Origin of the sequence: Polycladomyces zharkentensis, from assembly GCF_016938855.1 — a bacterium.
GTDB classification, from domain to species: domain Bacteria; phylum Bacillota; class Bacilli; order Thermoactinomycetales; family JIR-001; genus Polycladomyces; species Polycladomyces zharkentensis.
Window position 1 is genome coordinate 115,343 of record NZ_JAFHAP010000011.1, and the last position, 57,671, is coordinate 173,013.

The window sequence follows — 57,671 nt, forward strand, 5'->3', positions numbered from 1 at the left end:
TCTACCGGCCAGCGCCTTGCTCATCACGACGGAAAAGAATTTGGCCGGATACTTGCCGCCCGACAATTCCACCATATCGGCCTGTTTGCCGTTGTTGAAAATCGTCACCGCCATGACGTATTCCGGAGTGTAACCGACAAACCAAGCCTCTTTTCCGTGTTGGGTGGTTCCCGTTTTGCCGGCCACATCACGCCCATCAGGCAGTTGGGCCGCTTTGGCCGTTCCGTTCTCCACCACGTATTCCAGGATTTTTGTCATCAATTGTGCCGTTCGTTTGCTGTACACCTGTTTGACTTCGACCGGACGGTCGAGGTCCTTTTCATCGTTGTCCCGGCTGACGATTTTGGTAATGGCGTGCGCTTCGTACATCCGGCCGTTATTGGCGAAAGCGGAATACGCTTGCGCCATTTGCACCGTGTTGACACCGTGGTTCATTCCGCCCAGTGCCATCGCCGCCAATGAGCGGTCCTCCTTGTCCGGATTCAATCCCAACTTTTGGGCGTATTCATATGCCGTTTTCAATCCCACTTTTTCATTGAGAAGCCAGACCGTCGCCACGTTGAGCGATTTGGCGGCCACTGTTTTCAGCGGCACATAACCGTGAAACTGGTGATCGTAGTTGTCGGGTGAATATCCACCGACAGAGTAGGGTTCATCCCGCACGGGTGTATTCGGCCCGTATCCTTTTTTCTCAATGGCCGGAGCATACACGGTCAGGGGCTTGATCGACGACCCGGGTTGCATAGGCTGGGTGGCGAAGTTGATGTACCCCGGCAGGTAGTTGCGTCCGCCGGCCATCGCCACGATCTGTCCATTGTGCGGGTTGACGATCGTTGCCCCGGCTTCCAGTTGATCGTGGTTTTTGAAAAGCGACGGATCTTTCATCGCTTGCTCCAGCGCATCCTGTGCTTTGGTGTCCAGGCCCGTGTATACCTTGTAGCCGCCGCTGGTCAGTTCCTGTTCACTGATGTGATACAGCCGTTTCGCCTCTTCGATGACGTACCGTTTGTAAGCGGCGTATTTGTCTTTCTTGATGTACTTTTTAAGGTAGGCCCGATTGACGGACAATGGTTTCTTGGAGTAGAGTTCCCGTTCTTTTTCGGAAATCAGTCCCGCATCCTGCATCTTGTTCAACACGATGTTGCGCCGTTTTTTAGCCAGATCCGGGTTGTAATACGGGTTGTACCCCTCGGGTGATTGCGGCAGACCGGCCAGCAGGGCAATCTCGTCAATACTCAGATTTTCTTTGGTGATATCTTTGTCGAAATAGATCTTGGCAGCCATTTTGACACCGCGGACGTTGTTGCCCAAGTAGATGTAGTTGATATACGCTTCCAGAATTTCGTCCTTTTTATATTTGCGCTCCAGGTTCCACGCAATGGCGATTTCGTTCAACTTCCGCCAGATCGTTTTGTCCCGGTTGTCCAAAATGGCGTTTCGCGCCACCTGCATCGTGATCGTACTGCCGCCCTCAGCATGGCTCATCGTCAGGATATCCTTGACCAATGCCCGGGCCAAACCTTTATAGTCAACACCGCTGTGGTCATAGAAGCGGCGATCCTCCACGGCGACGAACGCTTTCGCCAGCATGGGCGATTTGATGTCTTTCAGCTTCACGTATTCCAGAGGGGCGTCGCCTAATGTGGCAAAGCGTTTACCGCTGCGGTCGTAAAGGCCGGAGGCGAACTCCATCTTTTTCAGGTCGTCCAGGTCATATACCGTCGTTACCATCAAGACCGCGATAGTAGATATAATGACCAATAAAAAAGAAGTAAGGAAGACCAGAAGCCACCATTTTTTGCTTGCTTTGAAGTTAAGAAGATATTTTAAATAAAACTTCGGAAATCGCGCATTCATCCCATCACCCCTCCTAAACAATATATAACATAACTGGTAGATCGGGAATTTGAAACTTGTATAACATTCATGGCCGTCTCATTCCGTGACGGACGATATGTGCACGTTATCTCCCGATTCCTCATTTTTTTCTCCACATATACATATATTCGTAAGCGTGTGTTTTTTTCCGCCCAGTTGTTCCCGGAATAAAGAAAGCGCCGGACGGATGGCTGGACGCAAGTGTTTGCCCGTGCTATACTCGAAAAGGGTGATATGTTAACCATCTATCATCAATAAGTTTACATTGGAGGGGCAAGCATTGTCACAGGTGACGGCCCGATATGCCGAATTGTTGGAGAAAAACCGGCGGTATCTGTGGAATCCCTTCACACAAATGAAGGAATATTTGGGCGATGAACCCGTGATCGTCGAGCGGGGCGAAGGTGTGAAACTGATTGATGTCAACGGCAGGGAGTATTACGACGGCAATGCTTCGGTCTGGCTCAACGTTCACGGTCACAACCGACGGGAATTGAATGAGGCGATCACGGAACAACTGGGAAAAATCGCCCATTCCACCTTGCTGGGGGCAGCCAACGTTCCTGCGTTGGAGCTGGCGGAGCGACTGGTGCAGTTGGCCCCGGACGGATTGAACAAGGTGTTTTATTCGGATAGCGGTGCCGAAGCGGTGGAAATTGCTCTCAAAATGGCTTTTTTGTACTGGAAACACCGCGGCCGTCCGGAGAAACGGCTGTTTTTGGGCATGACGAACGCTTACCACGGGGATACGGTCGGGGCGGTCAGTGTGGGCGGGATCGATTTGTTTCATGCATCTTTTGATGCCCTCCTGTTTGAAACGGAAAAAGTACCCTATCCCTACACGTACCGGTATCCCGGCAGTGAGGAAGCATGCGTCGAGGCCTGTTTGGAGGCATTGCGACGGAAGCTGGAGGAAAAGGCGGATGTCATCGCCGCACTGATTGTCGAACCGATCGTGCAAGGCGCGGGCGGCATCATCACCATGCCACCGGGATTCCTGAAAGCAGTTTCTGATTTGTGCAAACAGTACGACGTATTGTGGATCGCCGACGAGGTGGCTGTCGGGTTCGGTCGAACCGGCAGGATGTTCGCGTGCGAACACGAGGGTGTGGCCCCCGATCTGATGGCGCTGGGCAAAAAGATGACCGGCGGTTATTTGCCGGTGGCGGCGACACTGGCCACAGATGAAATCTATGACGCCTTTTACGGAGATTACGCCGAATGCAAAACCTTCTTTCACGGGCATTCCTACACGGGCAACCCGCTCGGGTGTGCGGTGGCGCTGGCCAACCTGGATCTGTACGAGCGGGAGGATTTGATCACGCACGTACAGGAGGTGGCCGAACATGCGGCCCGGGAGTTGGCCCGTTTCCTGGAGTTGCCCCATGTGGGCGACGTCCGGCAGCGCGGATTGATGATCGGTATTGAATTGGTGCGGGACAAAAGGACCAAGGAACCGTACCCCTGGGAAGAAGCGATCGGTGTCAAGGTGTGCCGCCGGGCGCGCGATTTGGGCTTGATCACCCGTCCGCTGGACAATGTGATCACCTTCCTGCCGCCGTTGGCCGTCCGTAAGGAGGAAACGACGGAGATGCTGGACATTTTGTACAGGGCCATTGCCGAGGTGACCGGTCGATGACGCGCGGAATCTTTGTGACGGCAACGGATACGGAAGTGGGGAAAACCGTCGTCACGGCGGGTTTGGCACTGGCACTCCGGGAACAGGGCTTACGCGTCGGTGTGATGAAACCGGTGCAAAGCGGGCATTTGGCCGACGACCCCGAAGGAGACGGAGGACGCTTAAAGCGGTGGACCGGGGTGGAGGCGGAGCTGGAGGAAATTGTGCCATATTCGTTTTCTCTGCCGGTGGCTCCTTGGATCGCGGCCCGGAGTGCCGGTGTCGCGATTGATCGAGCCGGGTTGGTTGAACGCATCCGTACGATGGCGGAACGATACGATCTGTTGTTGGTGGAAGGAGCGGGCGGGTTGTTGGTTCCGGTCGGTCCCGATTGGACGATGGCCGATCTGGCGGTGGAGCTGGGATGGCCGCTCGTGATCGTCGCCCGTCCCAACCTGGGAACCGTGAACCATACGGTGCTCACCTTGGAGGCAGCGCGAAATCGGGGTCTCCGTCCGCTGGGGGTGATTCTCAACGGGTACCGCGAAGGGGAACGGGTCCCCAGCTTGGAGGCCAACCCGGAAATGATCGAGCACTTCGGCGAAGCCCCCGTGTTGGGACGGATTCCGTGGATGGCGGAACCGGTGACGACGGAAACACTGCGGGATACATTTACCCGTGCAGTGGACGGTCGTGCGTTGGTGGAAAGGCTCCGGTTAACTGACCGGGTTGAGGATCACGTTTGATATGATTAAATTTGTTTCCATTTAACAATGTGCGGGGGAATCATTGGGCGGGACAGCATCAATGCCAGTTTGGCAAACGATGTTCCCAAGCTGCTGATCCTCGCCGTTTCCGGTTCGCTCGTAATCAGTGGCAATAAGGAAATGGTATCGATTTTTCATCTTTTCTGCCGGAGTGTATTATCTGGTTGCGGTTCCCGGAAACGCTTTATGTCTTGGATGGTTGCAGGGAACCGGACAGCGCAGGAGAAAGAACGCGGGCAATCGTGAAGCGTTCTCTGCCCGCGTCCATCGCCCCGGTTCGAAGAGGTCTTTCTTTACATCTTTGCTGGGTGCAGATGGAGCGAACCGTTAAAGTTATGCACGTGATTTTAAATGCCCTGAGTGAACAGGAGCAAAAAGAACATGGTGCAACCGGATGAAAATGGACGGGACAACTGAGACGGGTTGCGAATCGCATACATTTCAGATTGGAAAGGGGCGGTTTTCACATGTGGGAACAACAAACCGTCGGGACCCGTTGGGAAACACTGGCGGATAAGGCGTTGGCCGGACAATGCCTGACGCGTGAGGAGGCGTTGTCGGTCCTGCGGGCGGACGATGACGAATTGTTGCCGCTGTTGCATGCTGCCTTTCGCGTTCGCCGTCATTATTTCGGAAAAAAAGTGAAACTGAACATGATCATCAACGCCAAAAGCGGTTTGTGCCCCGAGGATTGCGGGTACTGCTCACAGTCCATTGTGTCGCAGGCTCCGATCGAAAAATACACCTTTCTGAAAAAGGATGTACTCGTGCAGGGGGCCCGCCAAGCCTGGGAGCGAAAAGCGGGTACCTACTGTATCGTCGCCAGCGGCCGCGGCCCGACGGAGCGGGAACTGGAAGAAGTGATCGCGGCTGTTCGCGAAATCAAGCAGGAGTTGCCGATGAAAATTTGCGCCTGTTTGGGCATTCTGACGGAGGATCAGGCGCGGCGGCTGAAGGAGGCCGGTGTCGACCGTTACAACCACAACTTGAACACCAGTGCCGATCATTATGCCAATATCACCACCACGCATACGTACGAGGACAGGGTGCAAACGGTGGAGACAGCCAAACAGGCGGGCATTTCCCCTTGCTCCGGATGCATTGTGGGAATGGGAGAGACGGATGAGCAGATTGTGGATGTGGCATACGCGTTGCGCGAATTGGATGCCGATTCGATCCCGGTCAACTTTTTGAACGCCATCCCCGGCACGCCGCTGGAGGGAATGGATGAACTCAACCCGCGGCGCTGTCTGAAAGTGCTCTGTCTGTTCCGCTTCATCTGCCCCAGCAAGGAGATCCGCATTTCCGGCGGTCGGGAGGTCAACTTGCGTTCGTTGCAGCCGTTTGCCTTGTATCCGGGCAATGCCATCTTCATCGGGGATTATCTCACCACACCGGGACAACAGGCGGAGCTGGATCACCAAATGATCCGGGACTTGGGATTTGAGATCGAGGAGTGTGCACTGTGAGTCTCTGGGAGGCAACGTTGCGCGGACGATTGGCCCGTTTGGAGCAGGAAGGCCGTCTTCGTTCCCTGGTGCCGGTTGCACGCGCGGTGGACCCGGTGTTGGAACGGGACGGACGATCGCTGATCAATTTCTCCTCCAACAATTATCTGGGACTGGCGAATCATCCGGAACTGATGGAAGCGGCCCGGAAAGGGGTGCAACGGGGAGCGGGAGCGACCGCTTCCCGTTTGATTGTGGGCCATGACGAGGAGACGGAACGGTTGGAACAAGAGATCGCCGCTTTTAAAGGAACGGAAGCCGCACTCGTTTTCGGATCGGGATACATGGCCAATGTGGGGGTTTTGTCGGCTTTGTTGCAACGGGGCGATGCGGTGTTCAGCGACAAGTGGAACCATGCGAGCATTGTTGACGGTATTCGCCTGAGTGGGGCGACGCTGTTCCGGTATCGGCACCAGGACATGGATCATCTGGAAGCGCAATTGCGTCAGGCGGAGAAAAAAGGCATTCGACGCAAGTTGATCGTGACCGACACGGTGTTCAGCATGGATGGGGATGTGGCTCGTTTACACGACCTCGTCGCACTGAAGGAGCGTTACGATGCGGCATTGATGGTGGATGAGGCCCATGGCGGAGGGGTGTTCGGTTCCAGCGGAGAAGGGGCCGCTCACCATATGGGATTGGCCGATCAGGTGGATCTGCATATGGGCACGTTCAGCAAGGCGTTCGGGGTTGTGGGGGCATATGTGGCCGGCAACCGGACATGGATCTCTTATCTCGTCAATACGTGTCGGTCCTTCATCTATACCACGGCATTGCCACCCGTCGTGATCGAGATGATTCGCACTTCCCTCCGGTTGGTGCGGGAGGCGGGAGACAGGCGAACCGCGCTCCGTCAAAAAGCGGCCCGCTTTCGCAACCGGTTGAAAATGTCAGGCTTGAATATCGGCCCCTCCGAAACACAAATCGTCCCGTTGATCGTCGGCGACGTGCACGCTACCGTCAAATTGAGTCAATCTCTGATGGAAAGCGGGGTGCTGGCCGTTCCCATCCGTCCGCCCACCGTCCCGGAAGGAACTGCCCGGCTGCGGTTTTCCCTGATGGCGACCCATACGGATGAGCATCTGGAAACGGCGATTGCCGCAATTGAGCGGGCGGTTCGAACGGGGGGAGTGACCATTTATGACTGAAGCATTATCTGTTTTGTGGTTGACGGGTTGGAGCGCCCCGCCCTCCGTTTGGCAGCCGGTCATCGATCGTTTTTCCCGTGACCATCCCCGTGCCCGTCACCAACTGGTGGATGTTCACACCTTACTGAAAGAGGATAGCGGAATGTCCCCGCACGACTGGCTGACGGATGGTTCCTGGTGGCTGGTGGGCTGGTCCATGGGCGGGATGTTGGCGTTGGAATGGGCACGTACGGTTCCCGGCCGTGTACGGGGGGTTTTGGCGATCGGCGTGACGGATCAGTTCGTCCGGTCACCCCGCTCGCCCGACGGTTGGGACGAACGCGTGCTGCGGCGAATGATACGGTTGTTGTCGATTGATCCGGAACAGGTGCTTGCCGATTTCGACCGTCGGATGTTCTCCTCCGCCGAGAAGAAAGCAGGATGGCTGGATCAGTGGTGTCAGTCCTGCCGGAATCAGCAGAAACCGGATGTTTCCGGGCTGTTGGTCGGTTTGGACTTTCTTCGGCGTTTTTCGTTCCTGGATTCACCGTTGTCCGTTCCCGTTTTTCTGCTGCACGGCGAAGACGACGCGATTTGTCCCGTCTCAGGTGCCGGGCGTTTGGCCCGAACGCTGCCGAAGGCGGAATTGACGGTGTGGAAAGATGCAGGACATTTGCCGTTTTGGACCCAACCCGAACGTTTTCATTTCTGGCTGAAGGAGCGGATCAACTGTGATACTGGACAAAAACCGGGTGGCCCGTCAATTTAATCGCCATGTATCCACATACGACGAATACGCGATTGTGCAGAAGCGCATGGCCCATCACATCATGCAAACGCTGTCGGAGCGCGATGTCAGGGCGGAGCGGATTTTGGAGATCGGGTGCGGGACGGGGTATCTGACGCAATTATTGGCGGAACGGTATCCTTCGGCGGCGATCACGGCGGTGGATTTGGCCGAAAACATGGTGCAAGCCGCCAAAGATCGATTGGGCGATTCGGCGACCATTCGTTTTTTGATCGGAGATGCGGAAACGATGGAATGGGATGAGACATTTGATCTGATCGTTTCCAATGCCACCGTGCAATGGTTTGGTGCTCCCGAGCGTTCGTTTTGCACATTGACCGACCATTTGCAACCCGGAGGCTGGATCGTGTTCTCCACATTCGGTCCCGACACCTTCCGGGAGCTGCACCGGCAATTTCAAGAGGTGGAGCGTGATCTTCATCTGCCTTCGGGCATGCACGGATTGCGCCTGCGCTGTGCGGAGGAGTGGGAACACATCCTTCGACATGCCGGATTGAAGCATGTGGGGTCGAGAGATTGCCGGTACCGGTTGGAATATCCGGACTGTTACGCTTTTTTGCAATCCATCAAGCAAACGGGGGCCAGTTACAGCGCTTCCCCCGCGGTTTCCCTTTCCGCCCAACGCTCCTTGCTGCGCGAAGTGGTTCGCCGTTACAACCACGTGTACCGTTCCCGGGAAGGTGTATATGCCACGTATCAGCTCGTTCAGGCATGGGGGAGAAAAGAGGGATAAACCATCACACAGAGGTACTAAACGATTTGATATCTCTCACGGCTGAAGCCGCGGGATTCTTGGGTCGTTACCGTTCGCAGTCTGTGTCCGCTTTGGACAACGCCCAAGTTCCCCGATTCGACCGTGGGCTTCTGCAAACTGATCAAGCCGGCTTGTTCAAGTGGGATTCCATTGTCGTTCGAAAGGGGGTGCCACATGATCGTGGGACCGACGGAACGAGCGGCACTCCGGTTGGAATCTTCGTTCCACTCACCAGACATCCTTATGCCGAAAGCCTCAATATACCATGAACTGACCAGAAACGTTCAAAGGATGAAGGGCAGACACGATATTCCCGGGAAAAACTGAAAAAAGGGCATGTGCCAATCTCTGGGATGGGAGAATTGGCGCGCTGATCAGTTGGTTCATGATCTGGCGGAGGAGAGAAAGCATGCAGATCCGGGCAAATTCGGGAATCGGATGCGGCAGCGTGGAAACAACCGTTTTGTGAGACTTCGTTCGTGCCGTTCGTACCGTGAGAACGGCAGGAATTTTTATCGAAGAAGCCCAAGATGGAATCCGGGAAATGTTGTCAAGGGACAATCATACGATACGGGTGGCGGGTGCATAGGTGGATGCATGTTGGGTGGACATGCTGTATATAAAAAAATCCCCGCACGTAATGGGGGATTCAGGCTGATGATATCGTGGTTCTGTTTATTGCGTTATTGTGCTTTGGATGCATTCAGTGCGGAATGCTTGCGGGAATAGGAGAAGTAGACGATCAGCCCGATCGTCAACCAGATCAGAAACGCCACCCATGTGATCCACAGCAATTGGGTCATCAGGAAAGCGCACAGCACGATGGACCCGATCGGAATGAACGGAACGGCGGGACAGCGGAATCCCCGCGGAAGATCGGGCTGGGTTTTGCGCAGAATGATCACACTGACGGAAACCATGATGAATGCGAACAAGGTTCCGATGTTGACCAATTCTGCGATTTGGGTGATCGGTAACAACGCACCGATCAGTCCGGCGATGATGCCCAACACCCAGGTGACACTGTAAGGGGTACGATATTTCTCGTGCACGCGGGAAAACCATCCGGGCAACAGACCGTCTCGCGACATGGCGAACGCCACGCGGGTTTGGGCGTAAAGTATCACCAGCATCACCGTCGTCATGCCCACGATGGCACCGACGTCGATAAACGCGGCGAACCAGTTTTGACCGGCGATCTGCAGGGCCAGCGAGACTGGATGGTCCTCATGTCCACGGATTTGCTGGTACGGGATGATCCCTGTCATAATGGCGGAAACCACCATGTACAACAATGTGCAAATTCCCAGTGAATACAATAATCCCCGTGGCAACGTGCGTGCCGGATCACGCGCTTCCTCGGCCGCAGCACTCACCGCGTCAAATCCCAGGTAAGCCGAAAAGACTATCGCCGCAGCGGTAAAGATGCCCTGGGTCCCAAAAGGTGCGAACGGTTGCCAGTTGGCCGGCTTCACGTAAAACACGCCGATCAGGATAAACAGCAGGACCACGCCGACTTTAACCAAAACCATCACGTTGTTGACCCGTTTGGACTCTTTGATGCCCCGGGATAACAAAAACGTGATCAGCATGACGATCAAAAAGGCGGGCAGGTTGAACAGCGTTGTCTTGTCGGGTACGGCCCCGGGGGCTGCCGTCAGGGCGTCAGGCAATTTCAGTCCGAATCCGCTGAGAAGAGACTGGAAGTAACCGGACCAGCCGGATGAAACAGCGCTGACAGCGAGCAAATATTCCAACACCAAATCCCAACCGATGATCCAGGCGGCCAGCTCACCCAAAGTGACATAGCTGTATGTGTACACCGAGCCGGATACGGGCACCGTGGAAGCGAACTCCGCGTACGCCAGAGCGGAAAGGGCACAGGCCAGTCCGGCGATGGCAAATGACACCATCAATCCGGGACCTGCTTTTAACGCACCGGTGCCGGTAAACACAAAAATACCGGTGCCGATGATGGCGCCGATGCCGAGCATGGTGAGATCCCATACACCCAGTTCCCTTTTTAGTCCTGTGCTTTGTCGACTGTTATCAATCAGTGAACGAACACTTTTTTTTCGAAACAGATCCAATTCCAATACCCCCAGGAAACATTGTCTCCACTTCGCAAATAGTCACGCAATTCTGTTCGGAGAGGCCATCTCTCCGCATGTTTTTTATATTAACGCGTTGGGGGAATAAAATGCAAAGGAAAAAACAAGTAAAAGCAACAAGGGTATCCATCACGCTCGGATGGGAAAACCAATACCTCTCGCAAGTCCAACAGAATTCGGGCACAATCGAGTCGGGAAGTGAGAAAAAACTGAAAACTGCTATGCAGGCAAAAACTTGGGAAACAAAAATCACCCAGGATTTGACGAAGCCATCGTGGATGGATGTGGACTGCCATGCCGGATGAAGCGAGAAGCCCACCTTGACCAACGGGAGTGCCTCAGGTGCTTCCAGCCTTGTGGGGCAAGTCACTTGAACCTTTGAGAGGGAATCAGATATCTGAGCAGGGCAAGGAGATGAAATTGTGGAAGAAAAAAGCACAATCATAGTGATTCCGCCGTTGACAGAGGAAGATCAAAGTTGGCTGGAAGACTTATGGGTGTCCGAATGGGGCGGAAAGACGATGATATCGAAGGGCAGGACCTGTCACATTCGAGACTTGGATGCTCTTATTGCATGGAACAATCATACTCGTGTTGGTGCGGCAACCTATCACTTGGAAAATGAGGAATGTGAGTTACTGAGCATCAACTCCACAGTTAAAGGTTTGGGTGTCGGCAGTGGGCTACTTACAGCCTTTGAGCAAACTGCACGTCAAGCCGGAGCGCGTCGTGCTTGGCTTATTACTTCAAATGACAACCTGGATGCTTTACGTTTCTATCAACGGCATGGATACCGTATCGTTGCCGTGCATCCGAACGCAATTGATGAGGCTCGAAAATTGAAACCCTCCATTCCCTTGATTGGATCTTATGAAATCCCCATCCATGATGAACTTGAACTCGAAAAATGGCTATGAGCGCGAATGGTGTAATATCGGAAATGAAGTGTGAGCCTTTGACAATATGCCGATTTACGCATTTTACCTATGATGTGCTCACTGGTGCAGGGGAAAGCACTGCGATCGGAAAGCCTTTGGCAGGCTGTCGGATGCTCCCCCCGGAGCACGATCATTGATTCCGAATACCGGAAAGTAAACTCCGGCCCCATCCTCATCAACATCTGTGCCCGGAACCAAACCTTGGCAGAGTGGCAAAATTGCTGACATCCCAAACACCGATCCACCCGATCCAACAAATTCTCCTACTCTGTAAGAATGTCAGATGGTGAACCAAGCATACAACATGTTGATTTGATGAATTGGTATTCAAAACGTAAATATTTCAGGCAGTGTAAAAAGCCCCGGTTTTCGAAAACCGGGGCTTTGGAATGGGATTTATTGATCGAGATGGATCGTCGTTTGCGTGTTCAATGATGAATGTCTGCGGGAATAAGTGAAGTAAATCGTCAAACCAATGGCCAGCCAGATGGTGAAAGCGATCCAGGTCAATTGAGTCAGGCGCGTCATCAGGAACACACAGAAGAGGATCGCCAAGATCGGAATCAACGGAACGGCCGGGCAACGGAACGCACGGGGGAGATCCGGTTGCGTTTTTCGCAGGACAATGACGCCGATCGAGATCATGACAAAAGCAGCCAAGGTGCCCATGTTGACCAATTGCGCGATTTTGTCCAGCGGAACCAGCGCACCGATCAACGCCGATACGGTTCCAAGGATCCAGGTCGCGCCGAACGGCGTGCGGTACTTTTCATGCACGTTGGAGAACCATTTTGGCAACAGACCGTCACGGGACATGGCAAAAATGATCCGTGTCTGTCCGTACAACATCACCAGCATCACGGTGGTCATCCCGAGAATGGCGCCGAGGCTGATGAACCCGGCAAACCAGTTTTGTCCAGCCATTTGCAGGGCCAGCGCGACCGGATGGTCTTCATGCCCTTTGAATTGTTGATAGGGCACGATGCCGGTCATGATCCCGCTGACCACCACGTACAACAGGGTACAGATTCCCAGCGAGTACAAGATGCCGCGCGGCAGGTCGCGGTCGGGATTCCGCGTTTCTTCTGCAGCGGTACTGACGGCGTCGAATCCCAGATACGCGAAGAAGACCAGTGCCGCCACGTTGAAAATGCCATCCCAGCCGAATGGGGCAAACGGTTGCCAGTTGGCGGGTTTCACGTAGCCCACGCCGACGATGATAAAGGCGAGCACCACCGCCACTTTCATGATCACCATCACGTTGTTGACCCGTTTGGACTCCCGAATCCCGCGCGCCAGCAGGAACGTGATCAACATGACGATCAGGAATGCCGGCAAGTTGAAGTAGGTCGTTGTCTTGTCGATTGCTCCCGGTGCTGCGGACAGCGCCGTCGGCAACTTGACGCCAACCCCCTCAAGCAGGGATTGGAAATAGCCCGACCAACCGGTGGAAACCGCACTGACGGCCAAGAGGTACTCCAGAATCAGATCCCAACCGATGATCCACGCCCAAAATTCGCCCATGGTGGCGTAGCTGTAGGTATAGACGGAACCGGACACCGGTACGGTTGAGGCGAACTCAGCGTAGGAGAGTGCCGCGAATACACAGGCCAGACCGGCAATGACAAAAGAAAGGGTCAGTCCCGGCCCCGCTTGGATGGCACCTTCACCGGTCAGAACAAAAATCCCCGTGCCGATGATGGCACCGATGCCGAGCAGGGTGAGATCCCATGCGGTAAGTTCCTTGCGCAGGGTTCGACCTTGTTGCGTGCTTTTGATTAGATCAGGAATGCTTTTTTTGCGAAAAAGACTCATGTAAGACCCCCCTTGAAAAGAAACATGTGTGAATAAAAGCGGTTGCCACATGATTATTCGCCGTCCATAAAGTTTATCCCTTTTGAATTCTCAGTCAATTTTGGCGCAAAAAATGATCTGAGTGATGATTCCCTGTTGTCTGTACAAAACAGCAACATATCACAAGCGATATGCGACTGATTTTTGTATATCCGACAAGGAGGCGGACGCGCATGTTCAAAACCTTGTTGGCTTCATTGGGAGTGGGTGCTGCCAAGATTGATCTGATCTTCGATGATGCCACCGTCACCATGGTCCAGTCCGGCAACGGCAAGTTGGTACTGACCGATGGGGACATGAAACAGAAAAAAATGAAAAATTGACGGCCGAATTTCATGTGTCTTCATCGTTTCAACGCGGTGATGAAACGGTCTATGTAGATGATACAGTATCCACAATCCCCGTGACAATGGATGGTTTTACCACCTGTCCTGGAGAAACGCAGGAGTTTTCCTTCTCGTTCGTAAGTCGTATGTCCGGCGTATTTGCCTGTGTCCTCGGTACGTACGCGATAGGTTGAATCCTCAAAGATTTCTTATGGATATCTGATGCTCACAAAATGCCGGGTGTGCTATCATTGGAAACGTACCCCATGTAAAAGGAGGAAGCATCGTTGTTCAAGACATTGCTCGCATCGCTGGGAATCGGTTCAGCACGCATCGATCTTGTGCTGGATCGCGATGAGGTTGTCATGGGTGAAAAAGTAACGGGGCAACTGTACGTCTATGGCGGGAATGTCGAACAAGCGATCGAAGGGCTGTCTGTCGATCTGCGTTTGAAATCCCGTCACGTCAAAACGGGCCAAGAGATGGAAGAGACGGTTTGCACAATTGAAGTGACCGACGAGGAATTCACATTGCGTCCGGGTGTGGAAATGAAATTCCCGTTCTCTTTCGTATGTCCTTATACCCTGCCCATTTCTTCGATCAACACGAAATATTACTTTATGTCCAATCTGGAAATTGACAACGGCGTCGATGCCAAGGATCGGGACTTTATCAGAATCAAACCTGTCGGGCCGATCAAGTGGTTCCTTGAGGGCATGTCCGAACTGGGGCTGGAGTTGAAAGCGGAAGGCTTGTCCGGCGATGAGGACGAGTATCTGCAAATGTTTCAATTTCAACCGGCCGATTGGCTCAAAGGCCAAACAGATGAAATCATCTTCTGGTATGATACGGTCAAATCGAAAAAAGAGTTGCGCGGCTTTTTTGAGTTGAAAGGCCAGTCTTCCGCAAAAGGCGATTATCTCAGCCTTGACCTGGAACAGCTGGCGACACGTGAGTCGGCGGCGGAAACGATTCGGACCCATCTGCAACGCCATTTAAAAGGGCTGCAGGTCTGACGGTCAGCATCAATACGTTTTTGCGTATGGGATCTTCTTCCGGGTTGAGTCGAACATAGAGTTCCTCCGAGGCGCTGTCTTCCACGGTGAGTTTGGTGGAAAATCAGCGCCTTTTTGATTTGTGGAGATTCTGTGAAAGAATGTTTCCTTATTCAAATAAACTAATACATTTTTTAACGGATGTGTTGTAAAATCGTATCGTAAAACTTCGCATGGTGTTGGAGGGAAAGATGGAGACGGAGAAACTGATATCTGCCAAAGACGTTGTCGTGCAGTTTGTGTTGCGCTACAAAAAATGGCTGTTGATTGCAGTCGCTGTCGTCGCCGTTTTGGTTGGCGTCATCAGTGCGATGCAGGAAGATCCAAATGAACTGATCAATCAGTTTGAAAAGGCGGTTGCCACTGGTGATGTGGATGAACTGGAAGATTTGGTTGACAGTGATGATGTGGATCTGGACGAAAAATATCTCCGCCAGTTCATCAACCATGCCCAAAATCACGCGGATTATATGCAAGCAACCATGCAAATTCTCAGATGGCAGTTGGCGATTTATGATCCGACCGCCGATACCGGCATGGAGTACGGGACCGATGCCTTTCCTTCCATCGCCGAGCTGAAGAATATGGGCGATTTTTATCTGCGGAAAAATGAACATTGGCTCTTGCCTGACACTTACGATATTGTCGTACGTCCTTATTATCTGAATCTGAAGACCAATGAACCCGACGCGGTTCTCAAAGTGGACGGCAAAGAAGTGCTGAAAACGACCAATGACAAGCTGACTTACCGGATGGGTCCGCTGATGCCGGGTGTGTATGAAATTTCGGCGGAAAAGAAATTTCCGTATGCCAACCTTCATTCCAAACAAAAGATGGAACTGTTCGGTTATGATGACCACAATGTGACAGGTGATCTCACCCTGGAGCGCTTCGAAGTAGGAATCGAGTCAACGTTCCCCGACACCCAAGTATGGATCAACGGAAAATCGACGGGAAAAACCGTGGCGCAGATGAGCAAATTCGGCCCGGTTTCCAAGGATGGATCGGTCAAAATATCCGGACGATACCAATTCCCTTGGGGGCCGGCCCAGAGTGAAGCGATTGCCGTCGATGAAAATACGGAGAGCGTGGATATCACTCCCAATCCGTTCCTGCAAAAACAATATCAAAAAATGCTGACTGACGTGATCAATCAGTTCGCGAAGCAAAAGATCCTGGCCCAATTGAAACGGGATATTTCCGTGATGACCACCGCCACGGATAATGTCAAGGAAAATTACCTGGTTCCGGATTACTATGATGGAACATATAAAGGTGAAGCATTGGGGACCACGATCGATTATGATCAAGTATCACTGTCAGAGGAGGATGGGGTATACACAGTAACACTTCCCGTGAAATTTCACTACAAGTTGAAGCTATACGATCAATTTACTGATCCAAATGAACCGTTGGATGAGGAGTTTGAAGACAAACAGGTCACCTTGGAATATCATCCGGATACAAAAAAATGGGTTGTTTCCAATGAAGAATCACTTTATGATTTTGGAAGTGGTGATTACTTCACAGGTGCTCATACAGTCCAAAGTGATTTCAAATAATACGAAGGACCGCCACACAGCGGTCCTTTTTCTTAACCCCATATCACCGGATTGCCGGTTTCCACAGACGCTTGAAACACGTTGATCAGCGGTTGAAGGATGTGGTCGAAGTCCTTTCCCGATATGTTCCGCTTCTCCACTTGCAGCAATCGGGGAAGCCGCTCGCCGTCCCGGATTGGCAGAGTGGACAAGATGTGGGTACCGGAGGAGAGATCCTGAAACAAAACAGCTCCTTCTTCGGATTTTCTTTTCTGTTCGAAGCAGACGGACCGAAACAGGATTTCTTCCACCTTTAAATCCCGCTCAGCCAGTTTGCCGACGAAAAATCCTTCTTCATCCAGCCCAATGGCGGTACGATCTTGTGCGTTCCAGCCGAGAAAACTGACTGCATCGGTGTTATGAAGGTAGAGTATTTCCCCCGTTTCTTTGTCCATGAGATGGACTCCTGTTCCCAAATCGGCTTCCTGGTGAACATCTTGCAGTTCTTTCAAGGCCCTGCTGGCCAGTGCGGCGTCCGTTCGCCCCTCGTTATCGGAGGGGAGTGCCTGATACAGTGCCGGAAAACGTTCCCAACCAATTTTCTCTAATAATTGTAAAAAACGTGTGTATCCTTCCCAATCAGTAATCCTTTCATCCGTATACCATAGATTGGGATGCGGACAACACGATCCCAACCACTCATCAAACATGGCAAGATATTCGTCAAACCGTTCGTCTTCCATCGGGAAGTCAAGATCGGGATATCCTTCCTCATCTGTCACAATGTAGGGACGAATCGTTTCCGGCGGCGGTTCGGTTACCCCCTCCCGGAAACAGTTACAATACACGACAGCATCCAGTCCCATGATCCTTCTCCTTTCTCAGAGGGAGTGTGGTCATTCCAGGTCCGGGGAAAGAGCGGTCTTTTTTCCTGGCGAGTTTGTCGTGTCGCGAAACGGGAGCGAGAGGAAAAAGAAACGCGATCTGACTGGATCAAACGGTTTGCGGGCGCTTCGTTCCTCAGTTTGGAGTCATCTGGGCAAGTGAAGGTTCCCGTCCTTCGGTTGGACATGTCATGTCTCATTGTACCACAACCAATCGAAGGATCACTGCTGTTTCGTATATAACCGTGTATTCCAACCGTTTTACACGAAATTAGCCGAAAAGGTATCATCTTCTTTGCAAAATCGTGCTTTACATCAAGGGGAAGCTGTTGCATAATTGCATGAAAAACGATACAATGCACTCTTGATTTTCATTTCAAAAATGAATGGGGCACAACATCAATGATGGCGGAAAGGCGGTGAACCGATGGATTCCGGTTACATATATGCAACGTATCTCGTACAAGGGGCAGCGGATTTGGAGAAGAAAGCCCGCGGCATTGCCGTCGGATTGACGGTGGGGACATGGACCGGGCTGCCTCGTGAAAAACAGGAGCAAATGGCCTCTTATCTGGGGAAGGTGGAGGATATAGCCCGGTTGGAGCCGGCTGACGATGGTACGCATCGCGGTCGAATCACCATCGGGTATCCCGTGCGCAACCTGACGGCAGATCTGCCGGCCGTGTTGACGACCGTATTCGGCAAGTTGTCGATGGACGGCAAAATCAAGCTGATGGATCTGCAATTGCCGGACGAATTTTTGTCCCGTTTTCCGGGACCGCGCTTTGGCATCGAGGGCATCCGCAAGCATTTGGGTGTGTACGACCGGCCGCTGTTGATGAGTATTTTCAAGCAATGTATCGGTCTTTCCCTTGACGAGCTGGAATCGGAGTATCAAAAGCAGATCGAAGGTGGCGTCGATTTGGTCAAAGATGACGAAATATTTTTCCGCGATGATTTGGCCCCGGTGGAAGAGCGGGTCAGAGCGTTTGAACGGCGCAACCGTGTTTGGGAAGAGCAGACCGGAAAGAAAGTGTTGTATGCGGTCAACCTGACCGGCCCCGTCACGCAATTGCCCGATCGGGCCAAGCGATTGGTCGAAGCCGGCGCTTCCTGCCTGTTGCTCAACGTCGCGCCGTATGGGTGGGATGTGTTGCATCGGTTGGCGGAGGACCCGGACATCCCTGTTCCGATCATGGCGCATCCTGCGTTTACCGGTGCCATTTACGCCTCCCCCGATTACGGTCTGTCCGCCGCGTTGCTGTTGGGCAAACTTCTGCGCTGGGCAGGGGCGGATATCGTACTGTATCCGTCACCATACGGCAGTGTGGCCATGCCGAGAGAAGAAGCACTCAAAGTGGCACAGCATCTGCGGGAGAACAACGGAGCACACCTGCCGGCATTCCCCGCTCCCTCGGCCGGAATCCATTCGGGGTTGGTACCCGTGCTGTACCGTGATTTTGGCAGAGACGCGATTGTCAACGCCGGAGGCGGCATTCACGGACATCCGGACGGTTCGACGCAAGGCGGTCGCGCTTTTGTTGACGCGATCGAGGCGGTGGTATCCGGTGTGACGTTGGAGGAAAAAGCGGAAACGTCGGCGGCACTGCGCAAGGCCATTGATGCGTGGGGGGTGGTAAAGGCGTGAAGCATGGACGACAACGCGTCATATTTTGCGATTTTGACGGCACGATTACGACCAATGACAATATCGTGCAGATCATGAAGCACTTCGATCCACCCGGGTGGAAAAACATCGTGGATGACATCCTGGCGAGACGAATCAGTGTTCGCCGGGGCGTGGGACGGTTGTTTTCACTGCTTCCATCCGCCCGGAGGGAGGAAATCGTCTCCTACGTCCTTGAACAGGCCGAAATCCGGCCGGGATTTGGGGAGTTCTTGGCTTTTTGCCGTGAGCGGGACATTCGTCTGCTGATCACCAGCGGGGGAATCGATTTTTTCGTCTATCCGATTTTGTCCAAATTCGACATCCCCCGCGACGATATTTATTGCAACGCCAGCGACTTTTCAGGAGAGACGATTCAGATCCTGTGGCCGCATTCCTGTGACGAGCACTGCGACAATGACTGCGGGATGTGCAAAACCAGCATCATCCGATCCTTTTCTTCGGAGCGATACGAAAAAATCGTGATCGGCGACAGTGTCACCGATTTGGCCGGGTCCCGGTTGGCCGACTGGGTGCTGGCGCGGGATTACCTGCTGGAGAAATGCCGGGAGTTGGATCTTCCGCACGCGCCGTTCGATACCTTTTACGATTGTATCGACCGGTTGAGCTCCCCGGTGGGTGTGAAGTGAGGGGGAAGACAACGTGACAGTGAATCAAACAAGCAATCGGGGGACCGAAGTTCCGCTCGAAGCGGTGCAACAGGCGTTCAATACCTTGCGGCGGATCAAAACGCGCCTCGCCGAACGCGGTTGGTTTCCCGCCACGAGCGGCAATCTGTCCGTCAAAGTGGTGTATGGTGAAGCCTCGGTGATCGCCATAACGGCAAGCGGCAAAGACAAGGCGGTTCACACCCCGGAGGATTTTTTGCTGGTGGATGAAAACGGCGTACCGGTGGCTCCCACCGAACTGAAGCCTTCTGCGGAGACGTTGGTGCATACGGCGCTGTATCGCAAGTTTCCCGAGTGTGGAGCGGTGTTTCATGTTCACACCGTCTCCAACAACTTGGTTTCGGAGTTGTACGGTGACCATGGTGCCGTCACCTTCACCAACCATGAACTGATCAAAGCTTTGGGACATTGGGAGGAGGGTGCCGGCGTCACGGTGCCGATCGTGCCCAACCACGCCCATATCCCCACATTGGCATCCGCAGTGGAACGGGTGGCCGCTTGGGACAGCCGGGGCGTGTTGATCCGAAATCACGGGATTTACGCTTGGGGGGAAGATGCTTTTGCCGCTTTGCGCCATTTGGAAGCTTGGGAGTTTTTGTTTGAGTATGAAATCAAGCGGCGCTTGTTGATGAGCAGGTGATTGTCCGGAGCCTGGGGCGTGTCAGGTATATCCGTGAGGGAGTAGGAGCTTTCCCTGGGTGAGCGAAGACCTGCCCCGGCCGAGCGAAGCCCCGGAGAGCGCAGAATAAAATTCGCGGGCAACTTCCTCTCAGCAAAAATGTACCATGTCCGATTCTGCGTTCCGGGGCTCAAGCGGCCGAAACCTGCTTCCTTGCAGGACGCGGGTGGAGCGTGCAGAAAAGCAACCGGACGGCATTTACCAGACCACGCGCAGGGCCGGGTTTCGCCGGCACGCAAGCGTCCGGTCAATGGGGATCATTTGAATTTTCATGTGAAAGGAGCAACTACAATGGCAAGCATTCGCATTCGGAATACGGGTGAGCGGATTGAGGGAGAGGCTGACGTTCGTGCTTTTTTGGAAGACCAAGGTGTGTTGTATGAACATTGGGACACGGAAAAAATGCCGGAAAAGCTGAGGGACAAATTCGTTCTGACCGATGAGGAGAAAGAGGAGATTTTGCGGGCGTACGATGAGGATATCCGCTCATTGGCCGAACGAAACGGCTATGTGAAGTGGGATGTGGTGGCGTTGTCACCGGAAACGCCCAACCTGGACGAGTTGCTGAAGAAGTTCGAGCAGGTTCACGTTCACACGGAGGATGAAGTACGGGCCATCGCAGCCGGCAACGGTATTTTCACGATCAAGGGCAAAGAGGAAACGGGATATTTCGATGTGGAACTGTCCGCCGGTGATGTCATCTCGGTCCCGGTGAACACGCCGCATTTCTTTACGCTGATGGAGAATCGGCGTGTGGTGGCCATCCGCTTGTTCATCGACCCGTCGGGCTGGGTGGCTCATCCGGTGAATGACCCGACTTTTCAACCGTAAGCGTACTTGAAAAGGGTGTTTCGATGAGGAGCGGAAGCCGTCTCCCCGGTCTAAAGGCCGTCAAAGGGTACGCGGGGGCGGAGACGGCTTTCCTCGTAACTCAGCATGTGGAGAAAAGTTCTTTACGAGCGTTTGATTTTGGACAATCCTGTGCTCATGCATCTCAGTATACAGAAATTTCAAATCATTGAAATGGCAGTAAAGCGTTGCAAATCCGATGATGCAAAAAGATGGCGGGGAGGAGAGGGGATATGTCAAATTACCATCCGTTGACGGAAGCCGAAGCGGTTCAATACGCACGGTCCATTCCAGGGCTGTTTTCCGAAGGGGCTGTATTAACCAGCAGGGAAATCGGGGACGGTAATCTGAATCTCGTGTTCCACATCCGGGAGGAAGGCCGGGAAAAGGGGGTCATTCTCAAGCAGGCACTCCCTTATGCCCGCGTGGTCGGCGAATCATGGCCGCTCACGCTGGATCGGGCGCGCATCGAATCCGAAGCGTTGCAGGTACAGGAGAAACTGGCGGACGGTTTGGTTCCCCGGGTGTATCGGTATGATTCTGACCTGGCTCTGACTGTCATGGAGGACCTGACCGATCACATCGTGATGCGAAAAGGGTTGATCGCACGTCAACAATATCCGTATTTCGCCGAGCACATGGCACGGTTTTTGGCTCGGACGCTCTTTTTTACCTCCGATTTCTATGTCGACCGTCAGGAGAAAAAAGAGTGGGTGCGCCGGTTTCTCAACCCGCAAATGTGCGACATCACCGAAGGATTGGTCTTTACCGATCCCTATTACGATGCAGAAACCAACTCGTTCAACCCGTTGATCAGGAGCGAGGTGGAGGCGATTTGGCGGGATAATGCGCTCAAGCGGGAGATTGCGGAATTGAAAGAGGCGTTCATGACACAGGCGCAAGCGTTGGTACATGGCGATTTGCACACAGGTTCCATCATGGTGACAGAGACAAGCACCAAAGTGATTGATCCGGAATTCGCCTATTATGGTCCGATGGGTTTCGACATCGGTGCATTGGTTGCCAACCTGCTGTTGTCCTACGCCTCTCATGAGGGACATACCGCGGACGAAGAAGTCCGAATCGCCTACCAAGAATGGTTGTTGGAAACGATTGAAACCATCTGGAACGGATTTGAGAAACAATTCTCCGCTTTGTGGCAGGAACACGTCAAGGATGAGATGTGGCGCGTGCCGGGATACCGGGAACGCTTCCTCACCCGTGTGCTCCAAGACAGTGCCGGTTTCGCAGGATGCAAGATGTTGCGCAGGGTGATCGGGTTGGCCCCGGTAGCTGACCTGGAGACGATCGAAGATCCACACGTGCGTGCAAAGGCGGAAGTGTTGGCTCTTCACATCGGTCAGACGCTGATCCATCGGCGGAAGACGCTGGAGACGATCGGACAGTTGACGGCATGGGTCCGGGAAGTAGCGAAAGAGAAGGTGGCGAAGTGATATGACGGTCTCGATGGAAAAAATTCCGCACCCCCGTTCCGTAATCTGGCGGGATGACCGGCTCCTGCTGCTGGACCAGCGGCGATTGCCCACAGAAACGATCTACTTGGAGCTGACGACACCCGAGGAAGTGCGGGAAGCGATCGTGAAACTGGCGGTGCGCGGTGCACCGGCGATCGGTACGGCAGCGGCGTTCGGGATGTATTTGGGGGTGAAGGATATCCCGGATGCGGATGCGGGCCGATTTTGGTCCACCTTGCGCCGGGTGGGGGAAAATCTTCGTTCCGCCCGACCCACTGCGGTTAACCTCGCTTGGGCATTGGAACGAATCCGGAGACGATTGGAAACGCTGAAGGAACACCCGGTTTCGGAGCTGAAGGCCGCTTTACTGGCGGAAGCGCATGCGATCCAACGGGAAGATGCAGATATGTGCAGGAAAATCGGTGAGCATTTGCTCACCTTGTTGGAAGACGGGATGGGCGTGCTGACGCATTGCAACGCGGGCGGATTGGCCACGGCAGCCTACGGTACGGCATTGGCGCCATTGTATCTGGCGAAGGAACGGGGGTGGCATCTCCGCGTCTTTGCCGATGAGACACGCCCGGTTCTGCAGGGTGCCAGGCTGACCGCATACGAGTTGCAGCAGGCAGGCATTGACGTCACACTGATCTGTGACAACATGGCCGCCCCCGTGATGCAAAAAGGATGGGTGCAAGCGGTGATCGTGGGAACGGATCGCGTCGCCGCCAACGGAGATGTGGCCAACAAGATCGGCACCTATGGACTGGCCGTTTTGGCTAAAGCGCACGGAATTCCCTTCTATGTTGCCGCGCCGACGTCTTCCATCGATTTGCAGACACCCACGGGATCGGACATCCCGATTGAGGAGCGGCCCGCCGAAGAAGTTACCCGGGGATTCGGTTCCGTCACCGCCCCGGAAGGAGTCAGGGTGTACAATCCGGCATTCGATGTCACTCCGGCCGAACTTGTCACTGCAATTATCACCGAGCACGGCGTGATCCGTCAGCCGTTTGGACCGGGATTGCAGGAAGCGGTGCAACGTTCGCAAGGGTGAGGGGAAACAGATGCCGTCTCCCAAGCTTCGCGGATGCTGACTTCCCTATCCGCACTAGACGGGAAATTCAGGCGTCACTCCTCCTCCCCCCTGCGGGCGTGAGACTGCTGACAAAAGGGACGTGTGTTGTATCCGATGAGCCGGTCGACAGTCCGCTCGCTATTGGACGACTTCACCTGTGCCTTACAAGGAAGCTGATCTTGGCCGCTCGGGACCGGAAGACACGGGGTAAGTACGTTCCGCTTAAAAGGAAATTGTCCGCGAATGAATTCCTGCGCTTTCCCGTTCTCCACTCGGCAGGGATTGGTCAGTCGCGCTCCCGTAGACCTGGTGTTCTGATCGATTTACCGGAAAAGGAGCCTTTGTCAACAACCTGTGCGCCCCTGCGGGCGCCTTTCTTGTATTTTTCAGTAAAATGGAAGAAGATAGGGTTGGAGAAGGAAGATGTAAAAGCCGACGAGAAAGGAAGGGTGTCATGTCTCATCCGGTTGTGGTCTCCATTCAGGTGGGGAAGCCGCAAACAATAGATGGCGGACGAGGTGAAGCGTGGCGGAGCGCCATCGTAAAACGGCCGGTGAACCATCCGGTGTTTCTGGGAAAAACCAATCTGGAAGGGGATGGTCAGGCGGATCTGTCCGTACATGGTGGACCGGATAAAGCGGTGTTGGTTTATGCAGCGGATCATTATACCAAGTGGCGACGGGAATTGTTGTCGGCATTCCTCTACGGAGCTTTGGGCGAAAATTTTACCGTCACCGGTTTGGATGAACATAACGTGTGTATCGGTGACGTATACCGAATAGGGGAGGCGGTGGTGCAAGTCTCCCAACCGCGTATGCCGTGTTGGAAGCCGGCCAGGTTGTGGGGGATTCCCGATCTGGTGCGCCGGATCAAGGAGACGGGTCGTACCGGTTGGTATCTGCGGGTGATGGAGGAAGGCAGGGTAGCACCGGGAGACGGGATGAAGCTGTTGGATCGCTTTTGTCCCCAATGGACAATTGCCAGATGCAATGACATGGTATACAGTGCCTCTCCCGATCGGAAGGAGCGGGCCGAATTGGCCGATTGCCCCTATTTGGCGGACAGTTGGGCGCAAATGCTGAAGCGTCGTTTGCAAAAAGAAGCTGATACCGGCGAATCAGGGCGTGTCTGACAAATGATGAGATGGAGGGACACTTTCTCCGATTGCATGACTTCACCACGTGGGGAAAAGGTTCCCGGAGCAAACCCGCTTCTACTATCCATTTGATTTAACAGACACACCCCGGTTGTCAGGAGAAAGGAGGAACCAACATGGCATTGAAGGGTGTGTTGCCCCCTCCCCGTCGCGTTCCCGTTTCCTGACGCGGGCGGGAGGAAGTTGATCCCGCCCGATGGTGTACAAACTGAATCGGGAGGGGTCCGAATGAAAATCGGTATGTGGGGAGTAGTAGTGGCGGCCGTATTGTGGGGAACGGCCGGATTGACGGCCAAAGTGCTGACGACAAATTATGGAACGGATCCATTGACGATCGGAGCCTTTCGTTTATTGTTCGGCGCGCCGGTTTTATTGGCAGCGGCATGGCGGGAGAGCATCCGTACGGGGAGTATCGGAAGGTTCCCAAGTCGTACATGGGTTTGGTTGGTGTTATTCGGAGTGGGGGTTGCAGGGTATCAGACCTGCTATTTTTCCGCGGTGGGCCAAACCATGGTGTCAACCGCTACCCTGCTCACCATTTGTACCGCACCGCTGATGGTCAGTGTGGTGGCACGTTGGTGGCTGAAGGAGCGTTGGACCTTCACCACCGGTTGGGCCTTGGTGTTGGGCGTGACCGGCACGGGCATGTTGATCGGGCTCCACAGCCTGGAGGGATTGACCGAACCACGCCTGTGGCAGGGAAACTTGCTGGCATTGGCGGCAGCAGCCTGTTATGGCGGTTATACGTTGATCAGCAAGCGGTTGGTTCGGGATGTACCGCCACTGTTGGTGATCGGAGTCGCTTTCTCGATCGGGGCAATCCTGTTGCTTCCGATGCTCAGTTGGCCGGTGCTTCCCTGGCAGGGATGGTTGCTGCTCATCTATCTGGGTTGGGTCCCGACGGCTCTGGCCTATGTGCTGTTCATTCACGGCATGCGTTACGTCACAGCGACATCGGCATCCATTTGGGCGTTGGCGGAGCCGTTGACCGCTACGCTGTTGGCCATCACGCTGCTGGGAGAACGGCTGTCCTTCAGTGGATGGTTGGGTGCAGTCATCCTGCTGTGTTCCATGTTTTTGACAGCGAAAAAAGAGAGAAGATCAGACCAATCGCTTTCGCCGACAAAATAAAACTGTCGGCGTGACAGTCGGGAAGTAGCGGCGGGATAGGAGATGATCCCGCCGCTTCTATTTTGGCTGTTCGTTGGATAACTGTCTTGTGAAAATGTACTGAGATCAACATCAGGACACTTATTTATTGACACTATTTTTATAAAATACTTCTTTTGTCTCATGTTCCCTGACCTATTTCACATGTTATCATATCACAAGGATTCAATTCCAAAAGGGAGGAGATTACGATTTACGCACAACAACCAGCACAACATTTTGTACCATTAAAAAAGGTATCCGTTTTGTTCACGCTTTTTGCCACGTTTATCACATTTGGAATCTATCCCGTTTATTGGTTTTTTAATCGTGCAAAACAACTGAATCAACTGCGGTCAGAGAAAAAAATCACATGGGAACCCGCCGGGTATCTGATCGCAGGGATCGTTTATCTCGTATTTGGTGCGGTGGCCGCTCTTCAGGATAACACCATTATGGCACTGTTGGCCGTTGCGGCGTGGCTTTTCATTTGGTTTGCTTATTTACGCATGATTTATCGGATGCGGGCCATTTTGAACGATCACTTCGGCGAAAAACGCGTAGGCCCCATCCTTACGTTCATTTTCAACATCTACTATCTGCAATACCACATTAACCGTTTGATCGAAAGCGAAATGATCGCCAAAGCCCCATTGGCAAGCTGAGGATGATGGAAAACCCAGCGGAAAAACCGCTGGGTTTTTTACTGAAGTCGAGTCTGTTATATTTGCATTCACCTCTAACATATTGAACCAAACGCATCGCGATCCAATCTTTTGATTTGGACAATTTGAGAATTAGATGGTATATCAAATTTGCATGAATCCCAGTCACACAGCAAAAAAACCCGGTACCCTGCAGGTTCCGGGTTTGCCAGCTGTCCCCTAACCAAGTATCGTGGCCAGAACGTCGAGAATCTTAATCCATCCCGCCTTGGTGCGTTTGCGAAGTCCATCCAGTTCGGGTGCAATTCGTGGGTCAAGGTGAGTTCACACCCTTTCTCCAGCGGAATGATGTCGATGATTACGCGGCTGCTGTCGCCCACGTTCGCCACCCCCCCAAGTAAACACGAGGCGGCGGGGTCGCTCGATCTCAAGATACTCCCCGACGTGATCCATTTCCTGTCCTTGTCGACGCACAACGAAAGAGAACGAGCCTCCCACGCGCGGATCGAGAGAGATGCGCACGACTTCTTCTTCGCGTTCAGGATGAGCAGGACCGAACATCCATTTGCCGATCATCACACCAGCCAAGCGTCGAAAACTTGCTCCGGCGATGCGCGAAAGCGACGGGTGACGCGTACATTGGCATTTGACTCAAAATTCATCAGATCATCCTTTCTTGTGAACTGGAGCCGACACCATTCCCTTATCGTTAAGGTTGTGTACAGGACTTAAATTTATCCCCCAATCACTCCCGGTCCATTGGTGGTTGTCTGACGAACCGATAAATGGCGGTTTACATTTTACAGAAATTGCTGCCTAAAAGCCCACGGCGCCCATAGGGAGTGCCTGTGGTACTTCAGCCGTGTGGAGTCTCAAATATATCTACCCATCCCCCATGATAAACAATAAATAAAAGGAACCCTTGGATCATTCGATCTTGAAGGGCTTCATCCATGTCTTCAGTGAACGTTTCCTGTCTGATTTCGGTCCAGCTTTTTTTTGTATAAACATATAGCGATCACCCCTACCACAGCAAACAAAATGGAGGATATGGATAATACGCCATAAACGAAAATGGTGGACGGTTTTCCATCAAGCAAAGCAAGGAGAGCCGCACCTACACAACCAACCATCCCAAACAGAAAGTTGGGTGAAAACCCGATTAAGCTGGATTGTATCAACACATCTTTCGTTTGCCGATCGGGAACCCACTTGGCATAGTAAAACCAGCCGACGAGGTAAACGAAGAAAAAAGCCTTAGCATCAATTTGCTGTAAAATGGGAAAATGATGAGAGAAGCAACATAACAAACCAACCACTATACAGCTATGTGGCTAAAAGTACAAAAAAATAAGCCCGATTCCTTTTATGAAAGTGAGAAACCTGCCTTTAGAAATAGAGTAATAAAAGAGCGGTTTTTGAGGAGGAATTTGATGGCACAAAATCGCTGGTTTGCCAATTTAGTTTTGATCTTTATCGCTGTTGTCTGGGGTATCACATTTGTCCTAATTCAAGATGCTATAGAAACGTTGCCACCATTTGCATTTACGACTATTCGATTCATGATATCCTTTGTTATCCTTGCTATTTATGTCCAATTCTTACCAAAGGAACGTTTTCGGTTTAAGGCCGTCAATTACTACAACTTGAAAGCAGGATTCTTCCCAGGCTTTTTTCTATTTTAAGGTTATGCTTTACAAACGTTAAGTTTAGTTTGGACCACGCCAGGGAAGGCAGGTTTTTTGACTGGTCTATCAGTTGCGATGGTACCGGTTTTGGCTTTTTTTATATTAAAGACAAAACCAAATCTCGGGGCCATTATCGGTGTATCACTTGCGACGGTAGGGCTGTATTTACTTGCGTTTATCAATTTATCGGAAATTAACAAAGGGGATATCTTGGCGTTTCTAAATGCTATCGCCTTTGGATTACATATTGTTTATACAGATAAGTACTCAAATATCAATGAGCTTTTTCAACTGGTCACGATTAAGTTTGGTACTGTCGCATTGTTAAGCGGGATCTGCAGCTTTCTGTTTGAAGATGTCAGTGAGGTATTCAATCCTTCCACCATATTAAATCCATCGGTTTTAACAGCATTACTTGTCTGTTCGCTACTTGCCACCGTTTTGGCTTATTTGGCTCAAACATATTTCCAGCGATATACCACACCGATCCAAGTTGCGTTAATCTTTGCGCTTGAACCTGTAGTTGCTGCAATCTCTGATTATTTTTGGAACGATGCCGTCTTAACAGGCCGTACCATTTTGGGGTGCATGTTGATTTTAATCGGGATGCTTTTGGCAGAAATCGATGTTGTCAAACTAATAAAGAAAACAGGGACAGAGAAAAAGGTGAAAAGTATTTCGGAGGGGAGTTAGAAGGGGACTGTAACTTGTAATCCCATGCAGCTATTAATGTATAAACAGGTATGACGAAATACATGACGAACCCGCTGTTATTATTAAACTGTGAGACTAGGAGTGAGCCTCATGACCAAAGAGTTATTTTTAGAAGATGCTTATCAACGAGAATGTAAAGCCCAAATTATCAAAAAAGACGGGAATGCTGTCATTCTTGATCAAACTGTCTTTTACCCTACAGGTGGCGGGCAGGAGCACGACAAAGGAGTTCTTGTACAAGGCGATAATGTGTTTAGAGTCATCGAGGTAAAAAAAATAGATAATCAAATATTGCATATATTGGATGATTCGGAAGGGATTGAAATCGGTCCAGTCACAGCCCGACTTGATTGGGAAAGACGTTATAAACTCATGCGCCATCACTCGTTATTGCATGTATTGGCCGCTGTTGTTTATCGTAAATTTAACGCACTGGATTCTGGTAATCAAATTTATCCTGAACGAGCGAGAATTGATTTTCATGGACTACACGACCTAACTGAACAGGATATAGCAGACATTGTTGAGGAAACGAACCGCCTGTTGGATGAAGATCACCCCATCTATGCAAGTTATGTCACCCGAGAGGAAGCGGAAAAGTTGTCCAATGTGATCAAAGACGCCGTGTCCATGTTGCCTTCCACGATTAAGCGAGTTCGTTTATTGACCATCGAATCCGTCGAAACGTACCCATGTGGTGGAACCCATGTCAAATCAACCAGAGAAATTGGGAAGATGGAAATAATAAAAGTAAAGAGTAGAGGAAAAGGACGAAAACGATTTGAAGTGTTTGCGAGAGATAAATAGGACAAAAATTGTGTTAAACAGTCCTGATTTGCCTGAATGAACACGAAATGACTTGAGGCGCCCTGAGTGGTATCTCAAGTCATTTTCTATTTATTGGGTAGATGGTACCAAATTCGAGCTTCGCGTTTCCCAAGTCATTTTTCCATTGGCTGGAGATATAGCCCCGAAATCGGTCTTCGCTCCCTCTACCCCAGTATGGGAATCATTGTTTTTTGAAAATTTCTATTAATGACCCCATTATTGACATTTGAATAATCGGATAGTAATATGTGTTTCAATAAACCCAGTAATTGTATCGGAATAAACAAATTTATATATAAGCCCGTGATCAGCCGGATCATGAAATTGAGAACAATGGACTCTTTTCCGTCATATCATGCACTAGTCTTGAAATCCGACTATCCTGCTCAACATGATCAAATAACATCAGGAGGAAGATGGGTATGCAGAGATTGATTGTCCTGGCATTGATCGGGTTTGCTGCACAGCTGGTTGACGGTGCATTGGGGATGGCTTACGGCGTCACTTCCACATCCCTGTTGTTTTTGTTTGGGATCGCCCCTTCGGTAGCCTCCGCCTCTGTTCACATGGCGGAAGTGATCACCACGGCTGCTTCGGGTGTCGCTCATATTCGGTTCGGCAATGTGGATCGGGCGGTCGTCATTCGTTTAATTATTCCAGGTTCGATCGGTGCATTTATCGGTGCCTGTTTCCTCAGCAACTTACCGGGTGATCTGGTAAAACCGTACATTGCCGCTTTTCTGTTTATTCTGGGTTTTTACGTACTCGGACGGTTTTTGCTCGGAAACGGTACTGAGCGGAAAGAGAGAAACATTTCCAAGCGGTTTCTCACCCCGTTGGGCTTGATTGCAGGGTTCGTCGATTCCACCGGTGGCGGGGGATGGGGACCGCTTACGACACCGATCCTGCTCAGCCGGAAAGGGTTGGAACCCAGAACGGTGGTGGGGTCGGTTGATACGAGCGAATTCGCGATCGCCGTTTCCGCCACTCTCGGCTTTCTGATCTCCATGGGCTGGTCCAATATGAACTGGACATGGGTCGCGGCGCTGATGATCGGCGGAATCTTCGCCGCACCCATCGCCGCTTGGCTGGTTCGGATCATTCCTTCCCACCTGTTGGGCGTTTTGGTCGGGGGATTGATCATCATCACCAATGCCAAGACCTTGTTGAAGAGTCTGGAATGGATTCCTGCCACTTGGCATGTTGCCATCTACGGTGCATTGAGTCTGTTGTGGGCGGGAAGCATCCTGCTGGTCGTGTTGCGAAGGTTGGGACAAAAAAGGGTACCCCTGTCGGAATGAAGTCTGGGGGGTGACCATTTTCCCACCAGCTTCGTGAAATGGGATTGCGGGAAAATAGCAATCCCATTGTCGCGGGCGTAGACGGTTTCCAATGAAATTTGTCCATACTTGTTTCGTTCGACTCCCGGAAAGGAGGCTTCATACCAGATGAATCCGTCTTCCGAACAGGTTGAACGCATTCTCAAAGCGTTGGAAGGGATGCAGTACGGCTCCGTAGTGATCACCGTCCACGACTCACAGATCGTTCAGATCGACAGAACCGAGAAATATCGCATCCCCCTGGAAAAGTCTCCCCGAGCGGCAAGCCGATCGGGGAAAGGGCAGCAACAGCAGTAGCGAAAGTGTGATCAATATCAGGCCGACCGGACAACCGGAGGCTCCATTCCCCCGAAATCGGGGGGAGTGGGGCCTTTTTTGCTTATCATGCGAACGAGGTGATGGGGAATGTCAGGCTTTTTCAAAAGGAAACGGATGATCAAAATGGTGATTGCTTTCACTGTTTCCTTGCTGGTTGGAGGGGTGTTGGGTGGGTGTAGTGCAGGTGCCTCTGAAGCCGATGGAAAGGTGGTGCGGATCGGTTACCAGAAGTTCGGCACCCTCAGCATCCTGAAAGCGCGCGGAACCCTGGAGAAGCGATTGAAATCCAGGGGGGTCAAGGTGGAGTGGGTTCATTTTCCCGCCGGTCCGCAGCTCTTGGAGGCGATGAATGTCGGCAGTATCGATATCGGGCATACGGGCAATACACCGCCGATTTTCGCCCAAGCAGCGAAGACGCCGCTGGTGTATGTCGGTGCCGGAACGCCCAAACCCGAGAATGAAGCCATCGTGGTGCCCAAGGATTCCCCGATCAAGAGTGTCAAGGATCTGAAAGGGAAGAAAGTGGCCCTGAACAAAGGCTCCAATGTGCACGATCTCTTGTTGCAAGCATTGGACAAGGCGGGCTTAAAGTATGAGGACATTCAACCTGTCTATCTTCCCCCGGCAGATGCCAGAGCGGCCTTTACCAGAAAAAGCATGGATGCTTGGGTGATTTGGGATCCCTATTATTCTGCGGCGGAGAAGGAGCTGGGTGCCCGAACGATCACCGACGGTCGCGGATACACGACCAACCGGGAATTCATACTCGCCTCCGATGCCTACGCAAAGGAACACGGAGACATCGTCCGCATCATTTTGGACGAAGTGAAGAAAACAACGGATTGGTTCAACCAACATCCCGATGATACGGCGAAACTGCTCTCCAAGCAGATCGGGATGGACGCGGAAGCGGTGAAGAAGGCCATTACACGATCGAAATACGGGCTGGAACCGATCGACGAAAGTATCATTCGGGAACAGCAGCGGATCGCAGATGACTTTTATCAAGTGGGTTTGATCCCCGAAAGAATACAGGTCGAAAAAGCGATCTGGGACGGTAACCGGGTCAAAACCAAACAGGAAAGGACGGAAAGACGATGAACATCTTTTGGTTTATTCCCACTCACGGAGATGGCCGTTACCTGGGGACCGCAAAGGGTGGGCGTGCCGTCGATTATTCTTATATGAAACAACTGGCCCAGGCGGTGGACCACCTGGGATACGAAGGTGCGCTTCTGCCCACGGGGCGTTCCTGCGAAGACGCGTGGGTGGTGGCTTCTTCTCTGTTGTCCGTCACCCGGCGCATGCGTTTTCTGGTCGCAGTCCGACCCGGCTTGATGTCCCCGTCTGCAGCGGCGCGCATGGCCGCCACCTTTGACCGTCTGTCCGGGGGGCGTCTGCTCGTCAACGTGGTGACGGGAGGTGATCCTGTCGAATTGGCGGGGGACGGCATTCACCTGGATCATGATACGCGTTATGAACTGACCGACGAATTCCTGACTGTCTGGCGGGAAGAGATGCAGGGCAAAGAGGTCGTGTTCCGAGGGCGTCATCTGGATATCCGGGGCGGCAAATTGCTTTTCCCGCCGGTACAAACCCCTTATCCCCCCCTGTACTTCGGCGGGTCTTCCCCGGCGGCATTAAAAGTGGCGGCCAAACATGTGGATGTCTACCTCACTTGGGGTGAACCGCCGGCCCAAGTGGCTCAAAAGATTGAACAAGTTCGCAAACTGGCCGAAGAACAGGGAAGAACGTTACGTTTCGGAATCCGCCTGCACGTGATCGTCCGGGAAACGGAACAGGAAGCCTGGGATGCCGCCAACCGTTTGATCCGGTATGTGGATGACAAAGTGATCCAAGCATCGAAACGGGTCCTTTCCCGATACGATTCCGTCGGACAGCAGCGCATGTCGCAACTGAACGGGTTCACGAGAACGAATTTGGAGGTGAGTCCCAATCTGTGGGCCGGAGTCGGTCTGGTTCGGGGCGGCGCCGGCACCGCGCTCGTCGGTGATCCGCGTACGGTGGCCGAACGGATGAGGGAATATGCCGCATTGGGAATCGATACGTTTATTTTGTCGGGTTACCCTCATTTGGAAGAGGCTTACCGGGTGGCGGAACTGCTCTTCCCGGAATTGCCCCTTCAGAATGTCCCTTCCGTCCCGAAGCAACATATCCTCAGCCCGTTCGGGGAAATCGTCGCCAACGATCACTTTCCAAAAGAGCGGAAAGGAGTGGTTGCCGATGATCTGCGGCTTTCAACTGCGGAAAACGGTTAAACCGTTGATTCCCTGGAGTGTCCCCATCGTACTGGTGATGGTGTGGCAATTGCTGGGGAATATCGGCTGGATTTCCACGCGAACACTGCCTCAGCCGACCGATGTCGTACTGGCGGCCATTCGCCTGACCGAATCAGGTGAACTGTTTCGGTATATCGGGGACAGTACCTCCCGGGCATTGTGGGGGTTGGCGATTGGGGGCAGCATTGGATTGGTTTTGGGCTTTTTGAACGGTCTTTTTCCTGTCGCGGAGCGGCTGTTGGACACCACTGTCCAGATGCTCCGCAATATCCCGCATCTTGCCTTGATTCCGCTGGCGATTTTGTGGTTCGGCATCGGGGAGGAAGTCAAACTGTTTCTCGTTGCGCTGGGTGTGTTTTTCCCGATTTACCTGAACACTTTTCACGGGATCCGTTCTGTCGATCCGGGACTCGTCGAAATGGGGAAAGTTTACGGCCTTCGGGGGTGGATGCTCTTTCGGAAGGTGATGTTGCCGGGGGCAATGCCCTCCATTCTGGTGGGGTTAAGGTATTCCCTCGGGATCATGTGGTTGACCCTGATCGTGGCAGAAACCGTCTCTTCCGACACCGGCATCGGGTATATGGCGATGAATGCTCGGGAGTTTATGCAGATGGACGTGGTGGTGTTGAGCATTTTGCTGTACGCATTACTCGGCAAGCTGGCCGATGTGCTGGCCAAGGGTCTGGAGCGCCGTTGCCTGCGGTGGCGGGTCAGCCGATAACAGAGGGAGAGGGGAGTGTCTGCCGATGGCGAAAATGGTTTCAGGTGCCCGACTGGAGATCGACGGATTGCAAAAGCGATTCGGTGATCGTCTGGTTTTGCGTCATATCCACCTCCATATAAAGTCGGGTGAATTCGTGGCCATCGTCGGAAGATCCGGGTGCGGGAAGAGTACCTTGTTGCGCCTGATTGCGGGATTGGAAACACCGACGGTCGGGGTGGTCGCGATGGACGGTGAACCCGTTCGGGGCTTGAACCCGTCCGCACGGGTGATGTTTCAAGAGCATCGTCTCCTGCCGTGGTTAACGGTAGCGGACAACGTGGCATTGGGAGTGTCACAAAATCGGGAGGAAGTGGAGAAGCGGACAGCAGAAGCGCTCCGTCAAGTGGGACTGGCCCAATACGGCGGGGAATGGCCTGCCGTACTGTCCGGCGGTCAACGTCAACGAGTTGCCCTGGCCCGGGCGTTGGTCAGCCGTCCGCGGTTGCTGTTGCTGGATGAACCTTTGGGCGCGTTGGATGCACTGACGAAGATTGAAATGCAGCAGCTGATCGAGCAGTTGTGGCAGGAGCAGGGATTTACCACCCTGTTGGTCACCCACGATGTGGAAGAAGCGGTGGCGCTGGCCGATCGGGTGGTGTTGCTGGAAGATGGCAGAATCGTGATGGATTTGCCGATTGTGCTTCCGAGACCGCGACGCCGGGGCAGTGCCAAGTTCGCTTCGCTGGTCGGCAAGATTCTGGATCGGATCATGAAGACGGCGGACACCGTCCGCCATTCAAACCAAGGGTGAGCGCGTGAACACCGCCTCCGTAAATGCGGAGGCTTGTTCTTTTTCGGTAAAATGAAACGATAGATATATTGATGAGGCACGATCTATATATCCCGATTTTAAATACTCATGGTATGCTTGCAACAATAAGCTCACAATTCTTTGAGATGTATTTCCGGATCAGGTGCATTGTATGTATTACCATCTAAAAGACCCGCTATGGCGATACCTCCCGAAATCCCCGATAATGAGTAGAAAAATGCCCCAGGGCGAGCATCTCTGACGGTTCTGATAAGCTCTGGTATCATATCACTGGGATCAGCTTTTGCAAGTTGATTGAACCGATTTTCTTGATAAGAGGAAGTATATCAGGAAATGCTTTTGGCCGGCTGTAAGATGAAAAAATGGAAATCCAACAAAGGAGGAGCCGTATGAAACTGAGAGTGTCAGCAGTCCAATATGATCTTCATACAATCCGATCATTTGAAGATTTCGCCAAGCAATCGGAGCATTATATTAAAACAGCAGAGGAGTTTGGCGCTGAGTTTGTATTATTCCCCGAGTTTTTTACGACTCAATTGATGTCCATTGGTGACAAAAAAGGAAATGCATTAACAATCAATGATTTACCCGATTTTACAGAGCAGTATCGGGATTTGTTTTCATCCTTGGCGAAACAAACGAATATGCACATTATTGGAGGAACCCATGTCATCCGCAAAGGAGACCGGTTATACAACGTTGCTCATTTGTTCTATCCGGATGGAAGGATTGCGGAACAACCAAAGCTTCATATCACGCCAACGGAAGTGAAGGAATGGAAAATGACTCCCGGCGAAAGCCTGCAGGTATTTGCGACCGATAAGGGAACAATCGCCATCTTAACCTGCTATGACATCGAATTTCCGGAAATCGTTCGAATGGCCAAAGCCAGGGGAGCTGATGTAATTTTCTGTCCATCTTGTACCGATGATCGTCATGGGTTCCATCGTGTCCGTTACTCCTGCCATGCAAGAGCGGTGGAAAACCAAGTCTATGTCGTAACCACGGGAACGGTAGGTTCCCTTCCCACGGTTGACTTTATGCGGGCGAATTTTGGACAAGCGGCGATTATTACGCCAAACGATATTCCGTTCCCTCCCCGGGGCATCTTGGCGGAAGGAGAAATCAATGATGATATGATTGTAACGGCTGATCTCGATTTGGAACTGTTATATCAGGTTCGTGAAAGTGGTTCCGTCACCACGTGGCGTGATCGGCGTACGGATCTCTATCCGGATTGGAAATAAGAAGATTTGGCTAAAAAGGAGGGAAAAGATTGTATCGAAAAGCGTTTTATGTTTTTGACCAAGATCGGCCTGTCCCGGCGGTCATCCGAAATTATGAGGAAAGGGACTTTGCGGATTTGATTCGTGTTCAACAGGAAAGTTTTCCTCCTCCGTTCCCGTCCGAGTTATGGTGGAACACGGAACAGCTGAAAAACCATGTTACGCTGTTTCCGGAGGGAGCCTTGTGTGTTGAGGTGAACGGTGAAATCGCGGGATCAATGACGGGGTTGATTGTTGACTTTGACCCCGACCATCCGGAACATACGTGGGAAGAGATCACTGATAACGGGTATATTCGTAACCATGATCCAAACGGAAATACGCTCTATGTTGTTGATATTTGCGTGCGCCCCTCCTATCGAAAATTGGGGTTGGGAAAATGGTTGATGTTCTCCATGTATGATGTCGTGGTTCACAAGAGGTTGGAACGGTTGTTGGGCGGAGGGAGAATGCCGGGCTATCATCGAAAAGCGGATGAGATGACAGCGGAACAATACCTCGAAGCTGTAGTTAAAGGGGAATTGAGGGACCCTGTTATTACCTTCCTGCTTCGCTGTGGCCGTACCCCTGTGAAAGTGGTGGCTAACTATTTGGAGGATGAAGAGTCGTGTAACTACGCAACACTGATGGAATGGAAAAATCCTTTTTATTAAGCGGAGTTACGTGTATGAAGGGGGATGACGCCCCCTTCCCCTGTTTATACGAGGCTTTCGAAGAACAATCTTTGCAAATGGTCCGAAAAATATGTATTCCCCTCTTGACGTCCGAGGTCGATCAGATAAATAATAATCTTTGAAAGGATCATAATGAGTGAGCGAAACCTCGTTAAACTACATTTACCCAGGCTGGGACGAAGCCATCGTGGATGGATGTGGGTTGCCACGCCGGATGAAGCGAGAAGCCCTGGTCTTTAGCCGTGTGAAGCAAGGCGAAACAAGCACTGACCCGGATGGAGGGGTTTTTTTCTACACAGTAAATGAATGATCATTCATTCACTAGCTTGCCATCCGGTCAACGCCAGTATGGGAGAGGAGGAATCCGTTTTGGCGAACATCAAACGAGCGGCCGTCATCGGTGCGGGCGTGATGGGAGCGGCCATTGCGGGACATCTGGCCAATGTGGGGATTCCCACCTTGCTGTTGGATATTGTTCCTCGGGAGGAGACGGAGGAAGAGAAGCAAAAAGGTCTCACCCTCCAGGACCCGCCGGTGCGCAACCGGCTTGCGGTGGCCGGGAAAGAACGGCTGTTGAAGGAAAAGCCGTCTCCGATCTATCACAAGGATGTCTTGGAGTTGATCACTCCGGGCAACTTGGAGGATGATCTCGACAAATTATCCGAGGTGGATTGGATCATCGAAGCGGTCGTAGAGAATCTGGCGATCAAACAACAACTGTTTGCAAACATCGAAAAAGTGTGGAAAACCGGGACGATCGTCAGTTCCAACACATCAGGGATTTCCATTCATGCCATGGTGGAAGGACGTTCGGAAGCGTTTCGCCGTCATTTCCTCGGCACTCACTTCTTCAATCCGCCGCGGTACATGAAACTGCTGGAGATTATCCCGACCGAAGATACGGACCCCGCGATCGTCGACAAGATGAAAGTGTTTGCGGAGAGCGTGCTCGGCAAAGGCGTGGTAATGGCCAAGGATACGCCCAATTTCATCGCCAACCGAATCGGCGTATACGGGACATTGGTCACCTTGCAGGCGATGTTGGAGCAGAACCTGGGACCGGACGAAGTGGACGCGATCACCGGCCCGGTGATGGGACGGCCCAAAAGCGCCACGTTCCGCACGCTGGATTTGGTTGGACTGGATACATTCGTTCATGTGGCGGAGAATGTTCGGGCCAATGTGAACGACCCCGAGGAAAAAGCGGCGTTCGAGGTGCCAAACGTGCTCAAGGAAATGGTGTCGCGAAACTGGTTGGGTGAGAAATCGGGACAAGGGTTCTTTAAAAAGGTGAAAACCGACAAAGGCAAAGAGATTCTCGCCCTGGATCTTGCGACGATGCAATACCGTCCCCGCAAAAAATTGAAAGCGTCTTCGCTGGAAATGGCGAAACGGGCCAAAACCTTGCCGGAAAAGCTGCGCACCCTGGTATATGCAGACGACCCGGCGGGAAAATTCGCTTGGCATATTTTCAAAAAGGTGTTGCTCTATGCGGCGGCGCGCATCCCGGTGATCGCCGATGACATTGTCAGCGTCGACAAAGCGATGAAATGGGGCTTCAACTGGGAGTTGGGACCCTTTGAAGCCTGGGATGCGATCGGTGTGGAACGGTCGGTCGCTCGCATGCGGGAAGAGGGAGAAACGATCCCGCCATTGGTGGAGGAACTGTTGGCCTCCGGTTACACGTCGTTCTACGCCCGTGAGAAAGGCGAGGCTCCCCGGGTGTTTGCAATCGGCGGAAAGTTTGTCGGCGTGGAGGAACATCCGAAAACGATCGATCTGGCCCGCTTGAAAGAGCAGAACAAGGTGATCCGTTCCAACAAGGGTGCCTCGTTGATCGACATCGGGGACGATGTGGCGCTGTTGGAGTTCCATTCGCCCAAAAATGCGATCGGCGCCGATATCATCGCCATGATCAACGCGGCGGTCAAAGAGGTGTCGGCCAACTACCGCGGATTGGTCATCGGTAACCAAGGGACTCATTTCTGCGTGGGAGCCAACCTGATGCTGATTTTGATGGAAGCGCAGGATCATAACTGGCCTGAGTTGGACCTGATGGTGCGCCAGTTCCAAAAAGCGATGGGTTCTCTGCGCTACCTCGACAAACCGGTGGTAGCAGCGCCGTTCGGCATGACCCTCGGCGGCGGAGTGGAAGTGTGTCTGCCGTGCGACCGGATTCAGGCGGCGGCCGAAACCTACATGGGTCTGGTCGAGGTGGGTGTCGGCTTGATCCCCGGCGGCGGCGGCAACAAGGAGATGTTGCTGCGGTGGATGGAAGGGGCCGATCCCAAGGATCGGGTCACGTTGCAACCGTTGGTCAACCATGTGTTTGAGGTGATCGGGACGGCCAAAGTGTCCACCAGCGCGCGTGAAGCGCGGGATTACCGGTTCCTGCGTCCGGAGGACGGCATCACGATCAACACCGACCACCTGCTCTATGACGCCAAGCAAACAGTGCTGGCCATGGACCGCGCCGGTTACCGTCCGCCGCAACCGAAGAAAATCCCCGTTGTTGGCGAAACGGGATATAACGTGCTCCGTTTGGGTGCATACACGATGCTGCAATCCGGGTACATCACGGAACACGACTACAAGATCGCCAGCAAACTGGCCTACGTGTTGGCAGGCGGCAACGTGCCGGAAGGGACGCTGGTCACGGAAGAGTATCTCTTGGATCTGGAGCGCGAAGCGTTCCTCAGCTTGTGCGGCGAGCCCAAATCGCAACAGCGAATGCAGTACATGTTGACCAAAAACAAGCCGCTCCGAAACTGAAGCCTGTCTGGTCAATGCATGAAGCAGCAATGTTTTCCAGACGAGCGACTTGCAAACCGTACTGAGCATCAGTTGGAAAGCGCAGAAATCCCATCGCGGGTAATCCCTTCTTTAGCGAAGTACTTTTGCCCGTGCCTGCGCTTCCGGTTCGAAGCGGCCCTGTTTTTCTTCCTTGCAGGGCACAGGTGGAGCGAGTCGGGAAAGCGAAGCGGACCGTATGGATCAGACCAACTCAACACCGACAAAGGAGGAGAGACGCATGCGAGAAGCCGTCATCGTCGCGGGTGTACGCACGGCGGTCGGAAAAGCGCACAAAGGCACCTTGCGGTCGACGCGGCCGGACGAGATGGGCGCGGCCGTCGTCAAGGAGCTGTTGAAACGCGTTCCCCAGCTGGACCCCCGCGAAGTGGAAGATGTGATTATGGGTTGCGCCATGCCGGAAGGTGAGCAGGGACTCAACATCGCCCGCATCATTGCGTTGCGGGCGGGTCTGCCGACCGACGTGCCGGGCATGACGGTCAACCGGTTCTGCTCGTCGGGCCTTCAGACGATTGCCAATGCGGCGGAGAAAATTATGTGCGGGTTTGCCGATGTCGTGATTGCCGGCGGGGTGGAGAGCATGAGTATGGTACCGATGGTCGGATACAAACCCGCACCCAACCCTTACCTGATGGATCATATGCCGCAAGTCTACATGTCAATGGGGCATACGGCGGAAGAAGTGGCCAAACGCTACGAGGTTTCGCGGGAGGATCAGGATCGTTTCGCCGTGGAAAGCCACCGCAAAGCGTATGAGGCGATTCAATCCGGCAAGTTCCGGGATGAAATCGTTCCGCTCCACGTGACTCACCGCACGGTGGACGACAATGGAAAATTACAGGAACGCCAAGTGGTGTTCGACACTGACGAGGGGGTACGTCCCGATACTTCGCTGGAAACGCTGGCCAAGTTGAAACCGGTCTTCCGCGTCGACGGGACGGTGACGGCAGGCAACTCTTCGCAGACCAGTGACGGTGCCGCGGCCGTGCTGGTGATGTCGGCCGAGCGGGCGCAACAGTTGGGAATTCAACCGCTCGCCGTGTTCCGTTCCTTTGCCGTCGGCGGCGTCGACCCGGACGTGATGGGGATCGGCCCGGTCAAGGCGGTTCCGAAGGCGCTCAAATTGGCCGGCATCACGTTGGATGAGGTGGATTTGGTGGAGCTGAACGAGGCGTTCGCTTCCCAGTCCCTCGCCGTCATCCGTCAGCTGGAGTTGAACCCGGACATCGTCAACGTCAACGGGGGTGCAATCGCACTGGGACACCCACTCGGCTGTTCCGGAGCCAAACTGACCGTTACCCTGCTCAACGAATTGAAACGTCGCGGTCAAAAATACGGCGTGGTCACCATGTGTATTGGCGGCGGTATGGGCGCAGCCGGCGTATTTGAGATGGTACAGTGATTACCGCATCAGAAGTTCCGGCTGTCGACAACATTGTGAAACCCACTTCGGATGAAGAGAAGGGTGACCATTTTCCCGCGAGCCCGCAACGAAAATGGTGTCTCTCATAACGATGACCGCTTTCCGTTAAATTTGTTTCATAAAGGAGGAACCGCGCATGTCCACGGATACAGTGATCAAAGGCGGATCATTCCTGATCGAGCAACCTGCCCCGACCGACGTTTTTACCCCGGAAGATCTGACCGAAGAGCACAAAATGATCGCCAAAACCACGGAAGATTTCGTGAAAGAGCAAGTGTGGCCGGTGCTGGAGGAGATTGAAAACCACAACTTCGAGCATTCCGTCCGCTTGATGAAGCAAGCAGGTGAACTGGGACTCCTCGGTGCCGACGTGCCGGAAGAATATGAAGGTTTGGGGCTGGACAAGATCAGTTCCACACTGATCACGGAGAAAATCTCGCTTGCCCGTTCGTTCGGCCTGACCCATGGTGCGCACGTGGGGATCGGGAGTTTGCCGATCGTATTCTTCGGAACGGAAGAGCAGAAGAAAAAATACCTGCCCGCTCTCGCCTCGGGTGAGAAAATTGCGGCCTACGCACTGACCGAGCCGGGGTCCGGTTCCGATGCCCTGGGAGCCAAAACGACGGCCAAACTGAGCGAGGACGGGAAGTATTACATTCTCAACGGTGAAAAACAGTGGATCACCAACAGCGGTTTTGCTGACGTCTTTGTCGTGTACGCCAAGGTGGACGGCGAGAAGTTTACCGCATTTATCGTCGAGCGGGATTTTCCGGGTGTATCCACCGGACCGGAAGAGAAGAAAATGGGAATCAAAGGTTCTTCCACCCGGACGCTCATTCTCGAAGACGCGAAGGTCCCCGTGGAAAACCTGCTGGGCGAAGTGGGCAAAGGACACGTCATCGCCTTCAACATCTTGAACATCGGCCGTTGGAAACTGGCCGCGGGGTGCTTGGGTTCGGCCAAGCGGGCGATTGAGATTTCGGTCAAGTACGCCAAGGAGCGGAAACAGTTCAACACGCCGATCGCGCAATTTCCGCTCATTCAGGAAAAATTGGCGCAAATGGCGACCAAGACGTTTGCGCTGGAGAGCATGGTGTACCGTACGGCCGGTTATTTCGAAGACAGCTTGAACCGCGTCGAGAGCGCAGCGGGAGCGGATGTGGCCAAGGCCATCGCCGAATATGCTTTGGAATGCTCCATCAACAAGGTGTTCGGTTCGGAAACGTTGGATTTCGTCGTGGATGAGGGCGTGCAGATTCACGGTGGCTACGGGTTCATGCAGGAATACGAAATTGAAAACATGTATCGCGACTCGCGCATCAACCGGATCTTTGAAGGCACCAACGAGATCAACCGCCTGTTGATCCCGGCCACCTTGCTGCGGAAAACGATGAAGGGCGAGCTTCCGCTCCTGCAAGCCGCGCAATCCCTGCAGGAAGAATTGCTCACGATGATGCCCAGCCTGCCGGAAGAAGAACCGGCCCCGTTGGAAGAAGAAGCCAAACTGATCGACATGTCCAAGAAAATTTTCCTGATGGCCGCCGGTCTGGCCGTGGAGAAGTATCAACAAAAATTGGAAAAAGAACAGGAAATCCTGCGCGATACCGCGGATATCGCCATCGAAATTTATGCGATGGAATCCGCATGGCTCCGTGCCAAGAAAGCGCTGGATAAAGACGGATTGGATCATGCGCAAGCCAAAGTGGATATGGTAACGGCTTACGTTTACGATGCATTCGGTCGGATCGAGAAAAAAGCGCGCCGCATCCTGTCTGCGATGGAAGAAGGGGATGTCCTGCGTACCCAACTTTCGATTCTGAAGAAGTTGACCCGCCACGAACCGATCAATGAAGTGGCGTTGAATCGCCGTATTGCCGCACGAGTGATCGAAGCGGAAAAATACGTGGTGTGACCCCATCCCTGTATCCCGCCAGAAAGCACCTTCCCAATCGGGAGGGTGTTTTTTCTCTTTTGTACTCAATCGTTACAAGGACAACGTCTCGGATATCCGACCATGTTTACAATGTGCCAGATCCTCATTATCATAGTGCGGAGAAAGTCATGGACAGAGAGGAACGAACAGATGCACATCCGTTGTTGGCGGAAGATGATTCCGGTGATCATGTTTGTTTTGTTTTGGCCGGTGATGGCCGCGGCCCATCCCGTCTACATGGCTTCCACATACATCAAGGTAAAGGACCGGGAAATGACGGTGACCATCCACGTCGATACCGTTATGTTGGCCAAAGCGGTGGGAATAAAAGGATATCTGGCGCTCGACGTGCCTGCGGCGCAATGGACGATCCCGGTCAAGGAAAAGGTGTTCACTTATGTGCAAACGGGTTGGATGGTTCAAATCAACGGCCGGCCGGCAAAACCGACGGAGATGGAACTCCGAAGTCCCGATCCCGGTCATGCGGATATCCAAATGCGCTATGTCACTGCCCGACCGATCGGACATGTGGAAATCGACGATCAATTGTTTTTTGAACAGGCCGAAGGAAAACATCAAAACACCGTAACGATCGACCATGGCGGAAAACAGAATCGGTTCCTGCTCACCGACAACCAGCGGCATTTTGCGTTCTCGCCAAGCGATCAGATGTCGATCTGGCCGACGGTCCTACGGTTCGTCCAGATGGGAGTCGAGCACATTTGGCTGGGATATGATCATCTCGCCTTTTTGTTTGCCTTGTTGTTGACGACAAGAAAAGGGACGGACATCATCAAAATCGTCACGTCCTTCACTGTGGCGCATTCGATCACTTTGGGTTTGGCGGCCATGGGTATTGTTGCCGTTCCCTCCCGATGGATCGAATCCTTCATTTCGCTGTCGATCGTCTATGTTGCGGTGGAAAACCAATGGTTCCACACGAAAAACATCTCCCGCAGGTGGATCGTCGCTTTCTATTTCGGTCTGGTTCACGGATTCGGTTTTGCCGGGGCGTTGGCTGACGCGGACATCCCCTTGGACGATTTGCTGGTTTCTCTGGTTTCGTTTAATGCAGGAGTGGAGATTGGACAGTTGGTCATTGTCGGTGTCCTGTTCCCGCTGCTCTTGTGGATCACCCGTTTTCGGTGGCATGTGTGGGTGGTCAGGGGAGTGTCCGTCCTGATCGGGTTCTTGGGACTCATCTGGTTTGTCCAACGGACGTTTGGATGAGGTGTCATTCAAACAGGCTGGCCGTAAAAGGCACAAACCGACAACGCGTCAGGAGGAGCAACGCATCCGACACGAGCGGAAAAACAGTCTGTCCAAATCAAACCAAGCCGTTTCCCTCACGGTTCGGGAAACGGCTTTCGTATATCACCGGGCTTTGGAACCGTCCCGATATTCCGACGGGTAACACCCGAAAAACTTGACAAACAGTTTGGTGAAATGACGGGTGCTGTAATACCCTACCTGTTCGGCCACCTGTTGGATCTGGATGTTCGGGTCCTTGAGCAATTCTTTCGCTTTGAGCATCCGGATTCGGGTCAAGTATTTGACAAACGTCGTACCGGTTTTCTTATGAAACAGGGTGCTCAAATAATTGGGTGTCACCCCCAGTTTTTCGGCGATTTCCCCGATACTGATTTGATGCATGTAATGTTGGTCAATATAGTTTTTCACTTTATCGATAAGGTCGTGAGCGGCATGCTTGCCTTTTTCATTGTGGAGCAAGGTGTTTTCGGCATGGGCTTGAAGCGTTCGTACCCATGATGAAATATCGTCTGCCGGATCGAGTGTGAACGGAAAAACAGCTCGAAGAAACACAATGATGTTGTGTTGTTGCTCTTCTGTCAGGGAATCATCCGTCCAACTGTTTTCCAGCTCAGTGGCCAATTTGGCAAAATGGAGATACGATCTTTCGTGATAATGACCGGCCAATCGTGTCAATTGGCAGCTGATATTCCAAACAGACGGATCATCCCGGTACGGCACCAAGTCGGATTGGTTCCAGGTGCGATTGACCCCCAATACGGCACGAAGCGGGGCGCATTGCTTGATCCGGTCCAGTTGCTGAAGCAATTCCCGGCGTGATGAGCAGTTGTTGCCCTTGATCACCGTCACTGCGAAATCGGGTTGGACAAATGGATCGACTGTGCGTGCGACTCCGTTCCAAAACGATTCCCAGTCGCCGGATGACGGGTTTTCCCAAGCGGCGATGAGTGTCCACTCTCCCGTCGGGAGAGGAAACAGGGCGTTCCTTCCCGACCGCTCCGGCAGATGTTCCCGCAATGTTTTCGTCAATGTCAAGAGCCGGGCGTTCTTTTCCTGCTCCTCCAAGTGACTGTCGATATAGATCATGGCGGCCGAGTAATGGATTGGTTTTCTATGATCTTCTTCCTGCAGTGGGAGCAGACCGTAATACAGATTGAGCATTTCCTGCTCAAACTGCCGATTCCGTTCGATCCGTTTCTCTTTGATGGTCGCTTCAAGTGAGTCGATCACTTCTTTCAGTTCATCCATGCTCACCGGTTTCAACAGATAATGAGCGGCACCGAGTCGAAGGGCTTCCCGCGCATAGTCGAATTCGGAATAGCCGGTGAGAATGATCCACTGCGTATCGGGAGAAAGGCTTTTGCCGATCTTCATCGCTTCCAGTCCGTTCAATTTTGGCATCCGAATATCGACAAAAATGAGATCCGGCACCTCTGTTTTTATCTCCTCGATCAACCGGGAGCCGTTTTCCGCCTCTCGAATTGTGAGGGAATCGTCCAACTCCACCAACATGCTTCTTAGACTTGTCCTGACCAGCTTTTCATCGTCGGCAATCAGAATTCTCATTCCGTCGCACCTCCTCTTCGGGAATCAAGATCCGTACACGGGTACCGTCCCCGATCCGACTTTCCAGATGAAAGGAGGAGCCGGGATAACTGATTTCGAGACGCTCCCGAACGTTGGCCAGTCCGATTCCCGATTTCTCCGGCTCAGTCCCTCCATCAAAACCCGCACCGGTATCGCAGATGGCAATGTCCAAACAGGATCGTGCCCCGATCCGTGATCGTTTTGCGGTTACCTCAATCCTGCAAGGGTGATCACATGGCTCCACCCCATGGATAAAAGCGTTTTCAATCAAGGGTTGCAACAGCAATTTGGGGATGAGGTCATGACGCACCTCTTCATCACAGTTCATCAAGACTTCTACGCGGTCCTGGAACCGCATTTGTTGGAGTGAACAATATTTTTCCAGGAACGAAAATTCCTCGGCGATGGTGACCCAATCTCTCGAATCCAAACTGTACCGCAACAGAGAGCTCAAGGAGAGAATGGCGTTTTCCAGCTCTTTTTGTTTGCCCAGTCGGTTGAGGCCAATCAGTCCATTGAGCGTGTTGTACAGAAAATGGGGTTGAATCTGGGACTGCAATGCACGGTATTCCGCATTCCGCCGGCTGAGAACGGCCCGGTATTCCCGGTCGATGAGTTCGTTGAGTCGACTGATCATGTGATTGAACGCTTTCCCCAGTTGGGCGATTTCATCATCCCCCGAAGGTTGGAGTCTGACTTGTAAGTTTCCTTGCTGCACCTGTTTCATCGCCCCGAGCATGTCTTGAAACGGATGGACGATCCTGCGGGACAGGATGGAGAAAAGCAACCATGTCAGGATAAACCCGCCGACGGCAAAGAGGAAACCGGCCACATACAACCAACTCACCTTGGAACGGAGTGCGTTGTTCGACAATAAGACGTGGATCTTCCAACCGGACGGCTGGATCGTTTTTGACACGACCGTGTAGGAATCACGTTGTCCCTCAACAAGGGTACTTCCCCGTCTCAACTGTCTGAGCATAACAGGGGGAACCGGCTTGTTGGCATACAGTACCTTTCCGCTCGTGTCCGTGATGACGGCAATGGAGTGGACATGAAAACGGATTTGCCGGATCAGCCGGCTCAATATTTGTTGATCCGCGTCCGCCATCATGACCGCCAGAGGCTCCTGCGTATCGGGATCTTTGATCAGGCGGGCGACGCTGAACACTTCCGAAACTCCGGAATCAATCAGATAATCTTGCCGATGAGCGGAAATAAACACGACTTTCCCGTCTGCGGCGACGGCTTGTCGGTACCATGCCTGTTGCTGGAACGGATAGCGGGGAACCGTTGCCGATCCGTAACGGGAATTGGCGAACACGGAACCATCCAGCGTAACGATGATGGTTCCCGCGATTTCTTCCCGCGTGTTTTCCATATAATTGGGCAGAGTGGATATGAGCGTCTGATTGACCATCAGCTGGGTGGCAGGATCGGCGGTTTGATATTGACGATGGGTGATCAGCTTCAATGCTTGTATGATATTGTCGTTCAAATAGGGGACGATGGTCAGTCGCCCCAGATCTTGCAGATAGGTGCCGATTTGATTACTGAGAGAATTGAGCGTATTATCAGTCAATTTTTGTGTTTGTTGTACGATCTGGAATTGATAGTAGTACGGCATCACGAATGAAATGGTGAGAATCGGCACCGCAATGGTAAACAAATAGAGTATCAGCAGTTGCGAGCGAAGCGATTGTGAAACCTTCATGGCCGATGACCTCTCTTTCCTTTAGAAAATAGATAACAGGAAACGACCTTTGCGTCAAATGGAGGAGAATGGAAATCAAAGGGGATGCCAGATGAAAAATGAGCGCTTCCATCGTAGAATTGGATCATATGACAGCGCTTACATAATCAATATAATAAAGTATAAGATTAGACTGAATATTCCACTTATCCGATTTGAAAGGAGGAAGGAGAATGAAGAAATTTCTGTCGGTCGCGTTGATGTTGCTCATGATGACGGGATTGACCGCGGGTTGCGTCGGAGGAAGCGATGCGGACGATTCCGGTGAAAAGAAGATCACCGTCTATATGACCGTCGGTGAAGAACCCCTGAAACAACAATTGAGAGAGATCGGGAAAGAATTCGAAAAGAAATACCATACCAAAGTGGAGTTTCAATTTCCCGGAAATGACTACGAGAACATTTTGAAAGTCAAGATGGCGGCCAATGATTTGCCGGATGTGTTTGACACGCATGGTTGGGCCAAAATCCGCTACGGCAAGTATTTGGCGGATTTGCGGGGAGAACCGTGGGCGTCCAAGATGACGGATACGATCCGGCCTGTACTGACTGACGAAAAAGGAAAAGTGTATGCGCTTCCGCTCAACGAAGCCAAAGACGGTATCGCCTACAACGCGGATGTGTTGAAGCAATACGGGATTGCTCCGCCCCAAACGTTTGATCAGCTGATGGCGGCAGCGGATCAGATCAAAAAGAAAAGTAAAGGACAAGTAACACCCTTTTTCTTCTACGGTGCAGAATCGAGTTCACTTGCACAATTCTTCGACCAGTTCGCCACGCCGCTGTTGATCAGTCCGAAGAAGAATGAAGCACAAGCCTTATTGAACAACAAGTTCGACTGGAACAAATGGACATACCTGCCGCAGAAGTTCCTGGAAATGCATAAGAAGGGTTACATCAACAAAGACGTATTAACGGCCAGGAGCACGGATTTGCCGCAATTGTTTGCTCAAGGAAAAGTGGCTTTTGCCGTGGGAGGTCCCTCCTTCCTGGAGCAAGCGAAACAGATCAACCCCAAACTGAATGCGGGATACATGCCGGTACCGGCCATCGTTCCGGGAGATCAACCCTCCTTCTCCGGCGGGGAGCGGTACACGTTGGGCGCATGGAAGGATTCCAAACATTTGAAGGAAGCAAAGCAGTTCATCGCGTTTGTCGCCCAGCCCGAAAACCTGAAAAAAATCGCCGAAACGAGCAAATTGCCACCGGGAATCAAGGGCATTGAGGCCGACTTGGGTGATCTCACCCCATATTATAAAAAATATGAAAATACCCGCGTATTCCCCTACTTTGACCGGGTATATCTGCCCAACGGGATGTGGGATGTCATGGGCACGTTATCACAAGAACTCCTGGCCGGGAGCATCACGCCTCAGCAGTACTCACAAAGAATGAAAGAAGAATATCATCGCCTTCGAAATCAGCTCAGATAATGACGATGGCGGGTTGCCCCCGAAAGGGGGTACCCGTTTCTCATGAAGGGGAGTGAAGTCATGCAAATCGGAGGCGTGATCAAACGGAACAAAAAGTTGGAGGGACTCGGCGGCATGATCAGGCGAAGCAAAAAACCGCACCCGTCCGTTTGGTTAAATCTGCTGTATGTCCCGGCATTGGTGCTGTTTGTGGTGTTTATTCTGTACCCGTTTGTCAAAGGGATTCAGGTTTCCTTCACCAACTGGGACGGGTATTCGCAGACGTTCAGTTGGATCGGGTTGGACAATTATCGACGGATGTTGGATGATCCCAATATCGGAACGGTCATCCAAAATACGTTGATTTACGGGATCTGCAGCACCTTGTTTCAAAACATCATCGGGCTGGCTTATGCCCTGTTGTTGGATAAAAGCATCAAAGGACGGGGAATTGTTCGAACGATCGTCTATTTGCCTGTGATCATCAGCCCCTTGATCATGGGCTATATATGGTATTTCTTTTTCCAACTGCAGGGAGGAGCATTGAACGACATCGTCCAGTTGTTTGGGGAACAACCGGTCAATTTCCTGGGTGATCCGAAATGGAATGTCTGGATCATCACTTTCGTCAACACCTACCAGTATGTGGGGATCGCGATGGTGATCTATATGGCGGGCCTGCAATCGATTTCCAGGGAATATTACGAGGCAGCTGAATTGGATGGCGCCTCCGGATGGCAACGCTTTTGGCATATCACGCTGCCGCTGCTGATGCCTGCGATCACCGTCAATATCGTGTTGAACCTGATCGGGGGATTGAAGCTGTTTGACGTGATCATGGCATTGACCAAAGGCGGCCCCGGTTATGCATCCCAATCCATTTCCACCATGATGTACAAACTGTACTTCGCCAGCCAGGATGCGGGATACGCAGTTGCCTTGGGCAATCTCATGTTTGTCCTGATTTCGGTGTTCAGTTTGTTGGCGCTTTACTTTCTGCGTCGGAGGGAGGTTGTATGATGAAAGGCAGAAGCAATTGGGTGTACGTTTTGCTGATGATCTGGATTGGGGCCTTTCATATTCTCCCTTTTTATCTGCTGTTCACCACTTCATTCAAACCGATGGAGGATATGAGTTCCAAGTGGGCGCTCCCCGATACGTGGAATCTGGATAACTTCAAAAATGCCTGGGAGCAGGCTAACATGGGTTCCGCCTTTATCAACAACCTGGTGATCACCGCCGTGTCCGTGGTATTGGTGGTGGTTTTGGGTGCGTTGGCCAGTTATCCGCTTGCACGGTACCGAACACGGCTCAACAAATGGGTGTACAATCTGTTTGTCTCAGCGATGATCGTGCCACCGCTCACGATTCTGGTGCCATTGTACAAGATGGTGGCTGATCTGGGGGGGATGAATACCTATTGGGCGGTCATCCTCCTTCATGTCACCTTCCAACTGCCGCTGGCCATCTTTCTGTTCACCGGGTTCATCCAGACCATTCCGCGGGAATTGGAGGAAGCGGCCATGGTGGACGGAGCAAGCCGGTTGGGATTGTTTTTTCGGATCATTTTCCCTCTGCTCAAGCCCATTACGGCAACTGTGATGATTTTGACGGGAATCTCCATCTGGAATGACTATCAATTCTCGGTATTCTTCCTGCAAAGTACGGAGTCGCAAACTCTGACAGTGGCGCTGTCCACATTTTTCAGCCAATACATCAGCAATGTCGGATGGGTGGCTGCCGGATCATTGTTGAGCGCCTTGCCGCCGATTGTATTGTTCCTCTTTTTGCAAAAATACTTTATTCGCGGACTTGCTTCCGGTGCGGTTAAGGGATAAATTCATGCGCCTCACTTGGTTGACAAGAAGCCGTTTCAATATGTATGTCCATTGACGCCGACGGACGTAAGCCGGGGTGAGCGGAGAAATAGTCTGACAATTTTTCGAGGGGGAATGAATATGGGCATTCGTTATCACGCTCCCAGCCGTACCCTTCATCTGCAAGCCAAAGATACGAGTTATGTGATGCAAATCATCAAAGACGGCTATCTGGCCCACCTGTACTGGGGAAAGAAAATCCGCGCGGAAGAGCCGACGTATCGGATTCCCTTCAAGGATCGGTCGTTTTCCGCCAATCCGGACCCCGGTGACCGGACGTTTTCACTGGATGTATTGCCTCAGGAATACCCCGCATACGGCCGGACCGATCTGCGCTCGCCGGCTTATCACATTCAGTTGGAGAACGGTTCGACCATCACCGATTTACGCTATGTCTCCCATCGGATTTTTCGCGGCAAGCCAAAACTGGACGGACTGCCGTCCACTTATGTGGAAGCGGACGATGAAGCCGAAACGTTGGAAGTGGAACTGGCTGATTCATTGATCGGCTTGAGGGTAATCCTTTCCTATACCGCCTATGAAGACCGGAATGTGATCACCCGCTCTGTGCGTTTTGTCAACGAAGGGAATCAGGATTTGAAACTGCTGCGGGCGCTCAGCATGAGCATCGATTTCCCTGATGCCGAATTCAACATGCTGCAGTTGTCGGGGGCGCATTGCCGGGAACGGCATATCGTCAAACGGCCGCTCACCGTGGGCACGCAGTCCATTGAAAGCCGGCGGGGTGCCAGCAGTCATCAGCAGAACCCGTTTCTCGCCCTGCTGCGACAGGGAGCAGACGAGGACCAAGGGGAAGTGTACGGTTTCAGCCTGGTCTACAGCGGCAATTTCCTCGCCCAAATCGAGGTGGATCAATATGAAACGGCCCGCGTGTCGATGGGGATTCATCCGTTCGATTTTTCCTGGTTGCTGAAGCCGGGTGAATCCTTCCAGACACCCGAGGCGGTGCTTGTCTATTCTTCCGAAGGGTTAAACGGCATGTCCCAAACCTACCACAAATTGTACCGCAGCCGTCTTTGCCGCGGTGTCTACCGGGACAAAGTCCGCCCGATCCTGGTGAACAACTGGGAAGCCACTTACTTCGATTTCGACGCCGACAAGATTGAAGAAATCGCCCGCACCGGACAGGAACTGGGGATCGAGCTGTTCGTATTGGATGACGGTTGGTTCGGCAGACGGGATGATGACACGTCCTCGTTGGGTGACTGGTTTGTGAACCGGAGAAAACTGCCGGGCGGGTTGGAAGATTTGGCGGAACGTATCCGGAAGCTGGGTATGGAATTTGGCCTGTGGGTGGAACCGGAAATGGTCTCCCCGGACAGCGACCTGTACCGGAAGCATCCGGACTGGTGTCTGCATGTGCCGGATCGGTCCCGTTCCGAGGGAAGAAATCAGCTCATCCTCGATTTCTCACGCCAAGACGTGTGTGATGCGGTGATCCAAATGATTTCCGACATCCTGTCGTCGGCGCCGATCACCTATGTGAAGTGGGATATGAACCGGCATATGACCGAAATCGGTTCGGCGGCACTTCCTCCGGAGCGACAGCGGGAAACGGCCCACCGGTACATGCTGGGGCTCTATCGCGTGATGGAGGAACTCACCTCCGCGTTTCCGCATGTGCTGTTTGAAAGCTGTTCGGGAGGCGGCGGCCGCTTTGATCCAGGCATCCTGTACTACATGCCTCAGACCTGGACCAGCGACAACACGGATGCCGTGGAACGTTTGCGTATCCAGTACGGAACCAGTATGGTCTATCCGCCGATCACCATGGGAGCTCACGTGTCCGCTGTACCCAACCATCAAGTGCACCGCGTCACCTCGTTGCAGATGCGCGGGGATGTCGCGATGGCCGGCAACTTTGGGTATGAGATGGACCTGACGAAGCTGACGGAAGAAGAAAAGAAGCTGGTCAAGCAACAGGTGGCCCTGTACAAAGAAATCCGGCCCCTGATCCAGTTCGGTGATTTTTATCGGCTGAAAAACCCCTTTGAAGGCAACGAAGCGGCATGGATGTTTGTTTCCGAAGACCGGCGGGAGGCGATCGTCTTTTACTACCGGGTGTTGGCGGAGGCCAATGCTCCCCTGAGGCGATTGCGACTGAAAGGGTTGGACCCCGAACGCGACTACATTTTGATCGGAGACGGACAAACATACGGAGGGGACGAATTGATGCATCTGGGGCTGGCCGTCCCGGACTTGACGGGGGATTTCCAAAGCGTGATCTGGAGATGGGTGGCGAAAGAGGAATAGGGAGAGGAAACCGGGCCATAGCGCCCGGTTTTTAATATTCCCCTTAATGAGGAGGTCGATGGCGACCTATGATCAAAACTGTATGGGAGATTCATGATTTCCCTGAAAACATGATTGAATGGTTTTCAATGATCCGATTGAAAGGACTTCACTCTCTCTTCTACAAACTTGGTAAGGATGAAGCGCTTTCTATCGATTCTCCAATCTGCCTGCTCTGCGATGTGGCTTCCCAATCCAACCGGGTCTGTTCGTATTTTACCGGACAGGTAGGTCGATGTAGCGCCAAAATCGGGCAACCATAGATTCTCACACCTGTAAAAAGTATCTATACCGGATTGTATAATTGGAATATTACGCTTCCACTCCACCCCTTTCTGATCATAAACAATCAAAATATTGTGTATATACTTCCCAAACCCTTACAATAAAAAAGAGATGGCACAAACAGATTGGGAGGGGTGTCCGCGTGGGCGTATTGGAGGAACTGTTGCGGGATGTGCCGCTTCCCCGCATGGCGAGGGTTCGGCAACGGTTTGATGATTCACGCCTGGAGGATTGGGAACGGGAACTGATCAGACAGTTACGGCAACCGGAGGTGAGTGGACGCATTTCCCCGGGAGCGCGGGTCGCGGTGGCGGTGGGCAGCCGCGGCATCGCCGAAATTGATGCCGTGACCCGCGTCGTTGTGGCGGAACTGCGGAAGGCGGGGGCGGCTCCTTTCATTGTGCCCGCCATGGGCAGTCACGGCGGGGCCACCGCGGAGGGACAGCGGGCGGTGCTGGCCAAGTTGGGCATCAGGGAAGAGACGGTGGGGGCCCCGATCCGCTCCTCGATGGATGTGGTGCGCGTGGACACCTTGCCCAACGGATTGCCGGTTTATGCCGACAGGGCTGCCGCGGAAGCGGATGCGATCGTGGTGATCGACCGGATCGGCAAAAACATCAGCGGGGACGGGATGGACCCCAATATTACCGGACGTTATCCCACTCCTTACGCCCAGGGAGGCCCCCGGGCCATAGCGCCCGGTTTTTTCAGGTCGTGTCCAGTCATACCGTCCATTTGCTTTCCCGGAACCTCTATCTATTTCGTAACGCCTGTATAGATGTGAATCGCGTCTCTCAGGAATTCGGTCATACCGGGCTGCTTTTCGTAGTATGCCTTGAACCGTTCGTCATCCACATACATTTGGGCAAGGTTGGCATGCGCTTCTTTGCTGTATTCGCCCCAGAAATACATCAGCCACTGCTTATGCAACTCAGCGGTTTTTTGCGCAATGTCGCTGGCAGGGTCCCCATTTTCAAACGCTTCGGCAAGTGTCGCCAGCACTTCATCCGCCAGTCGGGTAACCTCTTCATACTCTTCTTTCGTCATGTTCTTCAGTTTTTCATTGGATCGGTTCACGACATCATCGCCATATTTCTCACGGATTTCTTTCCCGTACTTCGCCTCGTTCTCGTCAATCATCTGCTGCTTGAAACCTTCAAACTTCTCTTGATCGGTCATGATGATTCTCCCTTCCATTGAAGCAATTGTTTTTTCCACATTGGCGATCAAAACATCCAACCGCTTTCTTTTGGCCAGGAGTTGTTCACGGTGTTCCCGAAGCGCTTTGGCCCCGTCATAGGAAGGGGAAGTGACGATTTCTTTTATCACATCGAGACTGACCCCCAATTCCTTGTAAAACAGGATTTGCTGTAAACGGTTGACTTCCGCCTGACCATAGATCCGGTATCCAGACGAGTTGATTCTTGCCGGCTTCAAAATCCCGATCTCATCATAATACCGAAGCGTTCTGGTACTGACTCCTGCCAGACGGGCCAGCTTCTGCACGGTGTATTCCATGTGTTCACCTCCTGACACCATCACTGTACACCTTTACGTATACGTCAATGTCAATCCCTTTTTTTGGGGAGTGTGCCCTTTTTTGATTCAAAGCATCTCGGCCGGACTGGGTAATTCTCCTGCGAGGTGGTACCCGGTGTCCGGTACTTCGGTGGCCGTCACCAAGCGCCAGGTCGGGCACTTTTTGCTGAAGCCCCATATTGACGGACACAAAAAAAACCACTCTCTTTCAGAGTGGTTCAAATGTTACGGATCAACATTTCTCTCTCTCGCTCAGGTTTTCTCCTTCCGTCGATCAGTTCCCGTCAGTATAAGAAATAAAAACAATCCGAAACCTGCCAAGAAGAACACCATGAACGAAGAAATTGCAGTATAAGTTTCACCGGTGGAGAAACGTGTGGTGATCCCTACAAACAGACTGAAAAGGATCAATCCGATGGACAACGCATAGAGTGCAGCGCGTATTTTATTCATCCCGTATTTTTTGCGTGTTTCTCTTGTCAATGTACTGTAAGTCAATAACGCACCACCTGCAACGATGAAGATACCGGCGCCCGAAACCTCCAGTGCAGGCAGGTTCATGAAATACAACATTGCCGATGTGAGCAACCCAAACAATACAAGTAAGACTCCAGCAACGATTCCGGCAGTTGAAATACGTGCTGTCATCGTGGAATAAACCGATTGCTTCGCCATATCCTGTCCAACTTTGCGCATTTCATCCACCAGACCACTCAAATCACCCATTGAAATGACAGCCTCTTTAAAAGCTTGTTCATCATCCATACCTCGGGATTGATAATCTGCAATTTTTTCTTTCATGTTCGTGGCAAGTTCTTCCTTTAAGTCAAAAAGCTGTTGACTTTCTCCAACCCCCGAAAATAGATTGTCAATATATGTTTTTATTTTTGTATCATTATTATTTTTATTGTTCAACATCATTGAGACCTCCTTTTATCAATTGATCCAAAACCTCTTTTGCGAAGTTCCATTCTTTTTTGCGTTGATCGTAGTGTTCTTTACCCTTATCGGTAATGCGATAATATTTGCGTCTGCCTCCCTGCGTTTCATCCCCCCAATAGGAGACGATGTAACCCTCTTGCTCCAATCGACGAAAAGCTGTATACAGGGTTGCTTCCTTTAATTCATACCGGTTACCGCTTAGCTTGATGATTTTTTTGTAGATTTCGTATCCGTAGCTATCACCTTGGCGAAGGATGTTTAAAATGACCGTGTCGGTATGACCACGGATCAGGTCCGTTGAAATTGTGCTGTTCATAATCCCTACCTCCCGGAATATAATTTACACCACATTACTGTGTGTGTCAAGGTAATGTGTCTGTAGAAGATGACCTTCCGTCTTGTCACCACCCACGAAGTGGTCAAGCGAAAAAAAGAGCCTTGGTGGCGCCCCTTAAAAGAAAAAAGGCTTTCTCCAAACCAGAGAAAGCCTTTTTTCTTGCATTTCATTCGTTCATTTCTTTTTCGGCCAGCGGTATGGCAAGACATAACGGATCATGGAATGGAAAACGGTTGCCCATTGTTCTTCTCTCAACCAACCGATGGGACAATCCCTTGTAACTCCTAATTCCTTGACCAGGCGGGTGATCTGCGGTCCTGTAAATACACCTTTCAGTACTTGGTCCATCGGCCATTCAGCCCGTTTCAAACCATAAGATGCCAGCGATAAAAACAGTGCGTGGCACCAATCAGGGATAAGAGGTTTCGTCTTTTTTTTGATAAACAAAACGGCTGAGTCCACGCGGGGAGGCGGGGAAAAATGATGGGGTGGCAATGTTTGCTCCATCTTCAAGTCAAAATACATTCGCCATGTCAAAATGCGCGGGCGGATGACCGGACTGGCCGTAAACCGCTTGGCCGCTCCCTTTTCAATGACGAGTAAGGCTTTTTTCATCGGGATTGTAGGCTGATCCATCAGTTTTCCCAGAATGGGAGTTGTAATGGAGTAAGGGATGCTGGCCACCACGCAAAAGGGTTTTCTTGGAAGATTCACTTGCAGGAAATCTTTGGCGATAATGGTCACATTTTTTGCTTTGCCGAATTTCTCGCGAAGTTTCTCCACAAACTGCGGATCATTTTCAATGGCCCATACTTTTCCCGCTCTTTGCGCCAAGGGCAGGGTCAACGCACCTTTTCCCGCTCCGATATCCAAAACCAGTTCGTTTGATTCAACCCCGGCCATTTCCACCAAGCTTTGGGTCAATCGTTTGC

The 57,671-nt window shown here is 52.3% G+C and carries 51 protein-coding genes and 1 pseudogene (2 of these 52 running past the window's edge); 41 read left to right on the top strand and 11 right to left on the bottom strand.

The annotated features are described in order from the left end of the window. On the bottom strand, positions 1-1,857 hold the 5' portion of the coding sequence (locus tag JQC72_RS12710; RefSeq protein ID WP_205496211.1) for a PBP1A family penicillin-binding protein. Its footprint begins 408 nt before the window's first position; only the first 1,857 of its 2,265 coding nucleotides appear in the window; the start codon lies at positions 1,855-1,857; its stop codon lies beyond the left edge, outside the window. A gap of 271 nt (positions 1,858-2,128) precedes the next feature. On the opposite strand from JQC72_RS12710, the gene bioA reads away from it, so the two are divergent. The 6 genes from bioA to bioC all read left to right on the top strand — a co-directional run bounded on the left by bioA (position 2,129) and on the right by bioC (position 8,439). Continuing rightward, on the top strand, positions 2,129-3,517 hold the full coding sequence (bioA, locus tag JQC72_RS12715; protein ID WP_419179872.1) for an adenosylmethionine--8-amino-7-oxononanoate transaminase: 1,389 nt from the start codon (positions 2,129-2,131) through the stop codon (positions 3,515-3,517). After that, positions 3,514-4,242: a dethiobiotin synthase gene (gene bioD, locus JQC72_RS12720; RefSeq protein WP_205496215.1), complete on the top strand. Its 729-nt coding sequence runs from the start codon at positions 3,514-3,516 to the stop codon at positions 4,240-4,242. The genes bioA and bioD overlap by 4 nt, the downstream gene beginning before the upstream one ends. A gap of 488 nt (positions 4,243-4,730) precedes the next feature. Continuing rightward, the gene (bioB, locus tag JQC72_RS12725; RefSeq protein WP_205496219.1) at positions 4,731-5,732 is read left to right on the top strand and encodes a biotin synthase BioB; all 1,002 of its coding nucleotides are present in this window, start codon (positions 4,731-4,733) and stop codon (positions 5,730-5,732) included. Further along, positions 5,729-6,919: an 8-amino-7-oxononanoate synthase gene (gene bioF / locus JQC72_RS12730; protein ID WP_205496220.1), complete on the top strand. Its 1,191-nt coding sequence runs from the start codon at positions 5,729-5,731 to the stop codon at positions 6,917-6,919. The genes bioB and bioF overlap by 4 nt, the downstream gene beginning before the upstream one ends. Next, on the top strand, positions 6,912-7,667 hold the full coding sequence (locus JQC72_RS12735) for an alpha/beta fold hydrolase (RefSeq protein WP_205496223.1): 756 nt from the start codon (positions 6,912-6,914) through the stop codon (positions 7,665-7,667). The genes bioF and JQC72_RS12735 overlap by 8 nt, the downstream gene beginning before the upstream one ends. Further along, positions 7,630-8,439, top strand: a complete 810-nt coding sequence (bioC, locus tag JQC72_RS12740; protein ID WP_205496225.1) for a malonyl-ACP O-methyltransferase BioC — start codon at positions 7,630-7,632, stop codon at positions 8,437-8,439. The genes JQC72_RS12735 and bioC overlap by 38 nt, the downstream gene beginning before the upstream one ends. A 704-nt stretch (positions 8,440-9,143) precedes the next feature. On the opposite strand, the gene bcaP (JQC72_RS12745) is transcribed toward bioC, so the two are convergent. Further along, entirely contained in the window at positions 9,144-10,556 is a 1,413-nt protein-coding gene (gene bcaP / locus JQC72_RS12745; protein ID WP_205496227.1) for a branched-chain amino acid transporter BcaP, read from the bottom strand. Positions 10,557-10,660: 104 nt separating this feature from the next. Here bcaP (JQC72_RS12745) and JQC72_RS12750 point away from each other — a divergent pair, with 104 nt between their 5' ends. Continuing rightward, positions 10,661-10,876, top strand: coding sequence for a hypothetical protein (locus JQC72_RS12750; RefSeq protein ID WP_205496229.1), 216 nt, complete (start codon positions 10,661-10,663; stop codon positions 10,874-10,876). Positions 10,877-10,993: 117 nt separating this feature from the next. After that, the gene (locus JQC72_RS12755) at positions 10,994-11,488 is read left to right on the top strand and encodes a GNAT family N-acetyltransferase (protein ID WP_335342460.1); all 495 of its coding nucleotides are present in this window, start codon (positions 10,994-10,996) and stop codon (positions 11,486-11,488) included. 417 nt (positions 11,489-11,905) lie between these two features. Here JQC72_RS12755 and bcaP (JQC72_RS12760) read toward each other — a convergent pair whose 3' ends face one another. Beyond that, the gene (gene bcaP, locus JQC72_RS12760) at positions 11,906-13,324 is read right to left on the bottom strand and encodes a branched-chain amino acid transporter BcaP (protein ID WP_205496232.1); all 1,419 of its coding nucleotides are present in this window, start codon (positions 13,322-13,324) and stop codon (positions 11,906-11,908) included. Between the two features lie 212 nt (positions 13,325-13,536). On the opposite strand from bcaP (JQC72_RS12760), the gene JQC72_RS12765 reads away from it, so the two are divergent. From JQC72_RS12765 to JQC72_RS12775, 3 genes are all read left to right on the top strand, one after another. Then, positions 13,537-13,686, top strand: a complete 150-nt coding sequence (locus JQC72_RS12765; protein ID WP_205496234.1) for a sporulation protein — start codon at positions 13,537-13,539, stop codon at positions 13,684-13,686. Between the two features lie 290 nt (positions 13,687-13,976). After that, on the top strand, positions 13,977-14,705 hold the full coding sequence (locus tag JQC72_RS12770) for a sporulation protein (protein ID WP_205496237.1): 729 nt from the start codon (positions 13,977-13,979) through the stop codon (positions 14,703-14,705). Between the two features lie 230 nt (positions 14,706-14,935). Continuing rightward, positions 14,936-16,306, top strand: a complete 1,371-nt coding sequence (locus JQC72_RS12775) for a TcaA 3rd/4th domain-containing protein (RefSeq protein WP_205496239.1) — start codon at positions 14,936-14,938, stop codon at positions 16,304-16,306. Positions 16,307-16,338: 32 nt separating this feature from the next. Here JQC72_RS12775 and JQC72_RS12780 read toward each other — a convergent pair whose 3' ends face one another. After that, positions 16,339-17,151, bottom strand: coding sequence for a PH domain-containing protein (locus JQC72_RS12780; protein ID WP_205496241.1), 813 nt, complete (start codon positions 17,149-17,151; stop codon positions 16,339-16,341). 445 nt (positions 17,152-17,596) lie between these two features. Between JQC72_RS12780 and JQC72_RS12785 the strand changes: the two genes are divergently transcribed. The 9 genes from JQC72_RS12785 to JQC72_RS12825 all read left to right on the top strand — a co-directional run bounded on the left by JQC72_RS12785 (position 17,597) and on the right by JQC72_RS12825 (position 26,572). Next, positions 17,597-18,817 carry a 2,3-diketo-5-methylthiopentyl-1-phosphate enolase gene (locus JQC72_RS12785; protein WP_205496251.1) on the top strand — a complete coding sequence of 407 codons (1,221 nt, stop codon included), beginning with the start codon at positions 17,597-17,599 and terminating at the stop codon, positions 18,815-18,817. After that, positions 18,814-19,485: a 2-hydroxy-3-keto-5-methylthiopentenyl-1-phosphate phosphatase gene (locus tag JQC72_RS12790; RefSeq protein WP_205496264.1), complete on the top strand. Its 672-nt coding sequence runs from the start codon at positions 18,814-18,816 to the stop codon at positions 19,483-19,485. The genes JQC72_RS12785 and JQC72_RS12790 overlap by 4 nt, the downstream gene beginning before the upstream one ends. Positions 19,486-19,498: 13 nt before the next feature. Next, positions 19,499-20,164: a methylthioribulose 1-phosphate dehydratase gene (locus JQC72_RS12795; RefSeq protein ID WP_335342461.1), complete on the top strand. Its 666-nt coding sequence runs from the start codon at positions 19,499-19,501 to the stop codon at positions 20,162-20,164. A gap of 330 nt (positions 20,165-20,494) precedes the next feature. After that, positions 20,495-21,034 carry an acireductone dioxygenase gene (gene mtnD, locus JQC72_RS12800; protein ID WP_205496265.1) on the top strand — a complete coding sequence of 180 codons (540 nt, stop codon included), beginning with the start codon at positions 20,495-20,497 and terminating at the stop codon, positions 21,032-21,034. A 251-nt stretch (positions 21,035-21,285) separates the two neighbouring features. After that, entirely contained in the window at positions 21,286-22,506 is a 1,221-nt protein-coding gene (gene mtnK, locus JQC72_RS12805) for an S-methyl-5-thioribose kinase (protein ID WP_205496267.1), read from the top strand. Between the two features lies 1 nt (position 22,507). After that, positions 22,508-23,581, top strand: coding sequence for an S-methyl-5-thioribose-1-phosphate isomerase (gene mtnA, locus JQC72_RS12810; protein WP_205496279.1), 1,074 nt, complete (start codon positions 22,508-22,510; stop codon positions 23,579-23,581). Between the two features lie 475 nt (positions 23,582-24,056). Continuing rightward, positions 24,057-24,734 carry an MOSC domain-containing protein gene (locus JQC72_RS12815; RefSeq protein WP_205496281.1) on the top strand — a complete coding sequence of 226 codons (678 nt, stop codon included), beginning with the start codon at positions 24,057-24,059 and terminating at the stop codon, positions 24,732-24,734. A gap of 252 nt (positions 24,735-24,986) precedes the next feature. Beyond that, positions 24,987-25,889: a DMT family transporter gene (locus JQC72_RS12820; RefSeq protein ID WP_205496284.1), complete on the top strand. Its 903-nt coding sequence runs from the start codon at positions 24,987-24,989 to the stop codon at positions 25,887-25,889. A gap of 284 nt (positions 25,890-26,173) precedes the next feature. Then, entirely contained in the window at positions 26,174-26,572 is a 399-nt protein-coding gene (locus JQC72_RS12825; RefSeq protein WP_205496288.1) for a DUF4234 domain-containing protein, read from the top strand. A gap of 324 nt (positions 26,573-26,896) precedes the next feature. Here JQC72_RS12825 and JQC72_RS12830 read toward each other — a convergent pair whose 3' ends face one another. Next, positions 26,897-27,151 carry an SRPBCC domain-containing protein gene (locus tag JQC72_RS12830; RefSeq protein WP_335342470.1) on the bottom strand — a complete coding sequence of 85 codons (255 nt, stop codon included), beginning with the start codon at positions 27,149-27,151 and terminating at the stop codon, positions 26,897-26,899. A gap of 854 nt (positions 27,152-28,005) precedes the next feature. Here JQC72_RS12830 and JQC72_RS12835 point away from each other — a divergent pair. From JQC72_RS12835 to JQC72_RS12905, 15 genes are all read left to right on the top strand, one after another. After that, on the top strand, positions 28,006-28,257 hold the full coding sequence (locus JQC72_RS12835; RefSeq protein ID WP_205496293.1) for an EamA family transporter: 252 nt from the start codon (positions 28,006-28,008) through the stop codon (positions 28,255-28,257). Between the two features lie 57 nt (positions 28,258-28,314). Beyond that, on the top strand, positions 28,315-28,953 hold the full coding sequence (locus JQC72_RS12840) for a DMT family transporter (protein ID WP_205496295.1): 639 nt from the start codon (positions 28,315-28,317) through the stop codon (positions 28,951-28,953). Between the two features lie 111 nt (positions 28,954-29,064). Beyond that, positions 29,065-29,781 carry an alanyl-tRNA editing protein gene (locus JQC72_RS12845; RefSeq protein ID WP_205496297.1) on the top strand — a complete coding sequence of 239 codons (717 nt, stop codon included), beginning with the start codon at positions 29,065-29,067 and terminating at the stop codon, positions 29,779-29,781. Between the two features lie 443 nt (positions 29,782-30,224). Continuing rightward, positions 30,225-31,103 carry a sulfite exporter TauE/SafE family protein gene (locus JQC72_RS12850; RefSeq protein ID WP_205496299.1) on the top strand — a complete coding sequence of 293 codons (879 nt, stop codon included), beginning with the start codon at positions 30,225-30,227 and terminating at the stop codon, positions 31,101-31,103. 147 nt (positions 31,104-31,250) lie between these two features. Further along, a complete protein-coding gene (locus tag JQC72_RS12855; protein ID WP_205496301.1) occupies positions 31,251-31,439 on the top strand; it encodes a YezD family protein in 189 nt (62 codons plus the stop codon). A 135-nt stretch (positions 31,440-31,574) separates the two neighbouring features. Then, positions 31,575-32,561, top strand: a complete 987-nt coding sequence (locus tag JQC72_RS12860; RefSeq protein ID WP_302104836.1) for a sulfonate ABC transporter substrate-binding protein — start codon at positions 31,575-31,577, stop codon at positions 32,559-32,561. Then, complete coding sequence (gene ssuD / locus JQC72_RS12865; RefSeq protein WP_205496305.1) at positions 32,558-33,739, top strand: FMNH2-dependent alkanesulfonate monooxygenase; 1,182 nt, start codon at positions 32,558-32,560, stop codon at positions 33,737-33,739. The genes JQC72_RS12860 and ssuD overlap by 4 nt, the downstream gene beginning before the upstream one ends. Next, positions 33,705-34,481 (top strand): aliphatic sulfonate ABC transporter permease SsuC, encoded by a 777-nt coding sequence (gene ssuC / locus JQC72_RS12870; RefSeq protein WP_205496308.1) that lies wholly within the window; start codon positions 33,705-33,707, stop codon positions 34,479-34,481. The genes ssuD and ssuC overlap by 35 nt, the downstream gene beginning before the upstream one ends. Before the next feature lie 25 nt (positions 34,482-34,506). Then, positions 34,507-35,274: an ABC transporter ATP-binding protein gene (locus JQC72_RS12875; protein ID WP_205496310.1), complete on the top strand. Its 768-nt coding sequence runs from the start codon at positions 34,507-34,509 to the stop codon at positions 35,272-35,274. 410 nt (positions 35,275-35,684) lie between these two features. Next, the gene (locus JQC72_RS12880; protein WP_205496313.1) at positions 35,685-36,542 is read left to right on the top strand and encodes a carbon-nitrogen hydrolase family protein; all 858 of its coding nucleotides are present in this window, start codon (positions 35,685-35,687) and stop codon (positions 36,540-36,542) included. A gap of 29 nt (positions 36,543-36,571) precedes the next feature. Next, on the top strand, positions 36,572-37,234 hold the full coding sequence (locus JQC72_RS12885; protein WP_205496315.1) for a GNAT family N-acetyltransferase: 663 nt from the start codon (positions 36,572-36,574) through the stop codon (positions 37,232-37,234). A gap of 369 nt (positions 37,235-37,603) precedes the next feature. Further along, positions 37,604-40,027 carry a 3-hydroxyacyl-CoA dehydrogenase/enoyl-CoA hydratase family protein gene (locus JQC72_RS12890; protein ID WP_205496497.1) on the top strand — a complete coding sequence of 808 codons (2,424 nt, stop codon included), beginning with the start codon at positions 37,604-37,606 and terminating at the stop codon, positions 40,025-40,027. Positions 40,028-40,286: 259 nt separating this feature from the next. Further along, positions 40,287-41,468, top strand: coding sequence for an acetyl-CoA C-acetyltransferase (locus JQC72_RS12895; RefSeq protein ID WP_205496317.1), 1,182 nt, complete (start codon positions 40,287-40,289; stop codon positions 41,466-41,468). Between the two features lie 157 nt (positions 41,469-41,625). Beyond that, positions 41,626-43,401 (top strand): acyl-CoA dehydrogenase FadE, encoded by a 1,776-nt coding sequence (locus tag JQC72_RS12900; RefSeq protein WP_205496319.1) that lies wholly within the window; start codon positions 41,626-41,628, stop codon positions 43,399-43,401. A 171-nt stretch (positions 43,402-43,572) separates the two neighbouring features. Then, positions 43,573-44,652: a HupE/UreJ family protein gene (locus JQC72_RS12905; protein WP_205496321.1), complete on the top strand. Its 1,080-nt coding sequence runs from the start codon at positions 43,573-43,575 to the stop codon at positions 44,650-44,652. A 144-nt stretch (positions 44,653-44,796) separates the two neighbouring features. Here the strand turns inward: JQC72_RS12905 and JQC72_RS12910 are convergent, their stop codons facing one another. Together JQC72_RS12910 and JQC72_RS12915 are read right to left on the bottom strand one after the other, a co-directional pair. Beyond that, positions 44,797-46,260, bottom strand: a complete 1,464-nt coding sequence (locus JQC72_RS12910; protein ID WP_205496323.1) for a response regulator transcription factor — start codon at positions 46,258-46,260, stop codon at positions 44,797-44,799. Further along, on the bottom strand, positions 46,235-47,995 hold the full coding sequence (locus JQC72_RS12915) for a cache domain-containing sensor histidine kinase (RefSeq protein WP_205496324.1): 1,761 nt from the start codon (positions 47,993-47,995) through the stop codon (positions 46,235-46,237). Before JQC72_RS12915 ends, JQC72_RS12910 begins: the two co-directional genes overlap by 26 nt. Positions 47,996-48,207: 212 nt before the next feature. Between JQC72_RS12915 and JQC72_RS12920 the strand changes: the two genes are divergently transcribed. The 6 genes and pseudogenes from JQC72_RS12920 to JQC72_RS12945 form a co-directional block, all read left to right on the top strand. Further along, entirely contained in the window at positions 48,208-49,467 is a 1,260-nt protein-coding gene (locus tag JQC72_RS12920) for an ABC transporter substrate-binding protein (RefSeq protein WP_205496326.1), read from the top strand. Positions 49,468-49,581: 114 nt separating this feature from the next. Further along, the gene (locus JQC72_RS12925) at positions 49,582-50,466 is read left to right on the top strand and encodes a carbohydrate ABC transporter permease (RefSeq protein WP_205496499.1); all 885 of its coding nucleotides are present in this window, start codon (positions 49,582-49,584) and stop codon (positions 50,464-50,466) included. Continuing rightward, entirely contained in the window at positions 50,466-51,284 is an 819-nt protein-coding gene (locus JQC72_RS12930) for a carbohydrate ABC transporter permease (protein ID WP_205496328.1), read from the top strand. Before JQC72_RS12925 ends, JQC72_RS12930 begins: the two co-directional genes overlap by 1 nt. A gap of 120 nt (positions 51,285-51,404) precedes the next feature. Then, positions 51,405-53,597 (top strand): alpha-galactosidase, encoded by a 2,193-nt coding sequence (locus tag JQC72_RS12935; RefSeq protein WP_205496329.1) that lies wholly within the window; start codon positions 51,405-51,407, stop codon positions 53,595-53,597. A 68-nt stretch (positions 53,598-53,665) separates the two neighbouring features. Continuing rightward, positions 53,666-53,899: a hypothetical protein gene (locus tag JQC72_RS12940; RefSeq protein ID WP_205496330.1), complete on the top strand. Its 234-nt coding sequence runs from the start codon at positions 53,666-53,668 to the stop codon at positions 53,897-53,899. Between the two features lie 164 nt (positions 53,900-54,063). Then, a pseudogene (locus JQC72_RS12945) lies at positions 54,064-54,606 on the top strand (lactate racemase domain-containing protein); the annotation flags it as partial. Between the two features lie 71 nt (positions 54,607-54,677). Here JQC72_RS12945 and JQC72_RS12950 read toward each other — a convergent pair. The 4 genes from JQC72_RS12950 to erm all read right to left on the bottom strand — a co-directional run. Continuing rightward, complete coding sequence (locus JQC72_RS12950; protein ID WP_205496332.1) at positions 54,678-55,439, bottom strand: MerR family transcriptional regulator; 762 nt, start codon at positions 55,437-55,439, stop codon at positions 54,678-54,680. Positions 55,440-55,712: 273 nt separating this feature from the next. After that, positions 55,713-56,378 (bottom strand): permease prefix domain 1-containing protein, encoded by a 666-nt coding sequence (locus JQC72_RS12955; protein WP_302104837.1) that lies wholly within the window; start codon positions 56,376-56,378, stop codon positions 55,713-55,715. Then, complete coding sequence (locus JQC72_RS12960) at positions 56,365-56,718, bottom strand: PadR family transcriptional regulator (protein WP_205496336.1); 354 nt, start codon at positions 56,716-56,718, stop codon at positions 56,365-56,367. The genes JQC72_RS12955 and JQC72_RS12960 overlap by 14 nt, the downstream gene beginning before the upstream one ends. A gap of 195 nt (positions 56,719-56,913) precedes the next feature. Beyond that, positions 56,914-57,671: the 3' portion of a 23S ribosomal RNA methyltransferase Erm gene (gene erm / locus JQC72_RS12965; protein ID WP_205496338.1), read on the bottom strand. The gene runs 70 nt beyond the window's last position; 758 of the gene's 828 nt are visible here — the last part of the coding sequence; its start codon lies beyond the right edge, outside the window; it ends in the stop codon at positions 56,914-56,916.

Bases quoted from the DNA above. Each gene is read 5' to 3' on its own strand.
- bioD (WP_205496215.1), top strand. From the start codon at position 3,514: ATGACGCGCGGAATCTTTGTGACGGCAACGGATACGGAAGTGGGGAAA.
- bioB (WP_205496219.1), top strand. From the start codon at position 4,731: ATGTGGGAACAACAAACCGTCGGGACCCGTTGGGAAACACTGGCGGAT.
- JQC72_RS12735 (WP_205496223.1), top strand. From the start codon at position 6,912: ATGACTGAAGCATTATCTGTTTTGTGGTTGACGGGTTGGAGCGCCCCG.
- JQC72_RS12750 (WP_205496229.1), top strand. From the start codon at position 10,661: ATGCAAAGGAAAAAACAAGTAAAAGCAACAAGGGTATCCATCACGCTC.
- bcaP (WP_205496232.1), bottom strand. From the start codon at position 13,324: ATGAGTCTTTTTCGCAAAAAAAGCATTCCTGATCTAATCAAAAGCACG.
- JQC72_RS12765 (WP_205496234.1), top strand. From the start codon at position 13,537: ATGTTCAAAACCTTGTTGGCTTCATTGGGAGTGGGTGCTGCCAAGATT.
- JQC72_RS12775 (WP_205496239.1), top strand. From the start codon at position 14,936: ATGGAGACGGAGAAACTGATATCTGCCAAAGACGTTGTCGTGCAGTTT.
- JQC72_RS12780 (WP_205496241.1), bottom strand. From the start codon at position 17,151: ATGGGACTGGATGCTGTCGTGTATTGTAACTGTTTCCGGGAGGGGGTA.
- JQC72_RS12785 (WP_205496251.1), top strand. From the start codon at position 17,597: ATGGATTCCGGTTACATATATGCAACGTATCTCGTACAAGGGGCAGCG.
- mtnD (WP_205496265.1), top strand. From the start codon at position 20,495: ATGGCAAGCATTCGCATTCGGAATACGGGTGAGCGGATTGAGGGAGAG.
- mtnK (WP_205496267.1), top strand. From the start codon at position 21,286: ATGTCAAATTACCATCCGTTGACGGAAGCCGAAGCGGTTCAATACGCA.
- mtnA (WP_205496279.1), top strand. From the start codon at position 22,508: ATGACGGTCTCGATGGAAAAAATTCCGCACCCCCGTTCCGTAATCTGG.
- JQC72_RS12815 (WP_205496281.1), top strand. From the start codon at position 24,057: ATGTCTCATCCGGTTGTGGTCTCCATTCAGGTGGGGAAGCCGCAAACA.
- JQC72_RS12820 (WP_205496284.1), top strand. From the start codon at position 24,987: ATGAAAATCGGTATGTGGGGAGTAGTAGTGGCGGCCGTATTGTGGGGA.
- JQC72_RS12835 (WP_205496293.1), top strand. From the start codon at position 28,006: ATGGCACAAAATCGCTGGTTTGCCAATTTAGTTTTGATCTTTATCGCT.
- JQC72_RS12845 (WP_205496297.1), top strand. From the start codon at position 29,065: ATGACCAAAGAGTTATTTTTAGAAGATGCTTATCAACGAGAATGTAAA.
- JQC72_RS12850 (WP_205496299.1), top strand. From the start codon at position 30,225: ATGCAGAGATTGATTGTCCTGGCATTGATCGGGTTTGCTGCACAGCTG.
- JQC72_RS12855 (WP_205496301.1), top strand. From the start codon at position 31,251: ATGAATCCGTCTTCCGAACAGGTTGAACGCATTCTCAAAGCGTTGGAA.
- JQC72_RS12860 (WP_302104836.1), top strand. From the start codon at position 31,575: ATGATCAAAATGGTGATTGCTTTCACTGTTTCCTTGCTGGTTGGAGGG.
- ssuD (WP_205496305.1), top strand. From the start codon at position 32,558: ATGAACATCTTTTGGTTTATTCCCACTCACGGAGATGGCCGTTACCTG.
- ssuC (WP_205496308.1), top strand. From the start codon at position 33,705: ATGATCTGCGGCTTTCAACTGCGGAAAACGGTTAAACCGTTGATTCCC.
- JQC72_RS12875 (WP_205496310.1), top strand. From the start codon at position 34,507: ATGGCGAAAATGGTTTCAGGTGCCCGACTGGAGATCGACGGATTGCAA.
- JQC72_RS12880 (WP_205496313.1), top strand. From the start codon at position 35,685: ATGAAACTGAGAGTGTCAGCAGTCCAATATGATCTTCATACAATCCGA.
- JQC72_RS12890 (WP_205496497.1), top strand. From the start codon at position 37,604: ATGGGAGAGGAGGAATCCGTTTTGGCGAACATCAAACGAGCGGCCGTC.
- JQC72_RS12895 (WP_205496317.1), top strand. From the start codon at position 40,287: ATGCGAGAAGCCGTCATCGTCGCGGGTGTACGCACGGCGGTCGGAAAA.
- JQC72_RS12900 (WP_205496319.1), top strand. From the start codon at position 41,626: ATGTCCACGGATACAGTGATCAAAGGCGGATCATTCCTGATCGAGCAA.
- JQC72_RS12905 (WP_205496321.1), top strand. From the start codon at position 43,573: ATGCACATCCGTTGTTGGCGGAAGATGATTCCGGTGATCATGTTTGTT.
- JQC72_RS12910 (WP_205496323.1), bottom strand. From the start codon at position 46,260: ATGAGAATTCTGATTGCCGACGATGAAAAGCTGGTCAGGACAAGTCTA.
- JQC72_RS12915 (WP_205496324.1), bottom strand. From the start codon at position 47,995: ATGAAGGTTTCACAATCGCTTCGCTCGCAACTGCTGATACTCTATTTG.
- JQC72_RS12920 (WP_205496326.1), top strand. From the start codon at position 48,208: ATGAAGAAATTTCTGTCGGTCGCGTTGATGTTGCTCATGATGACGGGA.
- JQC72_RS12925 (WP_205496499.1), top strand. From the start codon at position 49,582: ATGATCAGGCGAAGCAAAAAACCGCACCCGTCCGTTTGGTTAAATCTG.
- JQC72_RS12930 (WP_205496328.1), top strand. From the start codon at position 50,466: ATGAAAGGCAGAAGCAATTGGGTGTACGTTTTGCTGATGATCTGGATT.
- JQC72_RS12935 (WP_205496329.1), top strand. From the start codon at position 51,405: ATGGGCATTCGTTATCACGCTCCCAGCCGTACCCTTCATCTGCAAGCC.
- JQC72_RS12940 (WP_205496330.1), top strand. From the start codon at position 53,666: ATGATCAAAACTGTATGGGAGATTCATGATTTCCCTGAAAACATGATT.
- JQC72_RS12950 (WP_205496332.1), bottom strand. From the start codon at position 55,439: ATGGAATACACCGTGCAGAAGCTGGCCCGTCTGGCAGGAGTCAGTACC.
- JQC72_RS12955 (WP_302104837.1), bottom strand. From the start codon at position 56,378: ATGTTGAACAATAAAAATAATAATGATACAAAAATAAAAACATATATT.
- JQC72_RS12960 (WP_205496336.1), bottom strand. From the start codon at position 56,718: ATGAACAGCACAATTTCAACGGACCTGATCCGTGGTCATACCGACACG.